Origin of the sequence: Streptococcus sp. cx1, assembly GCF_052384325.1 — a bacterium.
In the GTDB taxonomy this organism is placed as follows: Bacteria; Bacillota; Bacilli; order Lactobacillales; family Streptococcaceae; genus Streptococcus; species Streptococcus salivarius_G.
This window is the reverse complement of record NZ_JBQSUN010000001.1, coordinates 288,358-345,112: the sequence shown is the minus strand read 5'-3', so window position 1 is coordinate 345,112 and position 56,755 is coordinate 288,358. Positions and strand designations below refer to the sequence as shown.

Sequence of the window (56,755 nt, the reverse complement as noted above, 5' to 3'; positions counted from 1 at the left end):
CTCCTGCATCACCAACCGTGATATAATCTGCCTTGATTTCTTCAAGAAAATCAAGATAGTCTGGAAGAGCATCCATCATACCTTGGTGCATGAGGGCGTTAACGGCAACAGTCAATTCCTTGCCTGACTCATGTACCAGCTCTGCAATCTTTCGCATTTCTGCGAATGAAAAAGGCTTAGGCAAACGAAGGCCAAAGGCTTTTTCGCCGATATAAATACGATCTACGCCAAGTTCTAGGAGCTCACGTGCTTGCTCGTAGCTCTCAGCAGTCGCTGTAATTACAATTTTTTCCATAACTCACATTATAGCACAAATGATTTGATTTTTTTAGAATTTTTAGGTTCAAAATTATGTATCTCAATATTTTAAATTAGTTTTCAAATACTATATTTTTCACAAAAATCAAAAAAAACTTTGCAATATAAAATTTTTATGGTATTATTAATGAGATTCTAAATAGTGAAATACTGACTAAGTATTTTAACCTACACGAAAATGTGATTTAGATATTTTACATAGAAAGGAGGCAGACATGGCTGACAACTTACACCGTCAATTTGACCACATTGAAGATTTCGAGACTGAGCGTCCTCAAACGACGAATTATCAAGATTATCAAGCTTTAAATAATAATAGTATTAAGCTACAAGATATGATTTTCTTTGGACGTATCTCAAGCTTCTGTGTGTCAACAGTCCTAGTTGCCTTCCTTTTCTTGGTAGCACAGGTGGCTACCTTCTGGGCCTTCTTCTGGGCAATTACCATTAGCGTCATTGGTCAGATTGGCATTTATGTCCTAATCGAATATTATAAAGCACAAAAACGTTGACTGTTTGGTCAACGTTTTTGCGTACTAAAAAAAGCCTCATGGGCTTTCTTTTTTTATTTTGCTTCTGCTGCTTCTTCAGAGATATCTTTGATATCAATGACGATATCATCAACGATAGCTTTTGTTTCTGCTTCAACATCTGCTTGCTCAGGAGTTACTTGAGCAGTTTTCTCTTTGATAAGTTCAAAGCTCTCTTTTGCAAAATCAGCAACTTGAGCTGTTTTTTCTTGAACGGCTTTTGTCAAATCATCTGCAGTGATGTCGCCATTTTCAAATTTTGTTTTATAGTCTTGGAAAGTATCGACTGCCAAATCTTTGTAGTCGCTAGCTTTTTCCACCACTTGATTTTGATATGCTTTAGGATCTTCTTTGAATGAAGCGATTTCTTCATCAATACGTGTTTTAACAGCTTTACCTTTTTCAGTTGTAAAGAAGTAAGCTGCTGCAGCCCCAGAAGCTGCACCAATGATTAGGGTGTTTAAAAATTTACTCATGAAAAGACCTCCTTATTTTTTCTTGTCTTTTTTACCAAATAGTTTTGAAGCAACCTTACCGATAGCAAAGGCTGAACCTGCCTTACCGACACTTGCTCCTGCTGCACTTGCTTTCGCACCGAGGTAACGAGCTTCAGTATTCAAGTCAGAAACACTTTCTGAAAGCTCAGCTACTGCTACGAAGAGAGGATCGATTGTTTGAACTTTTTCATTAACATCTTCAACCAAGACATTTGCCTTAGCCAAGATTTCATTTGTTTGATGAAGGGTTACATTAATATCTGTACGAAGCACAGCAACTGTTTCTTCAACTTCTTTAACCACATGACGGGTACGAAGTAGGGTAGGGATTAATGCAATGAGGAACGCAGCAAGTGCGATTGCGATAATAAGAAATGCAATTTCTGCCATAGTTTAGGACTCCTTTGACCTTTTTAAAAGGTCGCTACAAGAAAACTGAAGTAGAACTTCCAGTTTCCAGTGACCTTTGTTATGATAATTTTCATTATATTATAACAAAGTCTGAGCTATATGACTAGTTTTTCATTTTATAATCTGCCTCTGGACGTTGCTTACGGAAATATAAGAGGCTAGTACCCAAGATAATGATGGCAATGCTGACCCATTGAGAGACACGCAAGCCAGCAAACATGAGGCTATCCGTACGCATGCCTTCAATGACGAAGCGTCCAAGACCATACCAGATAAGGTAAAATGAGGTCACATCTCCTTGACGCAGTTTCTTATTAAAGCGTCGTAGTCCTAGGATAATGATAAATCCGACCAAGTTCCAGAGACTTTCGTAAAGAAAGGTCGGTACACGATAACTACCATCAATGTACATCTGCTGGCGAATAAATTCTGGGACATAATTCAGATGACTAACTGCTTTTCCGTAGGCCTCCTGGTTAATAAAGTTTCCCCAGCGACCGATACTCTGAGCAATCATAACGCCAGGTGCCGCGATATCTAGAAAATCCAAGACAGCAATGGCATGACGTTTAGCAAACCAATAGAGGACAGCTGCTCCAGCAATCAAGCCACCATAGATGGCAATTCCACCATTCCAAATTGCAAAAATTTCAGAAGGATTTTGACTGTAGTAGGACCACTGGAAGATCACATAGTAGAGCCTAGCACCAACAATGGCTATAGGAAAGGCCAGAAGAATAAAATCTAAGATGTTTTCAGGGTCAATTCCCTTTTCAGGAGCCCAACGCTGAGCCAGATAAACGGCAAGTAAGAGACCAGATACGATACAGATGGCATACCAATGAATACTAATGGGGCCAAGCCTTAGAGCAATAGGATCAATAGTAGCAAACATTAGTCTTCACCATTCTTACTAATGAGGTTGGTCAAACGTTCTTCAAAGGTTTTGGTTGCATCAAATCCCATTTGCTTAGCACGGTAGTTCATGGCTGCAGCTTCGATAACGACTGATACGTTACGGCCTGTCTTAACAGGAATGCGGACACGTGGAATCTTAACGCCTTGCAATTCGATTTCTTCATTCCCATTTCCAAGACGATCAAAGACCTTACCGTCTTCAAAATTTTCAAGATAGATGGCCAACTGAACTTGAGAAGAATTACGGACAGCACTAGCTCCGTAGAGACTCATGACATCAATGATACCAACCCCACGAATCTCAAGAAGATGGCGGAGGATTTCCGCAGGCTCACCCCAGAGAGTTTCCTCATCCTTAGCATAGACATCCACACGGTCGTCAGCGACAAGGCGGTGACCACGTTTCACCAACTCAAGCCCTGTTTCACTCTTACCGATACCAGAATCGCCCTGAATGAGAACACCCATGCCGTAGATATCAACCAAAACACCATGAACACTGGTACGTTCTGCCAACTGTGCATTGAGGTACCAAGACATATCACCTGAAAGAGATGATGTGCCGTTACGGCCTTGAAGAACCACAACGCCATTTTCTTTAGCTGCTCGATACAGCTCCTCAGGGATATCAAGCCCACGCGCTACGATAACAGCTGGGGTTTCTTCTTTGAACATGTTTTTGAAAACAGAGTAACGGTTGTGATCAGTCAAGGTTTTAAGGTAAGACCACTCCTTCATCCCAACCAATTGAATACGCTCCGGTGAATAATAGTCAAAATAACCTGTCATTTCTAAACCAGGACGAGAGATATCAGCAGTTGTTATCGGTTTTGCCAAAAGCTCCTTATTCCCATAGACAACCTTGAGTTTAAGCCTGTCAACCAACATTTTAACGGTTACTGTCATGTTATTTCCTCCGATTATTTACTAGTTTCATTGTATCATAAAAAGGTTTTCAATGCGGTTCTCAAAGCAAAAAAGACCTGTGACTAGCACCAGGGCCAATCATAGGTCATATTAACAGTTACTTACCAGTTCCACTCGTCTTCTACAGGTTCAGCGTTTTTACGTTTGCGTCCATCCTTGAGTTTGATTTCGGGATAAATATCTTCTTTGTAAGGAAGGAGAAAGGCTAAAACCAAGTATAGAAAAATTCCAAACTGCGTTGAAACCATGAGAATGATAGCCAAGATACGAGCCAGAGCTAGGTCCCAGCCAAACTTATCTGCCAAACCTGCAACAACACCGGCGACGAGTCTATTTTTTCGTGTCTTATAAAAACGATTTGACATGGTCTTCTTCTCCCATCATTTCTTTGATTTAATTATATGATTTTTTTAGACTAAAAAAATCAGCCCTAGGACTGATTTAGAAAAATGAGCTTTCCTCGACACAAACCGCAGCCAAATTTCCGTGTATTGACACGGCGTCTGCGACGGTAGGTATGACCACAAGATTGACACTGATAGAGATAATCATTTTCTTCTTGGCCTTGCATCTTTGGAGCGTATCTAAGGCCGTCAACCTTGGCTAGTAAATCCTTAAAATCTCTATCCGCATGCTTATAGCCCTTCCCTTGAAAATAAAGGTGGTAATGACAGAGTTCATGGCGGACGATTTTTCGAAAGGTTTCAAGACCATGTTCCTCATAGAGTTTTGGGTTAAAATCTAAATGACCATCCTTGGGAAAGAACCGACCTCCAGTGGTTCGGAGACGCTTGTTCCACAAGGCTTGGTGCTTAAATTCCCAGCCAAAATCCTCTATAGAAACAGTCTTAACATAATCAGTTAGATTCACGTGGATTCACCAAAGAAAGATTGAGTTTTTCATGCTCTAAGTCAACTTTTGAGACCCATACGGTAACCAAATCCCCAACAGAAACGACCTGACTTGGATGGTTAACGAAGCTCTTACTCATCTCTGAGATGTGGATAAGTCCATCCTCGTGGACACCGATATCCACAAAGGCACCAAAGTCCACAACGTTACGGACCGTTCCTTCAAGTTTTTGTCCTACTGACAAGTCTTTGAGTTCAAGAACATCTTGACGAAGCACTGGTGCTTCAAAATCGTCACGGAGGTCACGGCCTGGTTTCAAAAGGTCAGCAATGATATCTTTGAGGGTTTCCTGTCCAAGTCCCAATCCTTCCGCTGTTTCTTTAAGATTAAGAGCCTGCAATTTTGCCTTGGCAGAATCGTCCAAGTCTGTGATAGCTAACTGCTTGAAGAGGGCTTTTACCGCTGGGTAAGACTCTGGGTGGACCCCTGTATTATCCAAGATATTCTTGGCATTTGGAATACGAAGGAAACCGGCAGCTTGTTCGAAGGCCTTAGCACCAAGACGTGGGACCTTTTTGATTTCAGCACGCGATGCAATCTCACCATTCTCCTCACGGTAGGCGACGATATTTTCAGAGATGGTCTTGTTGAGTCCTGACACGTGTGACAAGAGGGTACTACTTGCCGTATTGACATTAACACCAACCTGGTTAACCACGGTATCGACGACGAAATCAAGATTTTCAGAAAGTTTCTTCTGACTAACATCATGCTGGTATTGGCCTACTCCGATTGATTTAGGGTCAATCTTAACCAACTCAGCCAATGGGTCTTGAAGACGACGGGCAATGGAAATGGCAGAGCGTTTTTCGACCGTTAAGTCTGGGAACTCATGGCGGGCCAACTCTGATGCAGAGTAGACAGAGGCACCACTTTCATTGACAATAACATAAGAAGTCTCTGGAAAATCCTTGAGAACTTCTGCTACAAAAGCTTCACTCTCACGACTGGCTGTTCCATTACCGATAGCGATAATCTCAATGGCATGCTTCTTAATGAGGTCAGCCAAGTCTTTTTTAGCCTGTACGATTTTAGCCTGACTGGCTGGAGCCACTGGATAGATAACTTGCGTTGTAATGAGCTTACCAGTTTGGTCAACCACGGCCAACTTAGCCCCTGTACGAAAGGCAGGGTCAAAACCAAGTACCATCTTACCTTTAAGTGGTGATACTAAAAGAAGGCTTCGAAGATTTTGAGAGAAAAGTTGAATAGCACCATCTTCTGCTGCTTCAGTCAACTCGCTACGGATACGACGCTCCATGGCTGGGATGATTTTCTTCTTGAGAGATTGGTTGATAACTTCCTCGATATAGTCGTTTTTTTGTTTGAAACGGGCACTGTAAAAACGGTGCATTTTCTCAAGATTGTGCTTAAAGGCCACCTTAATAACGCCTAGTTTCTCCCCACGGTTAAGGGCTAAGGTACGGTAACCTTGAAGTTTAGACACCTTGTCTTCAAAATCATAGTAGATTTTGAAAGTTTCTTTTTCATCCAGCGATTGATCCTTGAGGGTTGAAGTGATATCACTGTTGTTCCAGATTTCGTTGTAGGTCCAAGAGCGTAAGCTATTGTCCTCAGAAAAGGCCTCAACCAAAATATCCACAGCACCAGCAAGAGCCTTATCAGCTGTTGGAAAGGCTTCAGATGTCAGCTTTTCAGCTTCAGACTTGAGGTTTGGACTATTTTGCAGGATAAGACGAGCCAAGGGGAAGAGACCTGCTTCACGGGCAACCGTCGCCTTGGTGCGGCGTTTTTCCTTATAGGGAAGGTAGAGTTCTTCCACATCTGCCAGTTTTTCAGCGGCTTCAATAGCTGCCTTGAGTTGATCGGTCAATTTGCCCTGAGCCTCAATCTTGGCAAGAACTGTTTCCTTACGGTCTTGAAGAGCAGTCAAGGACCTGTCCATATCAATGATGGCCTTGATTTGCGTTTCATCCAGATTGCCTGTTTTTTCCTTACGGTAACGGGCGATAAAGGGAATGGTATTGCCTTCTGCGGTCAATTCTAAAACAGTTTCAACTTGTTGTTTTTTTAGGCCCAATTCCTGAGCCAATGTCTCTAAATTACGATTTTCCATAAACTATATTATACCACGAGAGGAGATTTGCTTGGGCAGAAAACCTTGTAGCTGAAGCGAGAATTTTTAAGCAAGAGGTAGTATAATAGAAAAGTAAACCTATTGTTAGGGGCTATTTCTTTCGGAATGACGCCCTTAGTATCTTTTGTAACTGAACTCGGGCTATTTCTTTCGGAAAATAGATGCATCTTCCTAGAAGTAGAGCTTCTTCGTCTGATGCCCTAATTTTCTGTCAGAAATAACGCCCTTAGTATCTTAATTAACTCGGAGGCTTTTTATGGCAGTTATTCAGAAAAAAACAAATGAACTTGAAAGCATGATGGCATCTTTTGCGGCTATCCCTGATTTTGAAAAGGCGGGAACTGATCCTAAGAAGGACAAACGTCTTCAAGAAGATAAGAAGAAATAATTTTTATGGCTATTTTTCATCAACTACCAGATAGCGTTTTGCAGCTTCTGGCAGTTTTTCTATCGATTATTATCGAAGCCCTGCCCTTTGTTTTACTGGGAAGTATCCTATCTGGCTTTATCGAGGTCTTTGTGACTCCTGAAAAGGTCCAAAACTTCCTTCCTAAAAACAAGGTCCTGGCTATCCTCTTTGGAACCCTGATTGGTTTTATTTTCCCTTCTTGTGAGTGTGGGATTGTTCCTATTATCACGCGCTTTTTAGAGAAAAAAGTGCCTAGCTACACGGCTATTCCTTTCATGGCAACTGCCCCTATCATTAATCCAGTTGTTCTCTTTGCGACATACACGGCCTTTGGGAACTCTTGGTACTACGTGCTTTTACGTTTCGTCGGGGCTTTCTTGATTGCCATGATTTTGGGAATCTTGCTGGGCTTTGTGGTGGATGACCAGATTCTCAAGGACAATCGTAAGGCTAGTCATGTTCACGACTATAGTGGTTTGTCAGCTGGTAAGAAAGTCTTTCAAGCCCTGGTTCATGCGGTTGACGAGTTCTTTGACACTGGGCGTTACTTGATTTTCGGAAGCTTGGTGGCAGCAAGTATGCAGACCTACCTACCGACCCGTATCCTCACGACCATCGGTCATAATTCAGTGACAGCCATCCTGATCATGATGCTCCTGGCCTTCATCCTCTCCCTTTGTTCAGAGGCCGATGCCTTTATCGGGGCTTCGCTGCTCTCTAGTTTCGGAGTGGCACCAACGGTTGCCTTTCTCATCATTGGTCCTATGGTTGATATCAAGAACTTGATTATGATGAAACACCAATTTAAAACACGCTTTGTTGGTCTCTTCGTAGGAACCGCAAGTCTGGTGACAATCATTTACTGTCTGCTATTGGGGGTGATTTAATGTTACGTTTTCTCATCTTATCTGGGTATTTTGAGCTCGTCATGTACTTGCAAGTTTCTGGCAAGCTCAACCAGTACATTAACATCCACTACTCCTACTTGGCCTACATTTCCATGGTGCTGTCCGTTATCCTTGCTGTGGTTCAACTCATCGTTTGGATGAAGCAGATGAAGGTTCACTCGCATTTGTCAGGTCGAGTAGCCAAGGTAGCCAGCATCGTTCTCTTGGCCTTTCCAGTCCTCACGGGGCTCTTGGTGCCAACAGTAACCTTGGATGCCAATACCGTGTCAGCTAAGGGCTATCATTTTCCACTGGCGGCAGGGAGCGATCCTAATCAGGCCGACCAAGAGGGAACGACTATTCAGTACTTGAAGCCAGACACCAGCTCCTACTTCACCTCCTCAGCTTATGAGAAGGAAATGACCAGAGAGCTAGCCAAGTACAAGGGACGTGAGACCATACAGATTACCACAGAAAATTACATGGAAGTCATGGAGCTCATCTACCTCTATCCTAACGATTTTGTGGGCAAGAAGGTCACCTATACCGGCTTTGTCTACAATGACCCACAAACCAAGGGTTATCAGTTCATCTTCCGTTTCGGAATTATCCACTGTATCGCCGATTCAGGTGTTTACGGATTGGCGACGACAGGAAGTGACCAAACCTTTAAGGACAATACCTGGGTAAAAGTCACTGGTACCATCACTGTGGATTACTATCAAAATCTTAAACAGAGCCTGCCTGTCCTCAATTTAACTGAGGTCAAAGAGGTCGGTCAGCCTGACAACCCTTATGTATATCGCGTATTTTAAAAAGCCAAGTTCAGTTGAACTGGCTTTTTTAGTTGAATCAATCAACCTGGATAGTTACTTAAATCTTGGAGTACAAAAACGGTATAATAATATTAGCGTTTGGATAGACCGCTGTACAGTTACTTAAATCTTGAGAGTACAAAAACTGTGCCAACGTTTCCGAAAACGCACTTTAAGTTGTACAGTTACTTAAATCTTGAGAGTACAAAAACTAAGGGCAGTGAATCCTGAAGTGTTAGTCAGTTGTACAGTTACTTAAATCTTGAGAGTACAAAAACGCCTTGCGACTCAGACACATTCAGTCTAAAGTTGTACAGTTACTTAAATCTTGAGAGTACAAAAACTGATAAGCTGGTCATTCGGCATTGGTAATTGTTGTACAGTTACTTAAATCTTGAGAGTACAAAAACCATGTTCAATCCCAGAACCGTACGCATTCAGTTGTACAGTTACTTAAATCTTGAGAGTACAAAAACAATAACTTGGTCGTTTTCGTGCTTCTGGTAGTTGTACAGTTACTTAAATCTTGAGAGTACAAAAACTTTTAACGTAAGATGGTTTTGCAATTGTTTGTTGTACAGTTACTTAAATCTTGAGAGTACAAAAACTCAGTGCTGCATGCTCACTGACCAACCGTGTTGTACAGTTACTTAAATCTTGAGAGTACAAAAACGCTATGATTACATCAAAGAGACTGGCGCGCGTTGTACAGTTACTTAAATCTTGAGAGTACAAAAACTGACGACTGTATCAGCAGAGCAAGCTAAAAGTTGTACAGTTACTTAAATCTTGAGAGTACAAAAACCGTCTGCTGATTTAGGTGGCTTAAGCTGCAGTTGTACAGTTACTTAAATCTTGAGAGTACAAAAACGAGGCAAGTACGACGGCTATTCTTTGAAGAGTTGTACAGTTACTTAAATCTTGAGAGTACAAAAACAATAACATTCTTCTTCAGTCTTTTTACCTTGTTGTACAGTTACTTAAATCTTGAGAGTACAAAAACAACTTGGACAAACTGGTGTTATTCGTGTAGGTTGTACAGTTACTTAAATCTTGAGAGTACAAAAACCTCAAATGAAATTTTGACGTTTTTATACCCACATAGTGATTATAGAATCAATCACTGTACTTGTCAATTCTTACTTTCTAAATATCTATGCAATAGCTCCTCATCAGGAGTTTGTGAATATCTTATACGGTAATTAAATTGAAACAACTGATTTAGTATACTCAAAATTACAGAATCAACAAGTGAGAGACTAGGTTGTCTCACCATTTTTGTCAATAAATAAGGCGTCACATTCTCTAAGGATTTCCTAAAACCCTCTCTCGTTGGGAAATTATTACTTGGATAATGTTTCTTTACCCTTTCATACATAAACTCAATATCGTACAAATGCTCCACCTGGTCAGATAAAATATTGACGAACCTACTACTCTTTTCATCAATCTTTAAATAGCCTTGGTCACTTGGAAATAAAATAAAGGTTAGGTTTGGATACTTTTTGACTAGCCGACCAATCTCATTATAAAAACTATCATAGGACTCCTCTGAGACAAAGCTTTCAATATTTTTTAGAACAATGAGATATTTCTCTGTTGTTTGTGACAGAAGACGGTTTAACATTTCTAAAAAGAGGAATAGTTTATCAGTATTTGAAACCCATTCAAAAGATAAATTCTTGTTCTCAATGGCAAAAAATGGACTAAAGTTTTTTGAAAGTAGTTGATCTAGTGTCAGAGGTTGATTCTCTAAATGGTATTCCACCTGACCGCTGTTTAAGTTTATATGCTGATTTATCGCTCCTTCTATGAGCTCAACTTGTTCATTTATTTTCTCCAAATAGGCTACAACATCAACCTGATTGACAATTTTACTAAGGTAACCCTGAGCAAGTGTTCCTTTCTTATATTCCATCTGCTCAAGTAAATCCTTAAAACTTGAAATGTCGATATAGTGATAACTGCTTCGTTTCACTATTTCTCCAGTCTCATCAAGTATAGTAGGCTCCTCATAATCAAAAATACTTAAATCCTCACTTGAGTATTTTTTTCCACCAAAATACCAGCTCAAAATCTGCCAGATATAATATTTGAGTTCTTTATTCTGACCAACAATTTGTGTGATTGCACCAATATTCACTTCAATACGTTCCTTGTAAGGATGTTGTACAAAAAATTTCATATAACCACCAACTTATTATCACTGACGATTTCTTCTTGCTTAGTTTTGCCACCTATGATTAATGTCATCTCTGAAAATTGCTTTTCAGTAACCGCCAACAGTCTCACATTTCCAGCAGGTAGATTGCTCATCTTTAGCTTCTTATAAAATTTATTTGCAAAGCTTCTATTAGGACAAGTGCGATAGTAGACCGAAAATTGTAACATTTCAAATCCATTTGAAATTAATTCTTTACGAAAATTACGATATATTCTTTTTTCATCCTTGGATTCCATTGGCAAATCAAAAAAACATAATAATCTCAACGCTTCATACCTCATCTTATTTTCTCCACTCTAAACTTGATACCACTGGGCAGTGAAATTTACTACTATCTTTTTCCGAAATATATTTGATAAAACCTTTAACATATTTGTCCATAGCAACTGTCACTGAACATGTCTCTTTGCCATATTTGATTTTAGCATTGAGCAAATCTGTCAATTCCAACCTATATTCATACTTAAGGAATTCCTGATCTCTTAGATTATCGTAAACCCAAACATCTACAATTTGTCTAAATGGCTCCATCAAGTCATCAACCAAATTAAACTGATTATATTCATTTTTATGGAAGATTCCTAATAGACCATTTAAACCATAACCCGCCACTATTCTAGCCATCTGAGCCCTCATGATAGCATAACCATAGTTTAAGCCAGCATTGATAACATCTGCTTCTTGCTGGGTTACTCTGACAAATTGTTTACCAAAAAGTTCATTAAAGTAGACCTTGGCAGCATGTCCCTCTCTATTCGTTCTATCACCTGGTTCTATCTGCTCTTTATAGTCTGAAAGTAGTCTAATGTTATCCAGACTTTTTTCAAACATGGCTAGGACATCCTCTTGGTTATTGATTTTATAGTAAGTCACAATCTGCCATGCCTTGTCCTTTTGTTTCTGAGACCAGTCCATCTGCTCTTTCAAGCGCTTATAAGCTCTAAAATGCCCATTTTGCGAGTGATAAATCCCTGTTGGTAAATGTTCATTATCACAGACAACCAAGGCAATATTATATTTACTTAGGGCACTTAATAATCGAAGAGTAACAACTGTATCCCCACCTTCAGCAACTATTATCGAAATATCACTAAGTGGCACCGTAAACTCTTGTCCCATCTTTTTCACTAACAGGTTATCAAGCTTTAAGCGCATCTTCTCACTTTGACTGACATGTACAACTCTCCAAGTCATTTCTTCTCCTTTTAAATAACGAAAACACCCTGCCATAAAATGACAGGGTGTTGGTTTCGGCATGAAGCCTTATCTTTGTAGCTTCTGCAAGATTTAAGTAACTGTGTAAGGCGTCCCTTACACGATAATTATAGTATATGATAACTATAATTGCAACACTTTTTAACAATTAATATTAAAAATCTAGCTTAGGCTTATCACCCTCATTTTTGATGATATGCTGATTTCCTAGGACATCTGTTCTTACTTTATACATTGATAGATTTTCTATCTGCATATTCTTTTGCAATTGATTAGAAGAAGGTGGTACCTTTCCTAATACCTCAAGTTCTTCTCCCTTCTCGAATCTTGCTTTTTCATAAGGTTTTAATTCTATTTTATGCTTTTCAAAACTTTTTGGATTATCCTTCCCAGTACGAGACCAAAATCTAAAGATTTGTTGGCGATTTGTTTCAGTATCCTTAATTAAAATAAAATCATTCTTATACAGTGTAAACTTAAATTCTGAATTCTTACCAATTCCTTCTTTCTCTCTTATTTTATTATACTTAACTTTTGAAATACCGTAAGAACCTCCTTTTTCGAAACACAAATCTGCATACTTTAATCCTAAGAATTCATATTTTCTTGTTTCTGTATTGTAGTATACATCTGTTCTCCAAGGATTCAAAGATAGTAAAGCTACAGGATTTTTACTTTCTGAGGGAGTTATATCAACAAATCTTCCTAGGAGATTATCGTAGTATTTAAGACTCTTGATTTCAGGACCATTGCCTTTTCGACTATACTTGCGAATAGGTCCATTTTCAATTCTATATTTTTCAAAAGGATTAAAATCAACCTCTTTTCCATTTTTGTCCTTTTCTTTAAATGGTCGATATTGTTCCAATATCTTCTCTATTACTTCATCCCAAGTTTTTCTATCCTTCTGATACATTAAGAATTGGGATTTATCCTTTTTGTATAAATCTAAAAACTTATAAAATCCCGTTTTAGAAGGAGTTTTTGTCCCTAAAGCATAGATATCTTTTATTTTCCCCAAAGTATAAGTGTATTCTTTTTTCTCTTTATCTAATTTCGCTTTTCTTGTTGCGTAAATTGTTGCATCAGAAATCTTTCGATTAAACTTAGAATCCACTTGATATGAGAACAAGATACTGTCTTCAAAATCTTTACTCTTCAATGTATCAACAAAATGTTGATAAGGGGCTTTAAATACAGATTCCTTGTACTCATCGTCACTAATAAGTTCACCTGTTTCAATATCAAGTAGTTGGTCTTCTGAATAACTTACAAGAGTATTCTTTTGTTTTTTCCACAAATTCAACTGACTTGAAGCAGCAATAATCAATGCATCTACAGCATGGTGATGATAGGTATCACGAGTCTTATCGATTCCCCAATGGCGTCTCAATTGAGATGTGAATTGCCCGCGAACCACGGAAACTTTTGTATCAATCTTGCGAGTTCTAAAGTGTTCTTGAAGGGCATTGAGGACAACTCTTGAAGCGTATCTTGTATCTACAAGATTTCGTTCAATAAATTTCTTTCGAACATCAAATTTTGAAATATCCTCTTCCGTAAGAAGGTATTCTTTTTTCTTGTTTGAAAGTGTTTTCGACTCACGGACAAAGGCTTTTAGTTCACGGAAAGACCATGCATCATCCATACTATCTAATGCCTGGTAAGGTGTTCGTTGTCCTTTTTCTTGGTTAACAGTTGCATAAACCAAAACCTTATTGGCAAGGCTATCATCAAAGGTAATAGAGAGAGGTAAAATATGATCTATTTCAAATTGATTAGGATTATTTATCAAATCATGGATTGAAATTGTTTTACCAGTATAAAGGCAACGTTCTCCTTGCTGATGCCAGAGACGGATTTTAGTCGCTAATTGCTTATGACCATGGAAAACACTATGTGGTAATTCAGCCTTTCCATTATATTGGTTGGCAGCCTTAAACATGGCTGCATCCTTTTCATCTTTATTAGCTTTTTGAATCTTTTGAATAGCTTTCTTTTCATCATCTTCATTCGTTTCTCGAGCCATTTCGATGACAATATTGTCAAAATCACCATACTCTTTGATTGCCGCATTTACGATTTTTATAGCTTGGCGAACAGACTTAGCAACAACAGGATTGTAGATTTCTTCAGTTAGTTGTTTCTCATCAATATATTTGGTTTTATTTGAAGAAGAAGTTGTTTTTTGTTTTCCAAGTCGTGTCAAGATAGTCATTTGTTCTTCTGACGTCGCATATAATTCTGGGATTAATTCCATCATAAGTTTGACAGAAAAACTGTGCCAGCCTTTTCCAAAAATGGAACTATTTGCTTTGCGAAATTGAACCAATTCATCAATTTGCTCCTGACTGAAGGTACCATCAGCAAACTCATGCTCTATCGCTTCTTGGATACCTTCCCTCTCCGTATTTAATGTTAAGACATAGGCTAACTTATCAAGCTTTTCTCTCTCCATTTGCTCAACATCAATAGTTTCAAGCGTCTTCATTTTTCGGTAGGCTTCGAAAGTATGAATTTCTGGTTTGTCTGATTTGTTGATACGATATCCCTTGATATCCGCAACATCGCAAGCAAGTAGTTTAGCGATATATTTAAAGAGTTTCGCTGGACCCATCGCCTTTTCATTTTTGACATAGGTAATGATTTGATTCTTTTGTTCTTCGCTCAACTTCTTGCTTTCTGTTGGAACGGTTAGATTGTTCAAATCATTTAGCAAATTGAATTCTTGAGCCGTATAGGATGCTTTTGCTGCTCTATACTCTTCCGGATAAAATGTACATTTCCCAATTAGGATTCCAAAAATATTGTCTAAAGTTATGTACTCATCTTCAGAATCTTTCTTAGTAGTATACCTTCCATAATCAGTCCGTGACTTCTCATTTCCTGGTCCGTGATAATATTTACGTTTTCCAGTTAGAATTTGGAGATAACTATTAATAAATTCATCGGTAATCTGTGGATTAAATTCTTGTTGGGTTTGCAGTATTCTCAGTGCTTCTGCTCGATAAGCTGATGTTGGAAAGACATTAATTAAGCGATGTTTTTTTCCATCCTCCTCAATAGTAAAATCACCACGTAATTGACCATATTTTTGATAGCGTTCCAATTGAATCTGGCCTGGTGTTTTTGTTTCTAATTGTTTGCTGTTCTCTTTGACAATTTGTGCATAGTCACCTACTGATGAATTTCCGTCATCACTTGCATCATCAAGATAACTAATCCCACGGTGTTTCACCATATTTTTAAGAGCGATAAACAATTCTTCATTAGACAATTCATCGGTCAAACCCTTAACTCGCAATTGATATGGGTTTAGATTGATTGAAACCTTCGTAAAATCAGTGATTAATCCACTTTCTTCAAATATGTGATTTAAACGAACTCTACGATGTTTTTTACGTCGTGTCAATCGTCTTCCTTGACGATTTGTTCTACGTTCTACATTATTCTCCGCTTGAGCGGCTGGGAAGATGCGTGCGTTCTTATGGACAATTTCTCCCGTCACTTTATTAAGGATACCTACACCAACAGAACCTATACCAATATCAAGTCCTAAAACTAAGTCGCTCATTTAAGAATCTCCTTATTCTTTTTTCTAATATTTTACAATAATATCTGAAAATTCACAATAGTATTTGTAAGCGCTATCCTAGTTTTGTATTTTAAAAAGCCAAGTTCAGTTGAACTGGCTTTTTCTTCTTGTATTAAAAACTTTTGTCTAGGCTTCTTGTGCTAGGGCTGCTGCTTTTTCAAGGGCTTGGTCGGTCGACTCGCAGATATGGTCTGGTCCAATAGTTTGGATAAAGCCAGATTTTTCAAGAACTCTGTAGGGTTGAGCATTAACGTGAGAAAGAAGCAAGGTCATGCCACGTTTTTGGCAGATAGCCAGGGTTTCTTCAAGGGCATCTAGGCCTGAGATATCCATGGCTGGAACGTTTCGCATGCGTAGGATGAGAACATTCTTAGTTTCATCATTAATCACATTCAAGAAGTTATTGGCTGCACCAAAGAAGAGGGCACCAAAAACCTCATAGACGACAGCATTTTTAGGAACTTGCTTCAAGTCGCTATCCTCAGACAAAACTGGATCGTCCAGATTTTCCTTGTCCACCCACTGACGGATTTGAGCCACGTCGGACATGCGTTTGAGAAAGAGGAAGGCTGCTAGGACCATACCAAATTCGATGGCAACCACTAGGTCAAAGAAAACGGTTAAGATAAAGGTCACTAGCAGGACCGCCACATCACTCTTAGGGGCACGTTTGATCATACGACCAACTGTACGCCAACCACTCATGTTATAACCGACAATCATAAGGATTGAGGCCAGACAGGTCATAGGAATCAATGAGGCGTAAGGCATGAGGAAGAGTAAAATCAGAAGCAGGGTGAAGGCATGAACCATACCTGCTACTGGTGTTCGTCCGCCATTTTTGACGTTGGCTGCGGTACGGGCAATAGCACCCGTTGCCGGAATCCCGCCAAAGAGGGCTGACATGATATTCCCGACACCTTGGCCGACCAATTCTGCATTAGAACGGTGATTACCACCAATCATGCCATCTGAAACCACACAAGAAAGGAGCGATTCGATAGCTGCTAGTATGGCAATGGTGAAGGCTGGCGAAATCATTTGACGAATCAAAGAAAATGATAGGTCAGGAACCGTTAAACTTGGAAGTCCCGCCTTGATGGTGTAAAGGTCACCAATGGTTTTGACGGGGAGATGACCAAAAGCAACGATAGCTGTGGTCACAAAGATAGCAACCAGAGAACCCGGAATTTTCTGAGAAAGGCGTGGCCAAAAGATTTGAATGAGCAGGGCCAAAATACCGATAGCTAGGGTCGCCCAACTAATACTCGAAAGATGCTCTCCATAGGCAATCATCTTTTCCAGAAACTCAGCTGGCACGGACTTCATCTCAAGGCCTAGAAAATCCTTAATCTGTCCAGCCACAATCCCAATGGCAATCCCCAAGGTAAAGCCAAGTGTGATGGTTTTGGGAATGAATTTAATCAGGTCGCCAAAACGCAGGAGCCCCATGATAATAAGCATGAGTCCCGCCATGAGCGTGGCAACAGTCAGACCCGCCATGCCATACTGGGCGATGATGCCATAGATGATGACAACGAAGGCTGCGGTAGGTCCACCAATCTGAACCCGACTACCTCCTAAAAAGGAAATAAAAAAGCCTGCAACCACTGCTGTGTAAAGACCTTGTTCGGGATTAACACCAGAGGCAATCGCTAGGGCAATCGACAAGGGCAGGGCAATGATAGCCACGATAACTCCTGCAATCAGGTCCTTGATGAACTGTCCCTTGGAATAATCCTTGATGGTGGTGAAAAATTTGGGTGTGATATATTTTAAAGCGTCCATTTGTTCCTCCTAACTACTATCCTAAAACTCTTTGACTTAACTCTTTTTTCAATGAGTGTCAGACGCTTGTCATTTTTACAGTCTTATGATAGCACAGGAAACCCCCATTTTCTAGGGGATTGGGAGATGTAAACGTATTATTTCAAGAATTTTTTAACTTTCTTAGTTTAGAAGTGAAGGCATCAAAAAACAAGTCCAGACTATGGACTTGTTTTAACTTATCATGGATTGATAGATTTCTCTTACATTACCAACTGGTTGGCAAGGAAATCGGAATGTTAAGCTTGACCTTCATCTTGCTATTGGTCACAGTGGCTTGCTCAATTTCGTAGCCGATTTCAGGAAGCTTGAGCTGAATTTGGTTGTTAACCATGCGAACACCACTGCTTGACTGGGCAATACTCTTCTTGAGATAAGGCAGAACCAGTGATTTAGGTACAGGGAGGCGACCCAGGTGGGCACCTGCCAAGTCTAATAGGATGACTTCCTTGTTTGTGCTGACCGTGAAATCAAGGCTGAATGTTGATTCGATAGGTCCAAGAGACACTGGTAGCTTAGCTGTGAGATAAGAATCATTCAACTCTACAGTACTGTTTAGCAAGGTCTCGTCATTAGAATCAGCCATGCTTGCTTTTAGGATTTGACGAAACTGGTTGCTATCAAGATTAATCTCGGTTGAAACTCCACCTGATGAAAGGGACGCCCCACCAATACCAGCCTGGGCTAAATCGGCAAGAGATGTTTGTGTTGATACATTTTTTAATTGGTCCTGACTGTCGATCTTGTCCGGAATGAGTAGAGCCGCCACTGCAAAAAAGACCACAATGACGAGGACAATGAGCCGTTTAAACCATTTCCACATAGGGATACCTCATTTCAATTTTTCACTTTTGACGTCTATTGTACTGTAATCAAAGGAAAAAAGCGAGTAAGAACTGGAAATTCTCTCATATTTTCTTAATTCAAGAGGTAGGGTTCGAGAGCTTCAAAGACTTTTAAGTAAGCATTGGCATAAAGGTGGACACCGTCATAGGTGTGCTCAGCCTTCTGCTCTTTCCTATCATTGACCAGCCCAGCATTACAATTAATAAAGTGGCAGCCATAGGCTTGGGCGATTTCCTCGAGTGCCTGATTGCAAAGGTCAAGATTTTCAGGTGTCCGCAGTTTCATCCACTGGATTGAAGCCTTGGTCTGCCAAGGCAGATGAAGATTGGCTGGGTAGAAAGCCATGAGGTAAATCTTTGTATGAGGCAAGACAGCTTGTGTTTGCTCCAAAATCTGTCTGATATTTGCTGTCAGATGTTGGAACCATTGGTCTCCATAAGGCTCCTCGGTCATGTCATTGGTACCGATATTGATAAACACCTTGCTCGGTTGCAGATCCAGAAGTAGGGGATGGATATGCTGAAGAAACTCATCCGTATTCAGGCCGCTGATGCCTCGATTGTAGATGATGTCGTCGACACCTCTACTCCTAGCGATTTCACAAATGGGAAAAAGCTCCATGAGAGATGATCCCGTGAAGAGCGTCTCCCCCTTGATGGCAACCTCATTTAAATACTGATAATTTTTAAGTTTGATTTCTTTTAATTCATCCATGATAACTTTCTTCTATATAATTTTATCTAAATGAAGGAGAAGGCAAAGAGAAGCCCTACAACCGTATTGGCCAAGGCATGGATAAAGACACTTGGAAGGATAGAGCCACTTGCTTTTTTCTCATTGATAGCACCAAAAACGTAAGCGATGAGACTGATAAAGACCATGATAGCCATAGCTTTTAGGTAACCAGTTAATTGGATAAATATAAGTGCATGGATGAGGCCAAATAAGAGAGACTGAACCAGATTGGCCCCTAGGAATCCTAGTTTTCCTTGCATCCTTTTCAAAAGAAAACCTCTAAAGAAGATTTCTTCTGGCAAGGCAGTCCCTAAGATAGCATAGGCCATGATAGCAGGAAGGGCTCCCATTCCCTTTCCAGAAAAAGCTGCTGTGGCCGTTTGGCTAGAGTCGAACCAACTGAGGACGACAATTGAAAAAAGAAGAAAAAGTAGACTAATACCTAAAATGGTCAGTAGTAATCGCCTCTTCTGCTGACTTTCAACTTTCTTCAACCCAATCCAGTCAAAGAAACCGACCTTTTTCCTGCTCCAAATTAACCAAGTGATAAAAGGAATGATAGAGACTATGAGCAGTTCCATAATACCGTTCATCAGTTTAGATATAAATAGGGTCATGAGTTTATCCTCCTCTTCTAGTCAAAAGACAGTTTTTACCTTTTGAAAGCGTATACCTCTATATTTTCATTATACTACTTTTAGGGGAAGAGAAAGCTCATTCTCACCAATCTTGCCAGGTTTCTTTGGCACGAATCACACGGTCCTGATTATAGTCAATATGGTAAACTCGCCAGCCACCAATCCAATCGTCCTTCAGCTTGTACTCAACACTTCCTTTAAGGTCGTCACCCTTGCCCAAGAGCTTCTCCACTTCTTCTCTCGTCATGCCCTCAAGCTGATACTGACGGTGAAAACTCCACATGAGTTTGTGTCGCATGGGAGCTGGTGTTTGGGCCCATTTTTCAGGCGTAAAGAATCGGTCACGAGGGACAATGATAGCGAAATGAGCCAGACAAATGATTTCGATAATTAAGCACAAAGCTTTTCGCCATTTTCGTCTGGTTTCTGGGGTAAGGTGTGCCATAGGACTACCTGACTTTCTCTTGTTTCCAATGGTCGTCCAAAATCACTGTGTGCTCTTTTGAAAAGCGAATAAGGATATCTCTGGCAACTTGTTGGGATACACGCGCGACATTGGTCAATTCTAACCCTAGCTCAGGTGTGTCGTGTTCCAAACGATACTGGTCATCCTCGTACTCAACGAAGATAAAGCTCGTTGACTTTTTATCGCCATAGGTAAGATAGAGACTATCGTAGGATGCTGGGAGTTGCACCAAGGCATCCCAGATATCACTGTCACTTGGGGCTGTAATCGTCGCATAGTCCACCTGATCCGCTGTCGATATACGCATGACAAGGCCTTCTTCTACTTTCTTTTTAGGTGCTAGCCACTTAAATAAATGCATCGTTTTCCTCCTTTAGATGATGATTCCTTTTTGCTTGAGATTGTCCAGACATTCCTGTAAATAGGCGGTATCATGCTCAGGATAAATGATGGCTGGTAATGTCTCCGCTTCAAGCTTGTCGTAGGCTGGCATCTGCTTACCTCGATACTCCTTGTCTAACCACTCAGGGCTGACACGATAGCCACGTTTCGTCATTTCTTGCATAATAAGTTCATGGTATTTAAACAGGCGATATGGAGAATAGTCAAAAACATAGTTAACCGTAGCGTGTTTGCGTTGCCATCCCTTGCCACGAAGGGCACAACATTCTCGGTGTTGTCCTAATAATTGCTGACGGGGTAGTTTTGCAATCAAGTCTTGATGCCACAGTCTCATTTTGAACCCCCATTAATTAAGGTTGACTCCTCCAGATAGCGATTAGGATACTTGCTGAGGAGCTCTTTGACGGATTCCACCAAACCATGCTGAGGAATTTGGCCTGCCGCATAGCTATCCAGTTGGGACATAAACATTTCCTTTTCGCTGGCAGTCGCCTTTTTCTTAAAATACCCCCAGATATGTTGGAAGGCATTGACGACTTGACCAGGATTTTCAGGAAGGTCAAGTGCTTGATCAATGTAGGCTTGAACCTGATCCAAACTAACCTCTTCATTCTTGAGATAGTTACGGATTTCCAAGTAAATCTTGTTCGAATGGCTGAGCACCAGATACTTATTGGCTGCCCAAAGTCGCTCGCACTGGCGACGTGGATTGGTAATTGTCATTAGGAACCTTCCTTGATTGCTTTTTTATCAGTATAGCATAGTTTAAATAGGGATAATATATTATGCTTTTAAGAATCCGAAAGAGTAATTTTCAAGTATTTTCAGAAAAGGTTTTTTGCTTGGTTTGTTTGTAAGCGTTTGCTATACTTAAGGTATCAAAGAAAGGAGACAAGCCTATGACATTGTCCAAAAAACTCACACTTTCTCTTGCCTCTATGGCAGTTCTTGGTCTTTTAGCAGCCTGCTCAAACCAGAAAGCTCAAACACCTGAAAGCTCTGCTAGCACCCAACAAAGTTCAAGTAAGGTTTCATCTTCACAAAGCTCTGAAGCCTCTAAACAAACTGAAGGGCTAGATGGCACCTATAAAGGGACTGACGAAAATGATCGCATTACTCTTACCATCTCTGGAAATACTGGAACTTGGGAAGAGGACGAGGCAGATGGCGAGAAGGAAAGCAAGCCTGTGACAGTTAACTCTGACAATCAAAGTCTAACAATCGGTGACGACACCAAACACTATAAACTCGATGGTAATCAACTGACTATTGAAGATGATGACCACGATCCAAATGATACGGTTATCTTGACGAAATAAAATGAAAAACCTTAGCCGAACCGCTCTATGGAATTTAGCTAAGGTTTTTTATGTTATACTATAGGCAGAAAGAAAACGGATACAAAGAGGAGGTTGACGATGACTCAAAGAAGATTATGGGTGACGCTATTTGTTGTGTCGATTATTGTAACTCTTATTGGACTGGGATTTGCTGTCTATAACTATTATGTCTTTGATAAACCTTTCATGACGACTACTACAAAAGGGTTACTAGCTGCATTTTTCCTGTGTGCGACAATGGTTGCCATCAGCCTATCCAAATCAAATAAGAAGTAAAGATAAGAAAGAGGTGTAAGTTTGCGGACTTATACCTCTTTTCATACAACATTACTTAATCTTGTGTTTGTTCATTTTTTCTTCAAAGATGGCTGTCATGATTTCACGCAACTCTTGGCCTTCTTTTTTAGTCTTTAGATGATGAAGCCAAACGAGTCACCTCCTAAAAATGACACTATATCATTATGTCAACAGATAGGAAAGAAAAGCTCTCACCTAAATCAGGTGAGAGCTTGAAGTCTATTTCTATGATTTTCTCATGGCCACCAGCCAAAAGGCTACTAGAATTTCGAAAATAACAAGAAGGACAATCTGAGTGAGTGAACTCTGAACCAGCATAAGGACAGCCAGACTATCGATCAGCATATGAGCGAGGATACAAGGAACAGCTCCTCTCGAGTACTCTTTAAGAGCTCCCAAAAGAAAGGTATTCCCTAAAATCATCAGGTAAAAGATGAGATAGTTGGACGAGCCTGCTGTAATCCAAGGTAGTTGATAGATAGGGATATGCCAGAGGAACCAGATAATGGAAAGAACCATCATTTTAGTTATAAAGTGCTTACTAAAGTAAAGATGTTCTTGTAAAAACCAACGCCAACCGACTTCTTCCAGACCGCCATATAAAAAGGTCCAGGGGAGATATAGGAAGAAGGCTAAGAGGGAGTTCCCAGTAAAGCGAACATTCATGAGCAGGATTGAAATCCCATAATAGATGACGGGGATGATGAAAGCTAGGATCCAGGATAGGTGACTTTCTTTTTGAAGAAAGACCTTTTTGAAAAAATCGCCCAAAGATTTGACTTCACTCAACACAAGAGAAAAGATAGCCGCCATAATCAGGGGAATACAGTTCATTAGGATAAACAGTAGAGAGTCACCTGTGCTCTTTCCATCTGGGAAACACCAAAGGATAACTTGCCCTACTATAAATGTAGCAAGGAGGGCAGTCAGTGCATACCAGATAGCGACTGATTTTTTTGAAATAAATTTGCTCATTTTTCCTCCGTTACGGGATAATAAATCAGATAGATCTCACCTTAATCCGCATCGACTCAAAGATGGTATTGTTCACAATCTTTATAAATCTTACTTAATCTTGTGTTTGTTCATTTTTTCTTCAGAGATAGCTGTCATGATTTTACGTAGCTCTTGGCCTTCTTTTTCAGGAAGGTCCCCTTGGCGTTTAGCTACTGCGTAGAGTTCAGGGTATTGCTTGGCTACACGCTCCACCGTCTTGGTCGTCGCATGCCCTCTGACAAAGAAAGGAATACGTTTAATCCATTCTTGCGGTACGAGAGCGAGCAACTTCTTAGCCGCTTCCTTGTCAGAAATCTCAGCTGTACTCAAACCTTTTTCGATTTGCTTTTGTTCTTGTTCTGTAAAATCTTTTAATTCCATTACTACTTCCTCTTTATCTTTATATAGTAGATTTTACACCCATGCATGAGAATATACAACTGATTGGGATTGATGGACAAGACATGAAAGCTAGACTCATTTTTTTCCAAAAATACCATACAAAAAAATCTGATGAATTTGCTCAACCTCTGTCTCTAAATTGTCACTGTGGTCTAACTGATTTCCCATACCATTAAGAGCATCCATGACATTTAGGACAAGCTCTGTCGATAGGTCTTTAGCAATAAGGCCCTCTTCTTTTCCTAGCTCAATATAAGCACAATAGATATCACGTTTTTTTGCAGTGATCGCTTTCGCTAAGAGAGTTGAAAAAGTAGGTTCTTTCACCATTTTATCTTGAAAATAGTCCGAGATTTGCTGACTCATTTTCTCCTGACATAGGGCAAAAGCATGGTCTAATTTTGTTTTAAAATCTAGATTGCTGTTTAAAATATCCTCAGCTTGTTGGGCTATTTCTTCAAACAAGTCATTAACACAGAGAGCTACCAAATTATCTTTGCCCCCGAAATAATTGTAGATAGAAACTGGTGATACTTCTGCTACCTCTGCAATAGATTTTATACTCGTTTCCTTAAAACCTTTTTCTTTAAATAATTGTAAGGCTGCTTGAATAATCGCTTGCTTCTTTTTCTCAGTCGTCTTTTGATATTGATTCATGCGAACACCTCTGTTACTACCAATTGTAGCATAAGTTTGAAATAAATGAGCATATATTTCATTTTTTCTTGCTATTCTTACTAGCTTTCTCTATAATAAAGTCTGAATTTTAATCATCTATATTTCAAATTTTATTTTCAAAAATGGGAGAGAACATGCTCATTCAATATCTTATAAAGCAATCTAGAAAACCGAGTGGCCTTGTCGGTCGATTGATTACCAACATCTGGTCGTCCTATTTCAAGGAACTCAGCCTTTGGGCAATCAAACAAACCACTATCCCCAACAATAGTCGGATTTTAGAAATCGGCTATGGCGGTGGCAGCACTATTAAGAATCTTCTTGCTTTAGGTAAAAATCTTGACATTCATGGTATTGATATCTCTAAGGAGTCTTATCAAACTGCTAGACGAATTCATTCAGATGCTATAGAAAACGGAAGTGTTAAGCTGAGGATTGGCAATGTAGCAAACCTTCCCTACCAAAATAATGATTTTGATTTGGTATTTGCCATCCAGACACATATTTTCTGGGAGGATTTAAAACAGAGTTTTCAGGAAATCTATAGAGTCATGTCCAATCCTTCCACTTTGATTATTGCTTCCGAAAAAGAAAAAATAAAATATCATATGACAGATTATGGGACAAGCCATGAATTGATGCAGTTGTTAACAAGCATTGGCTTTTCAAAGATTGAAGAAAAGCAAAATTACAAATGGGTTGTGTATGTTGTCACTAAGAGTGATTAGGAAATTTAATAAAAAACTCCTTAATCAAATCTAATGTCTCAACCCTAGCAAAACACAAAGAGAAGACTAATTTAGTCTTCTCTTCATACTAGGTTGCGGAACATCAACAATTACTTTACTTTTATACCTCTAGTAAGTCCTATTCGTCCACAATTGCATCTTACAAATGGATACTTCTGTTAGAAGATAAGGAGATAAGGATCTTCAAGATAAGAAACAACTCTTGCTAAAAATTCAGCAGCTGGAAGGCCATCGATGACTTGATGGTCGAAGCTCAGACTCAATGGAAGATAGTCTTTTTGAACAACCTCTCCCTCCTCATTAAATGCTAAAGCTTGTTGAGTTGCTCCTACACCAAGGATTGCCACCTCTGGGGAATTAAGGATTGGTGTGAAGTATTCTACACCTGGTCCCCCTAGGTTCGTAATTGAGAAAGTAGAACCACTATATAGGTCAGATGGAAGTGTACCTTTTCGAGCTTGATTAGCCAGAGTCTTAATGCTTTGACCAAGATCTGCTAAAGTCATACGGTCTGCGTCTCGAATCACAGGGACAACCAAACCATCATCCAAAGCTGTTGCCATACCAATATGAATGCGTTCTTGAATCTGATGAATTCCGCCACCATACCAAGCATTCAAAGCTGGAAAATCTCTCAAAGCTTTGGTTACTGCTTTAGTTAATAGAGTTGTGATACCTAGTTCACCATTTTCAAGTGGAGTATGTACCTTGGCCTTAAGTTCTTTACGGAATTTCAAAAGCTCAGTCAAATCAGCCTTACGATGGAGTGTCACTTGAGCAGAAGAATGAAGACTATTCATCATACGTTCGGCAATAATCTTACGCATGCCTTGGAGTCCCTCACCGTATTGGCCTGAGGTCATAGCTTGTGGTAGAGGTTCAACGACCTTATCAACAACAAGACTTGGTTGGTAAGCTTCTACATCACGTCTTGTAATACGACCATTCCCACCTGTCCCTTTAATAAGGGAGATATCATAGCCTTTCTCAGCAGCCATCTTACGAGCCACCGGTGTAATGAAAATTCGTTCCCCACCAGTACGAGCTATAGGTTCTGTAGTAGATTTAGGACTAGACGGTGTTGAATCTTTAGCGACTTCAGTTGGAGCTTCCTCTTGTGCAGGAGCTTCTTGGGTTCCTACATTTTCTCCTTCCTGACCAACCCATCCAACGACTTCCTTACATTTAACTGTAGCACCTTCATCATGCACAATGTCTAGAACAACCCCAGAAGCAGGGGATTCGACTTCACTAGTTAATTTTTCAGAACTAATTTCCAATAAAGGCTGACCACTTGTTACTGTATCACCAACTTGGACCAACCACTTTTGAATGAGTCCTTCAGTCATGGTTAGGCCGAGCTTGGGCATTAAAATTTCTGTTGCCATAAGCGCCCTCCTATCCTTTCAAGTCCTGAATCAATTCATCAGCTACTTTCAAAACCTTATCCGCATCAGGGATATAGGCTTGTTCTAAGTTTGTCGCAAATGGAACAGGAGTATTTGGAGCACAAACACATTTCACTGGTCCATCAAGATAATCAAAAGCTTTATCTGAAACTACAGATGCAATATCAGTTGCAGTATTGTTATGTGGATTGGCCTCATCCACAATAATTAAACGACCAGTTTTCTTCACGGAATTTAACACTGTTTCTTCATCCCATGGAGCAACTGTACGAAGATCAATCACTTCTACAGAAATGTTGTCTTTTGCCAAGCGGTCGGCGACCTCATAGGCTACATACAACATTTTACCAATTGTCACAATTGTTAAATCCTTACCTTCTCTACGAACGGCAGCCTTACCAATTGGTACAGTATAGTATTCTTCTGGCACTTCCCCTTTTAAGCCATAGAGGGTTTTGTCCTCAGAAAAAATAACAACATTATCATCCTCAATTGACGCCAGTAGTAAACCTTTAGCATCATAAGGGGTAGCAGGAACGACCACCTTAATACCAGGAATCGATCCAAATAAACCGTAATAGGATCCAGAGTGTTGCGCAGCAGCTGAAGCTCCTGCCCCGTGCATAGTACGAACAACCATCGGAACTTTAGCTTTACCGCCAAACATGTAACGCATCTTAGAAGCCTGTCCTAATAGGGCATCAAAACAGAATCCAATAAAATCATTAAACATCAACTCTGGTACAGGTCTTAGTCCCGTAAGCGCCATCCCCACCGAAGCTGATAAATAGCCGTGCTCAGAAATCGGAGTATCAATAACACGTTCCCTGCCATATTTCGGCATCAATCCTCGTGTGATACCCATGACACCGCCCCAGGCATCCTCGTTATTATTTTCTAAGTGTTCAACATTAACACCACCTGAGATATCCTCTCCTAGGAGAACAACTCGCTCGTCTCTTTCCATGGCTTGATCGAGCCCTTCATTGATGGCTTTCATAAATAATGTTTCTCTAGTCATTATGAATCCTCCTCAATCAGTCTGCAAATACGTCTTCGTAGAGAGCTTCTTCTTTTGGAATTGGGCTCTCTTGAGCAAAGTGGATTGCATCTTCAACATCTCTTTGTGATTGGGCAACAATCTCATCCAATTCATCTTGGCTAAGGATACCCTTTTCAGTTACCAGGTCACGAAATACTTCCAAGGCATCCACATCTGCCCATTCTTTTTCGATTCCATCTGGTGCTTTGTATTTTTGCTCATCTCCTTCGAAATGGCCATGGTTACGATAAGTAATAGCTTCAATTAACGTTGAACCATCTCCACGACGCGCACGTTCAACGGCCTCTTTAGCCACTTGATAAACAGCAAATAAATCCTTACCATTTACGCGAACTCCAGGCATATTGTAAGCTTGTGCACGTTCAGCAATTGTTGGTGAACCTGATGAATACCATTGTGGTGTTGATTCTGCAAAAAGGTTGTTTTCATTTACAAATACCACAGGTAGATTCCAAATAGAGGCCATGTTTAAGCACTCATGAAAATTACCTTCATTGGCAGCACCATCACCAAAGAAACATACAGCAACATCATCAGTCTTTAGATATTTGTTGCGCATAGCAGCCCCAGTCGCAAGACCAAAGCCTCCGCCTACCATACCATTAGCACCAAGGATTCCTTTATCCAAATCAGCGATATGCATAGAGCCACCCTTACCTTTACCAAGCCCAGTAGACTTACCAAAGATTTCAGCCATCATTTTTTTAAGGTCTCCACCTTTAGCCACACAGTGTCCATGTCCTCGATGTGTGCTAGTAATGTAGTCTTTATCAGTCAAGTTAGCACATACCCCAGTCGCAATAGCTTCCTCACCTGAGTAAAGGTGAACAAATCCTGGAATTTGACCGAGTGAAAAGAAATGTCGTGCATTTTCTTCAAAATTTCGAATATCCCACATAGTCTTATACATGGATTTAGCCTCTTCTTTTGAAACATTTTCCACACCAAGATCATGGGCAGTTTGAACCTTAACTTCTTCCTTGGTTAAGGTTTGTCCCTGATGTTTTTCTTTCATTAGGGCTTGTGGCAATTCTTGATAATGTGTCATATTGTTTCCTCCTTCTATAGAGAGCTTTATAAAAAACAAATATTATTGACATATATATAGATTTGAAAAAATGAGAATGGCTGTGCTAAACCTATCCATCGACCTTAGGACCTTAAAATCAGTCTTGCAACTTCCTGAACCAACTCAGAAATTGTTGGATGTGCAAAAATTGTCTTATCAAGCTGATCAAGTGTTCCTTCAGCATCTTTCAAGACAATCAAGGATTGTAAAATATCAGTTGCATGTGGGCCAACGATAACGGCACCTAATAGTAGGTGATAGCGTTTTTCAGAGACAATTTTAACAAAACCCTTTGCTGAATTAGACGCAATGGCTCGACCATTATAAACATAAGGAAGTTGACCAACTGATAAATCATATCCTTGTTGTACCGCCTCCTCTTCTGACAAGCCAAAAGAAGCAATCTCCGGCGTTGTAAAGAGCGACCGTGGAACACTTGAATTATCAACCGGTTCCTCAGCCTGACGACAAATGGCTCGAACAGCTTTGATTCCCTCGCTACTAGCAACATGAGCTAACATATATCCAGGAATCAAATCCCCAATCGCATAAACACCTGATTGAGATGACTCGTAATAACTATCTACCTTAATAAAGCCTTTTTCGGTCAACTCCAAACCCATCATTTGGGCTAACTCAATATTTGGCTTACGCCCAGTTGCTACAAGCAAGTTATCATAAGAGTAGGACTTCCCATCTGCTAAAATTACAGCATTTTCTTTAACCCTATCTATGCTAACTCCCTCCAGAATGGTAATTCCAAGTTGTTCCATCTTTTCTCTAATAATGGAACGTGCTTCGTCATCTTCAGTTGCTAAAATTGTTGGTGCAACCTCTATCACTGTCACATCCACACCAAGTGGAGCCATGGCAAAAGCTAACTCAACGGAAATAATACCTCCACCAATGATAACCAAACGTTGAGGAAGTTCCTTTAAGTTGAAAAAGCTATCTGTTGTCAAATAGTTAACATCGTTAATACCAGGAATAGGAGGAATAAATGGATGACTCCCCGTCGCCAAAATAACAGACTTACCTGAGACTCTTTCACCATTAACTTGGAAGGTTTTATCAGAAATATAAGCTGCCTCACCTTCAATATAGGTGATACCTAATTGTTTAAAACTTGATTGAATACCAGACTGTAGTGTTGCTACGACTTGATCTTTGCGAGCAACAAGTTTTTGAAAATCAAGATTATCTTTTAAAACTGTCACTCCATACTGAGAGGCTTCTTTAGCAGCTAATAGCCAATGGGCATGTTCAAGATAGGCTTTGGATGGGATACATCCAACGTTCAAACAGGTGCCACCTATGGAGTTTTTCTCAATGACAGTTACCTTTTTACCTAAACGGGCAGCTTCTTCAGCAGCAACATAACCACCAGGACCTGCCCCTATAATGAGAATATCACATTGACTCAAAACAATACTCCTTTCTAGAATGGAAGTCGGCTGTTAGCCGAACCACTTCAAGTAGGACAAAAACTCGGAGATGTTTTTGAAAGCGTTTTCTATACTTTGATTATAAAACTAATACTTATGAAAATCAAGTAATTCACTGAAAATGTGATGTTTTGGTAGTGAAAACATTCACAAGTAATGCAAGCGTTTGCCATTCTCTAATCGGGATGATGTTAGCACTTATATTTTGCTGATTTGTATAAAAACTAGAAAAATACAAATCTCCCCCAATCATTAAATAATTCTTCAAAATGTTATAAAAAACACTCTAGCGTCTATAGCTTGGATAAAACTATAGAAATTAGAGTGCTTTTACTATTAGAAAGAATATGTATATGGAGTTAAAAAGGAATTTGAATTAATCTAAAGAAAGTTGATTTTTCAACTGAATAATATTATAAGAATATCGATTTGTAGTTATTTTGAAAGTAATCTTATAAGTGAGTAATTAGGAGTAGAATATGACAACTCTATTTTTTTGTAGAGTAGCTTTTGTAGCTTTTATGTGAAAAATCAATTGGCTATTTAATTATTTATCGTCCTTTTTAATCATATTTTTCACACCTTCGATAGCGCCTTCAACAGCATCTTTGGCATCTTCGGCAACTTCTTTCACTTTTGAGACTGCTTTTTCAGCAGCACCCTCTTTTTCTGTTTTTTTATCACCAGTTAATTTTCCGACACCTTCTTTAAATGCGCCTTTAGCTTGGTTGAGTTTTTCTTCTACTGACATAATTTTATCCTCCTTTGGACATAAAGATTGTTAAATATGAACGCTCTTCAATAATACATTCAAATTTTTAAGTATAACAAGATAAGTTAAATTATAGCTTTTGTGTTGAAGTCGAGTCATAAACAGCTTGAACACCCTCACTAACGTTATCTTTATTTGCTGATAAACCATTAGCTAGTCCATGTTTACCACTTTTTAAATTTATCAGCACTAAGTTTGCTAGTTGATTGGAGTCTTCCTATCGAAATATTGAAAATTATTCTTTTTTTCCTAAGAAAAATGATACTACTGCAACAACAATAACTGCCCCTAAAATTGATGGAATTAAGGCCATTCCAGCTAGTCTAGGTCCCCAAGAACCGAAGAGTGACTGTCCAACAGATGAACCAATTAAACCTGCAAAGATATTGGCAATTATTCCCATGGAACCTCCCTTTTTAGTGATTCCACCAGCAATAAAACCTATAAAGCCTCCGACAATAATAGCCCAAAGCATAATGTCTCCCCCTTTCTAAATAGAGGAAAGTTAGATTGTTTGGAAAATCAAACCATCTAAAGAGTTACATTTTAGCTAAAACATTTTTTATATTAATCTTAACAATCATAAGATTAATGTTAGTATATACCTGTTAATAACAGTATATGTTAATCAAATTGATAAGTCAATGAAAATGTTTGCGCTTACACAAAAATAGACATGAAAACCATCCTGGGATTTTGCAATCGCTTGTATGGTTTTACAATTTCTCTTATCTCATTTTTTTGTTAAAAGTCTACACATACTTCTACTATTATTAGGACTTCCTCTAAATGGATTGATTTATGAATTAAAAGTTTGATTAAACTGCTACATTCATATGATTGATTAGCATTTTAGCCACAAAAGAAAATAGCCCTAAGACGTTCGAGTGACGAAAGTAAAAATAAAATGTATAATTGAGACATGTAAACCCTTACACGGTTTTCTTTAAATCGTAAGTATCTAACAAAATAGTATAAATAATACACCAAACACTGCATCACTTTCAGTAGGAGTTTAAAATTAATATGGAGTAGTGAATTGATTACAAATTGAATGTAGAATATAAAACACGCCCACGTAAAGAAGTTACAATAATAATGACCAATGATTTAGATACGTCGTCAAAGAGTGAGCTTAAAAAGTTGACTATACTAACAAAGAGGGAGTACTGTTATGGAAAAAGTTTTGAAGGATGGTAAACTTTATTCTCTCATAGAATTTAGGGACAAAATCTATGAGGATTTAGATTTATCAAAAAGTGACTTAACCACTTTATTGTGTGCGATATTGATTGCATCTATTGGTTTGAATATGAATTCTATTCCAACAATTATAGGGGCAATGTTGATTTCTCCATTGATGACACCTATCCTTGGAGTAGGTTTTGCGTTAGCAATATTAGATACAAAACTTCTCAAAAAATCGTTTAAAGTTCTTTTTATTCAAGTTGCAGTAAGCCTCTTAGCCTCTACACTTTATTTTTTAATTTCGCCCATTTCTTATGCAAGTACGGAAATTATTGCTAGAACTTCGCCCACAATTTGGGACGTTGTAATAGCATTCGTCGGTGGATTAGCCGGCATTATTGGAGCACGAAAGAAAGAAGCTAATAACATTGTTCCTGGTGTCGCCATTGCAACTGCTCTTATGCCACCTGTTTGTACCGTGGGGTATTCTATTGCCACAGGAAATCTTGAGTATATGATAGGGGCGTCATATTTGTTCTCCATTAACTGCAGTTTTATTATGATTGCTACATATATTGGCACTAATGTGATGATGGTTAATAATCCTTATGTTAAACATAATCGTGAAGCCTCTAAAATGCGAAAAATATTAATTCTAGTCTCGCTTGTTCTTATTATTCCAAGTTTAGCTTCTGCAACTACCTTAGTTAGAGATACGCTAATCAATGAGTCTATCAATAATTATCTATCTGATCAATTTGAAAACCATACTATTTTGAAAAAGAAATATAGTAAAGAAAATAATACACTAAAGCTAACCATTTCAGGTAAATATCTTTCAGAAGCTGAGTTACAAGGTATCATTAACAAACAAAATGAATATGGTTTGAAAAATATCTCGATTCAGGTTTCACAATTAACAAATGATAGATTAACTGAAAAAGAATTAGTCGACTACATCATTCAATATAAAAACGATGATGATCTTCAACAAATAGAAAAGGATAAGTAAAAAGAATCCCCAAATAACAACAAGTAATGTGAGATATTAATTTGATAAGCATAAGAAACCGTTGAAAAGTATTGTCACTAGTAGTCCATAGGAGAAAATAGCAATGAAAAAAGTAATGATAATTATTAATCCAACTTCTGGAGGAGAAACAGCATTAGATTATAAAGAGATCTTGGAGAATAAGGCTAAAGAGTATTTTGATTATGTTGAAACTAAGATTACGCAAAAAGCCAAAGATGCAACTCAATTTGCTGAAAAAGCCTCTAAAGAAAAATATGATGCAGTAATTGTTTTTGGTGGAGACGGTACTGTAAATGAGGTTATTTCAGGGATTGCTGAAAAAAATCACATTCCAAAACTTGGGATTATTCCTGGTGGAACTGGTAATTTAATCACTAAGCTATTAGAAATCAAACAAAATATTGATCAAGCGATTGAAGAACTTGATTTCAATTTTACTAAAACCATTGATGTTGGAAAAGCTAATCAAAATTATTTTGGCTATATTTTTAGTGTTGGATCTTTACCAGAAGCTATTCATAACGTTGATATTGAAGATAAAACAAAGTACGGTATCTTTGCATATGCAATCAATACGATGAAGTCCGTTGTGGAAGACGATGTATTTAATATTCGTATTGAAAGCGAAAATGGCAATTATGAAGGTGAAGCTAGTCAGGTCTTAGTTCTTCTATCTAATTACTATGCAGACAAAAAACTATTTGATGAAAATACAGATGGATATGGAAATATCTTGATTTTAAAAGATGCATCCATCATTTCTAAATTATCGACTATCCCAGATTTGTTAAAAGGGGATCTAGTAGGTAACGATAATATCGAATATATCAAAGCGCGTAATATTAGGATTTCTTCAGAGGTTGAGTTAGAGTCAGATGTTGATGGAGACAAATCGGATAATCTTCCAGTAGATATAAAAATACTAGGGAACCATATCGAAGTATTCTCAGGCACCAAAGTATAGTTTTTCCCCTTCTACTTCTCCAACAAAAAAGTTTTAAATGATATAAGTTACTGCATCAACAACAATAATAGTCTTGTCCTTTTTGAAGTTAGGATATAAGTCAAAGGTAAGTAAATTACTTTTAATATACGGAGTTAAGGCGTTTTTTGATTCATGTCTAAAAACTTTTCGGAAGCATCAACTGTGATGGTAGTTTTCGAGCATAACAAAAAGTAGTGAAGAGATTCCATCGTCGGAATCTTCTTCACTACTTTTCTTCTCTCTTTCCTACTCAATCACCAATAGCAGCATTTCAGAGTTTCCACTCTTCAATCAACCAATCCGAAAAAGCATCATATCTTTCTTGGAGATTATCATGATGACCGTAGGGGTCAAATGCTGAATAAGTGGACAAGCACTGTTTTTTGATGCGTTCATGTACTTCTTTGGCAAAGCTAGGAGCCTTGGCCAGTCTATTCTTATGATTAGCCCCTTCAGTCAAACCGTTACGTAAATAGACCGAGCAAGACTTATTAAGAAGTTGATGGGATTGGCAGTAATCTACAAAATCTGGATACCAAAAGGATCCACAAATAGAAAAGATAAAAGGCATCTTATCACTGCTATAAAGACTGTGGATAGCAGCCAAACCACCCAGCGAGTAGCCTCCGTAAGCCATGCGACTGTCATCCAATCGAAACTCCTCTTGGATGCTATTTAAAATATGGCCAAATAGTTGGTCATGATAGCTGGCTAGCTTGCCACCAAAATCAGGACTTCCAGGTCTCAAAGCCTGAGCATACCAAGGTGTAAAATCATCCAAGCGATTCTTGGGCTCAAGGCCTATCAGGATAACAGAATCCGCTAGTTTTCCCAGATAATCCAGTTGTCCATCGTTCAGAAAAACAGCTGGATAAGTCTTAGTAGCATCATAAGACTCAGGAAGGGCAATCGTCACTCGAATGCCATGGCAGACAAAGTCTTTATTTATTAACAAAGTCATTAACCTTCTCAAGAGAATCAATCACAGATGGACCGTAATCCATAAGCTCATCATAAGAAATAGTCATGATTTTCTTGTTTTTAACGGCTGGTACATTTTCAAGAACAGCGTTCTTTTCCATCTTGTCTGTAGCATCCTTGTCCATGGCTTTATTACGGTCACTAGTTACATAGATAATCAATTCTGGTTCCATAGACACGAGATTTTCCAGAGTCAAATCTGATGTTCCTGTCGCAACATTGGTATAGCCAAGCTGATTAAGCATACTTTCTTGAAGGGCAGATTTGTAAGTTCCAAAGGTCTCATCGTTGTAGGCACACATGATCAGAGCCTTCTTCAAGTCTTTATCAGAAGACTTGTTTTTCTTTTTAACGGCGTCGATACGCTTTTGGAGTTGTCCTGCATACTTGTCTGCCTTGTCTTGAACGTTGAAAATGTCACCAATATTTTTAACATCTTCGATGATATTATTCAAATCTTGTTTCGTTGTTGAAACAGAGGCTTTTTGCGTATAAACAGGAATATCATTGCTGTTCCACGTGCTGATGGTTCCCATGGACTTGTCTGAGAACATCATGTTACGACCAATAAGGGCATCAGGTCCGTAAGCCAAGATGGCTTCTTGAGAGATGGTCTTCTTATCACCGATATGTTGGATTGAGGCAATGTCTTCCTTATATTTATCGGTTACTTCATTGTCAGGATTAAGCATACCGACAATTTTGTCTTTCAAACCAAGCTCAATCAAGATTTCCGTTGATGAAAGGTTGTTTGTGATAACCTTTTCTGGTGCCTTTTTGAAGACTTGATCTAACTCTGTTCCTTTGTCGTCATAAGTTTTGACGGTCAAAGGATACTGGGTTTCTGAATTGGTCTTTTTCACCGTTTCTTTTGCTGCTGATGACGATGATGTGCTGTTTTTATATGTAGAACTGCATGCTGTCAATGTGAGGACTGCTGCAGCGATTAATGCGATACCAAAAGTTTTCTTGTTCATAAGGCCTTCCTTTCCTAGGCTTATAAATACTGAATCATTGCCTGCTGGTCATCCGTCCAGGCAATACGACTCTGAACATCATAAACCGCCTGCAAGGATTGTGGGGTTACGGCATCCCTTGGGACACCTTGGGCAACAATCTCACCCCCTTTCATTAAGTAAATATAATCTGAAAAACGACAGGCCAATTGAATATCGTGGAGAACTGCGAGAACATTAATGCCGAGTTCCTTGACCAAGGCCAACATCTCCAACTGATACTTAATATCCAAATGGTTGGTAGGCTCATCCAATAAAAGAAGTTTGGGTTCCTGAGCCAAAGCACGCGCTAGGATAACTCTTTGTTTTTCGCCACCTGATAAGGACGAATAATAGCGTGTCTTCTTTTCAGACATGCCAACCTTGTCTAGGGCATCCTGGACGAGCAAGTGGTCCCGCTCCGATTCTTTTTGTAGAAAGGAAAGATGGGGCGTTCGGCCAAGCATGACAATTTCTTCCACCGTGCAATCAAATTGAAGGGTGTTAAACTGTGTCACAACGGCCATTTCTTTTGCAGTTTCCTTTAGGCTTACCTGATCTAGGCTTTTTCCATCAAGTAAAATCTGACCGCTATCTGGTTTCAACTGGCGATAAATGGTTTTTAGCAAGGTTGATTTCCCACTCCCATTTGGTCCTAGTATGGTCTGGAATTGTCCGCCTTCGACCTTTAGGGAGACTCCATTTAGGATTTTTTTCTCTCCAATCGAATAATGAATATCCTTACACTTTACATCCATAAGTCTAAACCACCTTCCTGCGATTTTTAGTCACAATATAAATAAAGAAAGGTGCGCCAACCAAGGCTGTAAAGATACCGATAGGTAACTCCGCATTTTTGACGAGGATTCTAGCCAAAACATCTGCCCAAACCACAAATAAGGAACCTAAGAGAGTTGCCACTGGAAAAAGCTTACGATAATTAGTCCCGACTAAACTTCTGGCAATATGAGGGGTAATCAAGCCCACAAAGCCAATAATACCACAACTAGCAACCAAGACTGCCGTTATGATCGCAACGATGGCGATATAAAGATACCAATAGAGTTTAAGTGGGATTCCTAAAGTCAAAGCTGCTTCATCTCCCATCATCATGGCATTGAAGACACGATACTGAGTTGAGAAAAAGAGAAAGGCCAAACCAACCACTACTGCTGGAAGCATCAAATCTGACCAAGATGTTCCTGTCAATGAACCCATGGTCCAAAACTTAATGGTCATAACACTGTCCGCTGTCGCTCCAATAGAGATTATAAAATTGGCAAAGGCAATAAAGAGGGCATTAACAACTGTTCCAGATAAAATCAAGCCAGATGTGGTTACTCTCCCCTGCATAGAGGCAATAATTAGGACAAGAACCGTCGCTAGGATAGCCCCCACAAAGGCACCCAAGCCTACCACAGCTTTAAGGCCTAAAATGATGGCCAAGGTTGCTCCAAACGTTGCTCCTGCCGAGATTCCCAAAATATAGGGCTCAGCAATCGGATTATTAACGGTTGACTGCATGACACTCCCAGACATGGAAAGGCCTGCACCAACTATTAACCCCAGGAGAACCCTAGGAACTCGCATATTCCAGATAATAGCTTCAAGTGGCTTGGCAATGCTATGACTGGCAATCGGAAGCCCCAATTTACTGAAGATGACACCATAGGTATCACCTATATCTATAGTGACCGCCCCTAAAGACACTGCTACAAAAACTGACGCTACTAGTAAAAGTAGAAGCAAACAGAGCAGGCTTAGGTAGCGGGAAAAAACAAGGTGTTTTGTTTTTTTAAAAGGCATTAGCACCTCCTTTCCACCTGTAATGTCAGAAAATTTTGACAATACTCTTCTAGTATAACATGCCTCAAAAAGATGGGCAAGGTCATTTGAGTGGAAAAAAAGAGCAGTCATTGAACTACTCTTGGGAATTATAACTAACTGAAGCAATGAAAATCAAGCCAGCTTAGGTTTTCACTTTCTCCATACTGCTACTTGCAATTTTCATGGCAAGAAGAATTATCAACACCTTAATCACAAGGGACAACCAAAGGCTCTCCGCTGATGACAGTTGCGATAAAGCATTGATTAATGCATGGGTCATCACACAAAGCCAAAGACTTCTGGTGTTTGTATAAATGGCGGATAAGATGAAACAATTGCTTAATAAGCCTAGCAAGAAAGGCAATAAATGAATCGTGGCCAGAGACCCATCAATGTAAAAATAAAGGATATGCCATAGTGACCAAGCCAAAAATGTAAAGAGCGTGGACACTAGATAGGTCAACTTTTCTTGCAAAGCAGGCTGGAAAAAATAGCGCCAACCGATTTCTTCGATACCACCAAAGACAAGGGCTTTGCAAAATAAGATAATGGGGAGATACCAAGCCTGAATAATCATCCCTCCACTCAAGACTAGTGGTAAAAAATCCAAACCTAGAAAAATGAGGACTAAGAAATAGTTACTAAGAGGCTGTTTGACTTGGAAAAAATCTCTGACAAGTTGTTTAAAACTAGAGTGATGATAGCGGATGCTAACATAGCCTCCCCAAATGGCTGATGACAAGCCACCTAAGATAAGGGTAAAGAGACCAATTGGAGTTCCATAATCAACCCTAACTCCTCCTACTCTTAGCAACCAAACAAGGAGACTGACCAGTAAAATCTGTCCAAAGGTCCCCGCCAGATAAAACGACAAGGCTTCTTTTCTTTTCATATCTTGCTTCCTTTTCTTGCCTATAAAAAACCTTCTTCTCACGCTGAGCTAGTCCATATCCACCCATTTGTCATTGTCCATGATAAAGGGTTTGGCTAGACCTGGTCCGGTATAGTCCTTGTACTTGGTTGTGAGATACTTGTAACAGTCTTTCTTGCTGGCAAATTTTATGGCTTGGTAAGGCTCTTCAAAGGTCAATTTTTCAACAAATAAGTAGCCATCCGTCGTAGGTACCAAGACACCGACGTGACCGACAAAAAGGGAATCGCCATCCAAATTATCGTGGACAACAACCGACAGCATGCGTGCCTTGTCATCAAAGGTGAACTGCTTATAGTAATCCTCCATATGCTTGGCGTGAACCTTGACATCTTGGGTAGCTTCAGTCTTGACCCTTGAAAAAAGGATGTCAAAGTTTGCCTGGTCCTTGGCATTAAAGAGCTTGCCCTTGTCAATGGCGTCCTTGTCTTGGAAAAGGAGCTCAGTATCACTTTTGACTTGAGGAATCTTGATTTTGCCTTTCAGTAGCGTGTAGGTGTTGATACGGCAGTTGGTACCGATAAAGTCACCATGCTTGGCTGTCCACAGGCTACTGATTTTTTCCACATCATAGTCTGTTTTGGTAAATGGCGCAAAACTCCCAGAAAGACCTACAGAACCCACGGTGTCATTATAATCAGTGACGAGATTGATAAAGTTATCCACACTCTCCTCGTTCAAATGTTTCGAGAGTATGGCTCGCACCTCACTAATACTAGCATTACTATTAAGATTGGAGTAATTTGCTTGCTCCTCTTTTTTGTGGAGATGTGCAAAAACTGCTAAACCGACAAGTAGCAAGCTAGAGATAGATAAAAGAATTAGCGTCTGTTTTTTTAGATGTTTCATAGGCGCCTCCTTGGCTTCATTATACCAGATTTTGACAGCTACTTATTCTCAGGATACTTATCCACAAGAAATAGCCTTGTTGCTAAGGCTTTAGATTGAGGACAAAAGCTTTTACTATTCTCCAAAACCTTTACTTGTCATTCACAATATTGGCAAAGGCTTCTTGGATGTCCTTATTATTGGTAGGGTACATGTAATACATGTTTTCAGGATTCCCCTGATTTTGCATGGAAACTAGGACCACTGGTTGACCTTTATGGATGGTGAAATGGTAGAGAATCATGGCGGAACCTGAATACCCGTAGCTGTCTAAAATGATATAGTCGGCTGTCCCTGTACCATCGTCAGAAAAGGCAACGTCTACCTTTTGTTGGTTGGTCATTGGGGCATTTTGTTCTGTCTTTTCACCTACAATAATGCGGTTATTTTTAGCAAAAGACATGGCACCAAAGAAATCATCACTTCCGTTAGGTGTTAGCCTTCTATAACTTTCTTGATTCATCTTGTGCCCAAACTCCACCATGTAACTTGCGAGCTTGGCAGCCTTGTCACTATTCCAAAGGGCTGTCGTATTGGTTGGGCTAGTCTGGCTGGACTGGCTCTTGCTTTTCACTCTGTAATAAGACGTGTAAACCACCCCCGGCCCAGAAGACTCTGGAATTTGAACCAAACGATCTGTGTCTTTGACAGAATTGTCCGGAGACGGTGCTGCTTGATTGGCTGGCACAGGCACAAAAGGATTGACCCCATGCCCTGGACCATTGTCCGCAAAATAAAACATAGGCTGACCGTTGAAATCTTTAACGACAGTCTTGCCATCAGAACTACCTGTCTCTTCAGACTTTGTGAGCCCTGACTTGGTAATGGTCACAACATGACCACCGTCAGAAACCCAGTCACCTTCGATGCTTGAAAAATCACCATTTCGAATAGCATCCACATTCATGGCAGGCGTTTTGGCTTCTGATGAGGCATTCTGACTTTGAGAACTAGAGTTTGAAGACGACTCAGAAGCTCTGGAACTCGATTGTTTAGACTTGTCTGAGGAAGACGTTTGACCAGTCTGACTGCTTGACGAAGAGACCGCAAGGGATGACGTTTGTTGAGCTTGTGAATGAAGGGAATGCCAAGCAAAAATGGCACCACCACCAAGAAGCGTCATACAAGAAACTGCAAGAACTGACGCTGCGACCTTATGAGTCACAACATACTGACTTAAGGTTTGCCAAAAGCTCTTCTTAGATGCTAACAATAAGCTCTCTACCTCTGCTCGATTGGCTAAGAGACTACCATTTTGTATCGCCTCGTCGACCTCTGTCATCTTTGGGCGACGTCCATAAATCTTTATAAAATAGGTTAACCATTCTTCTGCTTTCATCTCATCTCCTTTTTGAAGCGTAATAATTTCATTTTAGCATAAATTAGGGATTCTGGTTGACCGGTTAGAAAAGAAAAAAACTGCAAACAAGCAGCTGCAGTCGTAGTATAATCATGGTCCTTATTTCTGACTATTGCCAAGTTTTTTAAAGTAAGTATAGCCCAGATAGAAAAAGAAAAGCGCTAAAAGAATAAAGAAGCCCATGACAAGTTTGATTCCACCTAATTGATAGGCAATGTAAACAAAAGTATTAACCTTAAGCTGACCACCCGTTTTTTCCAATAGTGAAAGGCTCTGTGAGTAATAGTGACCAAGCCAAATAGCTCCTAGCCCTAATAACGGATAAATAATGACACCCAAGATAGGGTTCTTTTTTAACAAATTATCTAACATACATCCCCCAATTTTTTAATGCTATAGTAATAGCTTACCAAAGAATGACTAGAAAAGCAAAGTGACTTTTTCAGTCCACAAGAAAGCTAAAAGGGACCGACCCGATAAGCTAATCCCTTTAAAAACTAAAAGACGATACGTGTTCCATGAACTTGTTCGAGACCAGGAATGGCAAGAAACTGGTCACGATTAGCCACTGAGATACCACCACCGGCTAAAATCTCCAACTGACCTTCTGCTAGCCCAACCAATTCTGCATAAGATTTCAAGCGGGATTCTAAATCAGTCTCGGGAGTCCCAGCACGGGTGAGCAGACGCGTCACACCGTGGTCCTTAAGCCACTGGATTGCACTAGGTTGATCTGCTTTAGGAATCTGATCAAAGGCCATATGCATGGTAACCTCTAAGCCTCGACTGGCATCCAGCAAGGTCTTTAGAGCTTCTGTATCGAGTTGGTTTTCTGAGGTTAAAGCGCCTAACACAACACCATCAACACCCAATTCACGCGCACACTTGATATCTTCTAGCATGATAGCTAATTCCTGCTGGCTATAGACAAAGTCGCCCCCTCGTGGACGAATCATCACTATCACCTTAGCCTTATAATCCTTGGCCAACTCAACAGCCGCCTTTATAACACCATAAGAAGGTGTCGTGCCTCCAACAGCCAGATTATCACACAACTCCACGCGTTGAGCACCGGCTTGAAAAGCTTTTTCTAAATAAGTCACATTCTCTGCACAAAATTCATACATTGGCATACTGAACCTCCAATTAGTTGTAGTAGCAAGGGGATTACTACTTCTTCTTTTGTGGAAAAAGCGGGAGACCAAGTTTGGCAATCTTTTCCGCTGGGGTCTTCATGCCATCCTTGACCCATTTGGAAATCACTGAAACAATAGCCGAGCTCCAGAAGGAATTGAGGTAGCTACCGGCACCATTTGATGAGCTACCATTTCGTTTTTCCAAAAAATCATAAACTGCCTTGGTCAATACCTGCTCAAAATTATAATCAATGGCAAGACTGATGATTTTGGCTTCTTTTTTGACTTCCTTAAGGAGATAAACCCAGACCTGATAGAGATCAGTCTTGAGATTATAGCCGTCCAAGGACTTAGTAATCTTTGCAATGCTAGACTCAAAAATAGATTTCAAAATCTCTTCCTTAGAACCATAATTGCGATAAAAGGCAGCACGAGATACACCCGCACGCTCAACCAGTTCCGATATGGTAATCTTTTTAAAGTCTTTTTTCTCCAACAATTGCAGGAGAGAAATTTCAATGGATTCTCGTGTAATTGCTTTGTTTTCTTGGTTAAATCGTTTGAGATTTTCCAAGGATTTCTCTGAGATTTTTCTTTCTGCCATAACATTCACTTTCTATCTGTCACACCTGATGAGATCTGCTTTGATAGCAATGCACTTCATGATAAAATTGTAAAAGAAGACTAATAACTTGTCAATGTACATTATGCAGATATGAGGTGTAACCTATGAAATGGAAAATTATTGCGGATTCAGGCTGTGACTACCGTTCTTTGGACAATCTGGCACCAGATACGGAGTTTGTCAGTGTTCCTTTGACTATCCAAGTGGGCGAGACCATTTACAGGGATGATGCCCAACTCAATATTGATCAAATGATGGAGGAAATGTATGCGACTACGACTGCTTCTAAGTCTGCCTGTCCGAGTCCTGATGATTATATGAAATCCTTTGAAGGAGCGGACAATATCGTCGTCGTGACGATCACTGGAACCCTTTCTGGTAGCTACAATAGTGCTGAAATCGCTAAGAAAATTTATCTGGAAGAGCATCCTGATACTAAGATTCACGTGATTGATAGCCTGTCAGCTGGTGGCGAGGTCGACCTTATCGTTCGTAAACTCAATCACTTAGTCGCTGAAGGCCTTGATTTTGACCAAGTCGTTGATGGCATCACAGCTTATCAAGCCAAGACTAAGTTGCTCTTTGTCTTGGCAAAGGTCGATAATTTGGTGAAGAATGGTCGTCTAAGTAAACTAGTTGGCACCGTTGTTGGACTCCTCAATATCCGTATGGTTGGAGAAGCTAGCAAAACAGGAACGCTTGAGCTACTACAAAAGGCGCGTGGTCAAAAGAAAGCTATCAAAGCTGCTTTTGATGAACTCCTCAAGGCTGGTTATGCTGGAGGCCACATTACCATTGCCCACCGCAACAATGAAAAATTTATCGAGCAATTCTCTGAATTGGTTCGTGAAAAATTTGCCCATGCAAGCATCGAAGTCCTTCCTACTTCTGGACTCTGTAGCTTTTATGCTGAAGAAGGCGGACTCCTTATGGGGTATGAAATTTAAGAAAACATTGAAAAGAGACTGGACTACATGTTCGGTCTTTTAAAAATCAGATTATGCTATTTGATAATCAGCAGAATAGGATTTTAAAACTAAAAATTCTTTCCTGACAATCCAACGTAACCGCTTTCATTATCCCCATCATTTATGGTAAGATGGAAGTGATGCATTAGTGTCATATACCTATAAATTTAAATACCCTTATTAAACATGGAGATAGTTTATGAAACAGAAACATTCACATTTTCTAATCCCTGGAATCCTTCTTCTAGGGATCGTTTTGCGGGCCCCGTTCACAACCTTGTCTACGGTCTTATCAGACATTGCTTCTGGTCTAGGTGTTGAGGTCAGTTCTCTCGGTCTCTTGACAAGTCTCCCTCTCTTGACCTTTGCGATATTCTCACCTTTTGCGGCTAGCTGGGCCAAACGCTTTGGTATTGAAAGACTCTTCCTCGGTGTTTTAATTGTGATGACACTTGGTTCTGCTTTACGTACTGTCAATCTCCCTCTTCTTTATGTGGGAACGCTTTTAGTCGGAGCTGGAATTGCCTTTATCAACGTCCTTCTCCCAAGCCTAATTCAGGCTAATGAGCCAAATCAGTTAGGATTCTTAACCACACTCTATATTACAGCCATGGGCTTGTCCACAGCTGTGGCTTCATCGGTAGCCGTTCCAATCACTAAGGCAACCTCATGGCAAGGCTTAGTCTGGGTATTGACAACAGTCTGTGCCCTGGCTCTTGTAGTTTGGCTTCCTAATGTCCATCACAATCATTACTTAGAACAAGAAACTTCTACCAGCGAAAATTCAGGCAGTTGGTATAAGAGTGGCAAGGTCTGGGCTATCATGATTTTCGGTGGATTACAATCACTCTTCTTCTATACCACTATCACTTGGCTTCCAACCATGGCCACTCAAGCCGGTGTCGGCGAGGCTAATGCCGGAATTCTAGCTTCCGTTTTCACACTGACGAGTATTCCATTCTCTATGATTGTTCCTAGCCTAATCACTAAACTTTCTGATCGTAACCGCCATTTGATGCTAGTGGCTACCGTCCTAGTAGGACTCATCGGAGTTGCCATGCTTCTAGTCAATACAGACAGCTTTGTGTATTGGTTAGTCCTTAACCTCTTAACCGGAAGTTCTGCTAGTGTCCTATTCCCTTACATGATGGTTTCCTTTTCAATGAAGGCTAGCACGCCTGAAAAAACAGCCCAACTATCAGGTTTAGCCCAAACCGGAGGCTATATCTTTGCAGCCCTTGGTCCAGTCTTGTTCGGTTCAAGCCAACAACTCTTTAACTCTTGGACCCCTGCTGTTTTAATTCTTCTTGTCTTGACCATAATCATGGGAATAGCCCTTTACAAAGTTGAAAAAACAGACGTAATTTTGTAAGAGAAAAACTAATAAAAGAAAATGCCCCACAAGTTGTAACTTGTGGGGTGTTATTTTGCGTGCGGCGAATGAATGAAACTTTTAAATACAGAGGTCGAAGTATTCGTATTTGTCTTTCGACAAGTTCCCTTAACCACATAACCCTATTTTTCTAGCCAGAAGAACGCTTGCTTTAACATCTCTTTTGCTTGACCAATAATACACGGTCCATGAGAAATAATAATATTCTTAGGTTCCCATTTCTTTATTTTGTGATAGCTCTTCAGAGCTTGTTTTTTACCAAATAAGAAAGTCATTCTTAAATCTCTTGGTGTTTTACCATTTGGATGGTGATTATCACCTATTTTAAAAAGTAGCTTTTCAAAAAGCGATAATTTCTCAGTTTCTATGTTTTCAATAAGATCCGTTAAAACCAGAGTTGAACTTTCATTATGGAAAAAAACAACCTCTTTTACATAAAAACTTCCCTCAAATGTTGTAAAAAGAATTTCTTCGTTCCAATTGGCCTTGCTTAATTCCTGACCATAATCCAAACTCATTCCCGATTTTCTGGCACGCTTTTGAACACCACTAGCTAGCCAAACTTTTGCTTCAGGAAATAGTTGATGCCATTCATCTATATAACTATAATGTAAGACATTGGGTGCAATAAGGTGTTTTACCTCACCCAATTTCTTGATTTCAAAAAGTAAATTGTCATTAGGCTTAGTCGGTGAATGCACCCAAAGACCACCATTCTGCAGACGGATAACTGTCATTCTAGTTGAAAAAGGCACTTTGAAGAATTTGAAATCCATCAGTACTTCTTCCCCATCCACAATCCATAGGTTTTCAGCTATCTTTTTTAAGGAATTGAGGGGACTATATTTTTTGACTTCCATGAAACTCTGCTTTCTAAATTAATAAAGTATAATCAATCGTTATTCTCCAAAAATGGAACAACCAACTTAATCCACTCTTGAGGTAGGTAGGCTGATAAATAGCCGTGGTTATAGCCCTTTGCTTCATAAAAGATAGTGTCGGGGTGCATCTGCTGAAATAATCTAGCTGATTCTTTAACACCGTTCAATTCTTTTTCCCCATAAATATAGAGAACCTGTGCTTTACTTTTTGAAATCCTACTCTTCAACTTATAATGCCCCATATAAGTTTTATAGATGGTCACTAATGTTTTGATAGGTGTCCTTGGCATATCCTCCATATAATAATTTTTTATCTCGTCTGGGTAAGCTAATTGGGGATAGAATTTATTCATGAAGCTTAACTGAAGTTTACAAGAGGATTTACTAAACATCAGTTTACCAAATAGTGATACTAGAAAGATGCTGATTTTAGCTAACCTTGGTTGAGGAATACAGAGACTTCCATCTATGATGGCCTTCTCAGCTATATCGCTGTCTAAGGACAAAAGTTCCATAGCAATTTGACCACCAAGTGAAACACCACCCACAGCAAATAATTTCCCACCGCAGTTCTGTCGGACATAGTTCAGAATTTCCTGTGCCGAATTTTCCGTTGATATATAATCCTTTTGATACTCCTCTCCGTGACCATTGAGTGTTGGTAAAATGACATAATATTTATGAGACAAGATACGAGCTTGCCTAAGATAATTCCACCAGGAACTACCCCCACCGTGTATCAATAATATATGTGGAGATTTTTTATCACCAAATTCATGAAATTTCATATCTCAGAACCTCCGAAATGTCTCATTTAGACAGTACTATGATTTTCTTGAAAGCTATGTTTACCTTTATTATTCTACTATTAATTCCGCTTAGCTCTATTTACAGGTGATAGTGATAATATCGAAACCAAGTCAAGACCAAATTCCTTTCTCACATCAACTAGAGACGAGACTTTACCTTGAGAAATTTCTTGATGCCCGACTAAAATTTCTTTTTTCAAATTCTCAAAAGCCACTTGATACGTTGCCTCTGGAAAATCACTAGACACATATTTGCTTTGGTTAACCATTATATTTTCCATTTTTCTAAGCGTTCTATTTTGTATATATTTATTGTAACATGAAGAAGAAATATGATTCAGATAAAAATATCAAATGACTTACCATAAAAAGTCCTGTCACCAAGGCTTTTCCTTCTACACATTTTCTAGGCCTCACAAGCAGTGATACCGCTTCAACATGTCGTGCTAGTATACTCCTATATTATAGAACGAAAGAGAATTACACACTCAACTCAAACAACTTATAAAACTCACCTCTCCTATCCATCAAGTCACCAAAAGAACCATCTTCAACAATGACGCCACCTTTCATAAAGAGAATTCTATCGTATTTTTTCAAAATGGTCTCATTCAACTTGTGGGTTACTACAAGTGCCGTCAAATCTTGAATATCCAAGATTGAATTTTCAATTTCAGTAGTTACTTGATTATCCAAAGATGAGGTAGCCTCATCCAATAATAAGATTGGTGTTTTTCGAATTAAGGCACGCGCAATACTAAGTCTTTGTTTTTGTCCGCCAGATAGATTTGAACCATTCTCTCCACATAAAGTTTGTAGACCAGATTCATTTTCTAAAACATAACTTTCTAAACCTGACTGCTGTACAGCTTGCTTTATTTCCTCATCAGTGAAGGATTGATTAAGAGTAATATTTGCTCTTAAAGTATCATCAAAGATATAAACGTCTTGTTGAACAATTGTCATTAAGTTATAAAGGCTCTCTGCTGAAATAGCTTGCAAATCTTTATTGTCAATGGAGATGTGCCCACTTGTTACATCGTAAAAACGCAGTAATAGATTGAGCAAAGTTGATTTCCCACTCCCTGACATTCCTACAATTGCAATTTTTTCCCCTTTTTGAATCTTCAAAGATAAATGATTAAAAATTTTTTCTTCAGTATTAGGGTAAGAAAAGTCTATATTTGAAAAAGAAATAACATCATCGAAATATTCTTTCGTTTCACCAGTCTGAAGTTCGGTTACATCTTTTACCTCAAATGCATCTAGTGTTGCCTGACCTTCACGGAATTTACTCATTCCCATACCAATTTCATTTAGTGGCATTACTACAAAATTGACTAGTTGAACAATAGCTGTCACACTTCCAATTGTGGTATAGCCATTAAATACGAGATACATCCCTCCACCAAAGGCTACCAAAAAAACAATCATCCCTGAAAGCTGTGAAATAACATTAGCTAAAACATCAAATTTCCTTTTTATAAAATTTATTTCATCAAATTTTTCACTTTCATGACTATAATCCTCACAGATAGCATCTTTCACATTAAAACTTTTAATAACCAGAAATCCTGATAAAATATCTTTAACCTTAGCTAAATACTTCTGATCTGCAATCATAGCACTATTTTGTAGAGAGGCTGATTTTTGTCCAATAAATCCTGATATCATCATTGGAATAATACTAGCAATGATTACTAATAAGGTCAAAAACCAATTACCTATAAACATAGCTAGGAGTGAAAAAATCATTAAGGAAAGGTTTTTTGAAATATTAAAATACTGATGCAGATAATCTTGCTCAATTTTCTTCATATTTTCGGTTAATACAGAAATAAATTTCCCTGATTTTTCTTTAGAAAAGTCTCTATAATCCCTATCTAAAATAGATTGGAACACCTTGTTTTTGTATCTTGACATGATTTGTCTAACAAGTTTATTTTTCAATCGAAGAGATATAAAGTTGAGTCCTGCATAGATGAAAATAACAGTAGCCCCTATTAGTACCGCTTGAGTTAAGGCTTCTTCATTTTGGGACATACCACTATCAATAATACCTTTAATAGAATAAGCAAAAGCAATATTAGTTAAAGGGACCAGTATATTAAATATCATGAAAGCATAAAAAGCCTTCTGATGGTTCTTTATCAATTGTTTCATCCTTAATCTACCTCATAATTCTTGACTTTTATTTAGAAAATGTGACATAAAATATTCTTCTAGATCAATATTCTCTCTCATAAGTTCCTTCATAGAGACCTGCTCAATCATTTCTCCATTTTTGATAACACCAATCTTGTCAGCTATCTGTGAAATTTCCGACAAAATATGGCTTGAGATTAATATTGTAATTCCATATTCCTTAGAAAGTGACAACAAAAGATTTCGAACTTCTTGAATTCCTACAGGATCTAAACCATTGATTGGCTCATCTAAAATCAACAATCTAGGTTTCGTTAAGAAAGCTCGAGCTAAACCAAGCCTTTGTCTCATTCCTAACGAAAACTCTTTTACTTTTTTAGTCGTATTTTTTAATCCGACCATTCTTAAGACTCTTATTACATCTGATTCAGTAATATTTTTCCCCATATACTGAGCGTGAATTACCAAAATTTCTTTTGCAGTGCAATTATCATAAAAAATTGGTGTTTCAATAATACTACCAATCTGGCTTAGAATTTCCTCTCTATGTTCTTGTAAATCTTTTCCAAAAATTTCAACACTACCTGATGAAATAGTTGATAAGGATAACATGCATTTCATTAACGTTGTTTTCCCAGCACCATTTGGTCCTAAAAAACCATAAATTTCTCCTTCAGCAATTTGAAGGTTGATACCACTCAAAATTTCTTCCTTATTAATTGTTTTAAAAAGATCTTTTATTTCAACAATATTTCCCATTTCTATTTCTCTCTTTCAATATCAGCTTTCAATGTGAGAGCTTTTTCTTCAGAAGCATAAATTCCAACTTGTACAGTCTCTTCTTTTATAGAAATTATCAAGGAATTATCACATTCCTTCAATTAAATTCAGCTATGCTACTTGATACTAATATCTTGTCTTGAAATATTATAAATTGAAAATGAAGTAATCATTAAACTTATGAAACTTGCAAATATCAAAAAGAATAAGTTATCAGCAATATTATTAGATAAACTTCCTGGACTTACATTTGAAAGTAATGCTGCTAAACCAAGTCCTGTAAGCATTGTTATAGCTGTTGAATGCTTAATCATACCTAAAACAAATGGTAGTAACCCTATTAGTACTGTTGCAAACGTTATTCCAGCTAAGTTAATTAATTGACTAGCTAGAGGGATATAACTAGATTCAGTTACAACAGCCATGAATCTAATGAATAATTGAATCACTAAATGTGCAGAAAAATGGGCAATAAATGCTATTAGAATGACTGAAATAATTTTTCCCCATAGTAACTTTATTTTAGAAATAGGGTAAGAAAACAACTGAAAAATTGTTCTTCGTTTGAATTCATCAATAATAATCGCAGATAATAAATAAGATTCGAAAATCAAAAATGCTGCTTTTGTAAATAAAGATGAAAACAATGAAGCTACAGTTGCCCAACCATCCCATTTACCAGTAATTCTAATAACATTAGAATCCTGTCCAGTGAATTCTCCTAGTTTATTGTCAGTACCTAATCCCATAATAATGATTGCTGTTATACCTAGCACTATAAATATAGTGCACAACCAGGCTAAAAATAATTTAGATTTAGAAACTTTATTTAATTCAATTTTAATAAGCGACAACATAGATTCTTTCCTCCAAAGCGTAAATAAAGAATAAACTATTCAGACTAATCTCGACAAATATTTAAAAATAAGCTTATTCTTCAGACAATGTCACTATACATACCATCGGTATGTATATACCAAAAAAACAAACATACCGTAGGTATGTATAATAGATTTTTAATAACACACTTAAAGTATGTTATTTTTTAATTATAAATTATGTAAGATAATTCATTCAATTGATAATACATAAATAGAAATGAGTATTAACAAGAATGTCGTGCGACGACTTATTTACTATTTTTTTAAGTGATCGAATAAGTTGAAAATCACCTCCATCATTTCATCAGAAATTAACTGTACCCCTAGACCTTCAAAAGTAAGTTTAATGAAATTCATTTTGCGCTTTAATTCTACTAATGAAAAAACGGAAATTTGAAAACCGATCCAAATATTTAGAGTTAAAACAATTAAATCTGCTAGCTCTTCTGGATATTCTGTTTTAATAGACCCATCTTCAACTCCTTCGTAAACTTTTTCTCTAATTTCGGGTAAAAAATCAGAAAATAGACCTAGATACTGCTCCCCTAACAAACGTGGACTTCTTAGCATGATTGAGGCAGAGTAAACGAGCCTTTGGTGTTCAAAATTAGAGAAAGAGTCCATCAAAGAATTTTGTATCTTTTCTAATCCAGTATTTCCTCTCCAATTATAATTTAAAATTTCTTGATTATTTTCGCTAATGATTGTTTGAAGTATATCATATTTAGACTCAAAATGATGATAGATAACACCTTTTGTTAATCCACCTAAGCCATCTATGATATCTTGTATTGACGTATTATCAAATCCTTTTTCTAAAAATAAATTTTTAGAAACTTCTAGTATTTTTTTTCTAGTTTCATGTGAGTTTCTATTCCTTGCCATTATAGTCCCTTTCTATCATACCGGCGGTATGTAACTTCTATTGTAGTGCACGAAACTAATAATGTCAAATATCTTATCGGAAGCTGTTTTATTAATCATTTCATTTTCAAATGCAAATATTATTTAAATTCTCCAAATCTTAATTTAAAGATTTTAAAATGATTAAAGAAGTAATGAAATAATCCACATAACTATTTCAATAAGTTCTATTTTACCTAAACTGAAAATTCAGCTACTAAAGACTAGTTCACACTATGATACTTCCCCACTATATGACAAAAAGCCCTGTCACCAAGGGGCACTGCACCCCAATAATGGGACAAGAGAAAAACCTCTTATGCGACTAGTTTTCTGTACTCTACAGGAGACTGGTCATTTAATTTCTGTTGAATTCTAGTTTCATTATAAAATATGATGTAATTTTTAACAATATCTGTTATACTATCTTTAGTTAGGTTTCTCCACTTATGGAGATAGAAGGGTTTCAGACTTGAGAACAGAATGGAACCATTCGATACAGGCATTATCTGCTGGTGTTCCTTTTCGGGACATGGAGCGGGTGATGCCTTTTTCTGTACAAGCCTGATAGTAGGCTTTTGAGGTGTAGACAGAGCCCTGGTCGCTGTGTAAAAGTGCTCCTTGAGGTAGCTCAAGTTGATTAAGTGTGTCGAGCACGAAGTCCGTATCTTGGCACTCGGAGATGGTATAAGCTACAATTTCACGATTATAGAGATCCATGATCGAAGATAGATAAAGTCTACAGTTTTCAAAATAGAGGTAGGTGATGTCTGTGACAAGTTTCTCCATAGGCTTGTCTGCCTGGAAATCACGATCCAGCTTATTGTCTGTTACATGGTAAGGCTTCCCTAATTTAGGTCCCTTCTTGGGACGAACACGGCAAAGGCAGCCCTTTTCCTTCATGATGCGATAGACTTTCTTGCGATTAACGACGAGCTTATACACTTTTTTGAGCAAGCGAGTAATAGTTCGATAGCCGTAAATAAAGTGATTTTTCATACAGAGTTGTTCGATTTTATCTGCTATTTCATCTCTTTTCTGAGAATTCTTACACTCCTGTTTCCAGCGGTAAAAGGTTGAGCGTTTGACGCCGAAACATTCTAAAATAATCGATACAGGGAACGTTTTCTTATACTCTTCCACTAGCTTGATAAGACTTACTTTGTCGATTCTCTTACCAAGCTCTGATACTTTTTTAGTAATTCTACCTGCAAACGTAACTGTTCTACTTTGGATAACTGTTTCATCCCTTTACCATAAGTATATTGTTTCCCCACAGGTTGGTGGAAACGGTACAATTCATCATTCTGATACCATTGCCACCAAGTCTTGACCTGACTAACATTTTTGATGCCGAGGGTGTCCATGATAACTTTATTTGATTTACCTGCCTTCTTCATTTCGATACAGGCTAGCTTAGTTTCTACTGAATATGCTTTTTTGACCATAACAAAACACTCCTGTTTCTAGTTTACCAGATTTCAACAGGAGTGTTTTCTTTTGTCTCATTTTATGGGTGCAGTGCCCAATTTTCTTCAGTCTTTTTCTTTTACTAGAAAAAGAGAAAAACTCTTAAGAATAGCGCTAAAACAGCATTCCTAAGAGTTTTCGCTAAGTGGTACCCAACCGACAAAATGACAATTTTTCTATTCCTAGTAGGGTTTGTCTACGTTCTGAGACGATAGTTTTTCTATCGCCTTTGGTTACCATTTTGATGAAATTTTTTAAATCATAAGAATAGAATCTGTTAAGCCACTTTTTGAGCAATCATCACACCAATCGGTGCAAGACCTCCATGTGCCAATTTCATTTCAACTACTGAAAATCCATATTCTTTAATAAAATCTTCAAATTCCTTTTTATCCCATTCTTGATACATCTTAAATCCTAAAATAGACATCAAACTTTTTATCATTTTTCTTTGTTTTCCCTCTTTCCATAGAAAAGTGGGGGCGAACAAAGTCCCATTAGGTTTTAACACCCTATATATTTCTTTCATCGCCTCATCCGGTTTAGGCATAATATGAAGTGCATTAGCAATTAACACACAATCAAATTTTTCATGCGAATAGGATAATGCTACTGCATCGGCTGTTTCAAATGTAAGATTTTCGTATTCCCCACGCTTTTTAGCTTCCTTAATCATTTGTTCGGAAAAATCTGTGCCAATCCAACTTTTCGTATGCTTTGAAAGATTAAACGATAATTGTCCTAAGCCACAAGCAAGTTCAAGCACCTCCATGTCTTTATTCAAATGAGGACGAATGTATTCGCAAACTTTATCATATACTCCTTTGTCTTTTTTCATGAAAGGAGCATATAGCTTAGCAAATTTATCCCAAAATTTTTTATTGCTTTTATCAATCATTTCAACGCTCCTTTAAATATAAAAATGATCCTATCAATCTTTATATTGAGCCTATTTTCTCATTGATACCTTGCAAGAAAGGAATAATAGCTGTTCCTATACCAAGTAGGAATGTCATAAATGCAGAAAGTCATATGCTGTCATTCTTTTCTATTCAATCATTTTGAAGTGTCTCAAGGCATCCATGATAGCTTCTTCTTTTTCAGGTGTACACTGTGGAATAATTTGTTTCTCCTTTTTAGACTTGTTGTAATGTTCTCGTAATTCTATTCCACATTTCCTTTTTATCTGTGCAATATATAATGTCGGAACTTATAATTCAAATTTATTCCAAACATATTCTTTGATTTGAGCATATGTTGCCTTACTTTCAGCACTGGTCAAATCAAGCTCATCCAGCTCAATTTCAACGTCTATATGCTTATCGACATCGAGTTTGGACAAAAGTGATACTGCCTCAACATGATGCGTCTGTGGGAGTTCAAAGCTCCAGTGGAGCTTTGAAGCATCTCGCCTTGAAATGTAAAAGCGAGATGTTTAACTGCGTTTTACCAATAAACTCACACACTCTACATGATGCGTTTGCGGAAAAAGATCCACCGGCTGTACTTTTTTCAATTCATAGCCCAATTCTTGATAGCGTTTGATATCACGCGCCATGGTTGCTGGGTTACATGAGACGTAGGTAATCTTCTCAGGTTGCATGGCGACGCTGGCTTTGATGAAGCTTTCAGTCAAGCCCTTACGTGGTGGGTCCACAATGATAACATCTGGTTTGATGCCATCCTTGCTCCACTTGGCCATGGCATTTTCAGCTGAGTCAGCCACATAGTGGGCATTTGTAATGCCGTTGCGTTCTGCATTTTTCTTGGCATCTTCGACGGCTGTTTCGATGACTTCAACGCCGTAGACTTCCTTGACCTGTTTTGCAAATGACAAACCGATTGTCCCGATTCCTGAATAGGCATCAATAACAATGCTGTTGCTGTTTAAATCTGAGAAGTCAATAGCTGTTTGATAGAGTTTTTCAGCCATCTCGGTGTTAACCTGATAGAAAGATTGGGCAGAGATCTCATAGTCATTGCCCAACATACTGTCTGTGATGGTGTCTTGGCCATAAAGGGTGCGGAACTCCTTACCAAAGATGGCGTTAGTGTTCTTATCGTTGATGTTTTGAATGATTGAAACGACACTTGGGAAGGCTTCCGTAATCTTAGCAATGATTTGGTCAATACGGAAAACTTTTGGTCTGGTCGTTACAAAAACCAACATCATCTGACCTGAATAATGACCACGACGAACTACCAAATGACGAATCAAACCTGTCTGCTCCTTCTCATCATAAGGTTTGAGGTCATAGCGACGGAGAAGGTCACGGACAAAGACAATGAGTTTATCAATTTCCTTGTCTTGGATGAGGAAATCTTCAATTGGAATCAAGTCGTGCGAATTCTTGCGGTAGAAACCTGTTTCAAGCTGACCTTTTACACGACGAACGGGCACCTGCGCCTTATTACGGTAGGCATAAGGTGTTTCCATACCTAGTGTTTCAGCGACTTCTACGTCCGAGATGCCGGCTGTTTTATAGAGGTTATCGACGACTTGTTTACGCTTGAACTTAAGTTGCTCCTCGTAAGTCATGTGCCCAAAATCAGCAATTCCTGAACGGAGATAGGTTGCATCAATGTCCTGATTACGGTTTGGTGAAAGGGTCACATACTCCTCAACCTTACCAAAGCCGATATTTTTCTTGAGCTTAAGCACTCGCATCTTGATGACTTCGCCTGGGAGGGCATTATCCACGAAAAAGACAAAACCGTCCACCTTGGCAACGCCTGCTCCTTCATGTGTCAAATCGACAATTTCAACTTCTACAATAGCGTTTTTATTTAACATAATTCAACTTTCTTTACTCTTATAGGGCTTAAGCATATCTTCCAAAGCCGTTTACTACCCTCCATTATAGCACATATAAATCAAATTTATGGCTGGCCATAAATAATATAGATTTTTCAGAAAAGTCATACAGTGCTATCATAGGTCCATGACAAAAAATTAAACGACTCAGCCGCTTGGCTAGATGTCGTTTCTATCTAAAGGAGAATAATCATGCCAGATATTACCATTCATACAATCGAAACTGCACCAGAAGAAGTCAAAGACGTCCTTCAAACAGTCAAAGATGCCAATGGAGGATACATTCCAAACTTGATTGGTCTCCTTGCTAATGCGCCAACTGCGCTTGAAACTTACCGTACTGTCGGTGAAATCAACCGTCGCAATTCATTGACACCAACTGAACGTGAGGTTGTTCAAATTACAGCTGCTGTTACTAATGGTTGTGCCTTCTGTGTGGCAGGTCATACAGCCTTTTCAATCAAGCAAATCCAAATGACACCTCAACTTTTGGAAGCCCTTCGTAACCGTACACCAATCGAAGATGATCCAAAACTTGATACCCTTGCTAAATTCACTATTGCCGTGATTAATACCAAAGGTGCTGTTGGTGACGAAGCCTACAACGACTTCTTGGAAGCTGGCTACACTGCACAAAATGCCCTTGACGTTATCTTGGGTGTCAGCCTTGCAAGCTTGTGTAACTACGCTAACAATCTCGCACAAACACCAATTAACCCTGAACTTCAAGAATTCGCTTAATGCAAAGATAAACTGATAAAGATAAACTAGAGGAGGACCTAAGCCTATGTCACATTTTTCAAAAGAATTCCTTACTTGGTTGGACACCAACGCTGACCATATTGACCAAGAGTCTGGACCAATTGCGGA

60 protein-coding genes, 3 pseudogenes and 1 CRISPR repeat array (2 of these 64 running past the window's edge) are annotated in these 56,755 nt (G+C 38.8%); of the genes and pseudogenes, 13 read left to right on the top strand and 50 right to left on the bottom strand.

From position 1 onward, the window contains the following. Positions 1 to 295: the beginning of a peptidase U32 family protein gene (locus tag ACT170_RS01690; RefSeq protein ID WP_037603903.1), read on the bottom strand. 635 nt of this gene lie to the left of the window's left edge; only the first 295 of its 930 coding nucleotides appear in the window; its start codon is at positions 293 to 295; its stop codon lies off the left edge, out of view. 238 nt (positions 296 to 533) lie between these two features. On the opposite strand from ACT170_RS01690, the gene ACT170_RS01685 reads away from it, so the two are divergent. After that, positions 534 to 830: a DUF3270 domain-containing protein gene (locus tag ACT170_RS01685; protein WP_073687619.1), complete on the top strand. Its 297-nt coding sequence runs from the start codon at positions 534 to 536 to the stop codon at positions 828 to 830. A 53-nt stretch (positions 831 to 883) separates the two neighbouring features. Here ACT170_RS01685 and ACT170_RS01680 read toward each other — a convergent pair whose 3' ends face one another. From ACT170_RS01680 to ACT170_RS01650, 7 genes are all read right to left on the bottom strand, one after another. Continuing rightward, the gene (locus ACT170_RS01680; RefSeq protein WP_073689484.1) at positions 884 to 1,324 is read right to left on the bottom strand and encodes a YtxH domain-containing protein; all 441 of its coding nucleotides are present in this window, start codon (positions 1,322 to 1,324) and stop codon (positions 884 to 886) included. A 12-nt stretch (positions 1,325 to 1,336) separates the two neighbouring features. Beyond that, on the bottom strand, positions 1,337 to 1,735 hold the full coding sequence (locus tag ACT170_RS01675; protein ID WP_002885965.1) for a DUF948 domain-containing protein: 399 nt from the start codon (positions 1,733 to 1,735) through the stop codon (positions 1,337 to 1,339). A gap of 124 nt (positions 1,736 to 1,859) precedes the next feature. After that, positions 1,860 to 2,651 carry a prolipoprotein diacylglyceryl transferase gene (gene lgt / locus ACT170_RS01670; protein ID WP_444817955.1) on the bottom strand — a complete coding sequence of 264 codons (792 nt, stop codon included), beginning with the start codon at positions 2,649 to 2,651 and terminating at the stop codon, positions 1,860 to 1,862. Further along, the gene (hprK, locus tag ACT170_RS01665) at positions 2,651 to 3,580 is read right to left on the bottom strand and encodes an HPr(Ser) kinase/phosphatase (protein ID WP_037611483.1); all 930 of its coding nucleotides are present in this window, start codon (positions 3,578 to 3,580) and stop codon (positions 2,651 to 2,653) included. Before hprK ends, lgt begins: the two co-directional genes overlap by 1 nt. Positions 3,581 to 3,702: 122 nt before the next feature. Then, on the bottom strand, positions 3,703 to 3,966 hold the full coding sequence (locus ACT170_RS01660) for a PspC domain-containing protein (protein WP_002885986.1): 264 nt from the start codon (positions 3,964 to 3,966) through the stop codon (positions 3,703 to 3,705). 65 nt (positions 3,967 to 4,031) lie between these two features. Next, positions 4,032 to 4,472, bottom strand: a complete 441-nt coding sequence (locus tag ACT170_RS01655) for a SprT family protein (protein WP_247915877.1) — start codon at positions 4,470 to 4,472, stop codon at positions 4,032 to 4,034. Beyond that, positions 4,459 to 6,591: a Tex family protein gene (locus tag ACT170_RS01650; RefSeq protein ID WP_070839856.1), complete on the bottom strand. Its 2,133-nt coding sequence runs from the start codon at positions 6,589 to 6,591 to the stop codon at positions 4,459 to 4,461. Before ACT170_RS01650 ends, ACT170_RS01655 begins: the two co-directional genes overlap by 14 nt. A 277-nt stretch (positions 6,592 to 6,868) precedes the next feature. Here ACT170_RS01650 and ACT170_RS01645 point away from each other — a divergent pair, with 277 nt between their 5' ends. From ACT170_RS01645 to ACT170_RS01635, 3 genes are read left to right on the top strand one after another with little or no spacing between them, the layout of a single operon-like run. After that, on the top strand, positions 6,869 to 7,000 hold the full coding sequence (locus ACT170_RS01645; RefSeq protein WP_002885949.1) for an SPJ_0845 family protein: 132 nt from the start codon (positions 6,869 to 6,871) through the stop codon (positions 6,998 to 7,000). Between the two features lie 5 nt (positions 7,001 to 7,005). Further along, on the top strand, positions 7,006 to 7,908 hold the full coding sequence (locus tag ACT170_RS01640; protein WP_013990843.1) for a permease: 903 nt from the start codon (positions 7,006 to 7,008) through the stop codon (positions 7,906 to 7,908). After that, entirely contained in the window at positions 7,908 to 8,723 is an 816-nt protein-coding gene (locus tag ACT170_RS01635; RefSeq protein ID WP_444817954.1) for a TIGR03943 family putative permease subunit, read from the top strand. Before ACT170_RS01640 ends, ACT170_RS01635 begins: the two co-directional genes overlap by 1 nt. 110 nt (positions 8,724 to 8,833) lie before the next feature. Then, positions 8,834 to 9,792: direct repeats of the CRISPR family, unit length 36 nt; unit sequence GTTGTACAGTTACTTAAATCTTGAGAGTACAAAAAC. A gap of 63 nt (positions 9,793 to 9,855) precedes the next feature. Here the strand turns inward: ACT170_RS01635 and csn2-St are convergent. From csn2-St to ACT170_RS01575, 12 genes are all read right to left on the bottom strand, one after another. Beyond that, the gene (gene csn2-St, locus ACT170_RS01630) at positions 9,856 to 10,908 is read right to left on the bottom strand and encodes a CRISPR-associated protein Csn2-St (RefSeq protein WP_343092542.1); all 1,053 of its coding nucleotides are present in this window, start codon (positions 10,906 to 10,908) and stop codon (positions 9,856 to 9,858) included. Continuing rightward, positions 10,905 to 11,228: a CRISPR-associated endonuclease Cas2 gene (gene cas2 / locus ACT170_RS01625; RefSeq protein WP_002946754.1), complete on the bottom strand. Its 324-nt coding sequence runs from the start codon at positions 11,226 to 11,228 to the stop codon at positions 10,905 to 10,907. Before cas2 ends, csn2-St begins: the two co-directional genes overlap by 4 nt. A 1-nt stretch (position 11,229) precedes the next feature. After that, positions 11,230 to 12,141: a type II CRISPR-associated endonuclease Cas1 gene (cas1, locus tag ACT170_RS01620; RefSeq protein ID WP_343092543.1), complete on the bottom strand. Its 912-nt coding sequence runs from the start codon at positions 12,139 to 12,141 to the stop codon at positions 11,230 to 11,232. A gap of 175 nt (positions 12,142 to 12,316) precedes the next feature. Beyond that, positions 12,317 to 15,736, bottom strand: coding sequence for a type II CRISPR RNA-guided endonuclease Cas9 (gene cas9 / locus ACT170_RS01615; protein WP_444817953.1), 3,420 nt, complete (start codon positions 15,734 to 15,736; stop codon positions 12,317 to 12,319). A gap of 147 nt (positions 15,737 to 15,883) precedes the next feature. After that, positions 15,884 to 17,545 carry a SulP family inorganic anion transporter gene (locus tag ACT170_RS01610; protein ID WP_037611470.1) on the bottom strand — a complete coding sequence of 554 codons (1,662 nt, stop codon included), beginning with the start codon at positions 17,543 to 17,545 and terminating at the stop codon, positions 15,884 to 15,886. A gap of 247 nt (positions 17,546 to 17,792) precedes the next feature. Beyond that, positions 17,793 to 18,407 (bottom strand): hypothetical protein, encoded by a 615-nt coding sequence (locus ACT170_RS01605; RefSeq protein WP_014633340.1) that lies wholly within the window; start codon positions 18,405 to 18,407, stop codon positions 17,793 to 17,795. Between the two features lie 95 nt (positions 18,408 to 18,502). After that, positions 18,503 to 19,144, bottom strand: a complete 642-nt coding sequence (locus tag ACT170_RS01600) for a GDSL-type esterase/lipase family protein (RefSeq protein WP_444817952.1) — start codon at positions 19,142 to 19,144, stop codon at positions 18,503 to 18,505. A 26-nt stretch (positions 19,145 to 19,170) separates the two neighbouring features. Beyond that, a complete protein-coding gene (locus ACT170_RS01595; RefSeq protein ID WP_037603924.1) occupies positions 19,171 to 19,782 on the bottom strand; it encodes a CPBP family intramembrane glutamic endopeptidase in 612 nt (203 codons plus the stop codon). A 103-nt stretch (positions 19,783 to 19,885) separates the two neighbouring features. Next, positions 19,886 to 20,248 (bottom strand): hypothetical protein, encoded by a 363-nt coding sequence (locus ACT170_RS01590; RefSeq protein ID WP_037603925.1) that lies wholly within the window; start codon positions 20,246 to 20,248, stop codon positions 19,886 to 19,888. Between the two features lie 4 nt (positions 20,249 to 20,252). Continuing rightward, the gene (locus ACT170_RS01585) at positions 20,253 to 20,630 is read right to left on the bottom strand and encodes a hypothetical protein (protein WP_002885898.1); all 378 of its coding nucleotides are present in this window, start codon (positions 20,628 to 20,630) and stop codon (positions 20,253 to 20,255) included. A 12-nt stretch (positions 20,631 to 20,642) separates the two neighbouring features. Continuing rightward, positions 20,643 to 21,005, bottom strand: coding sequence for a TIGR02328 family protein (locus ACT170_RS01580; protein ID WP_037603926.1), 363 nt, complete (start codon positions 21,003 to 21,005; stop codon positions 20,643 to 20,645). Continuing rightward, on the bottom strand, positions 21,002 to 21,394 hold the full coding sequence (locus ACT170_RS01575) for a YbgA family protein (protein WP_084914757.1): 393 nt from the start codon (positions 21,392 to 21,394) through the stop codon (positions 21,002 to 21,004). Before ACT170_RS01575 ends, ACT170_RS01580 begins: the two co-directional genes overlap by 4 nt. A gap of 176 nt (positions 21,395 to 21,570) precedes the next feature. Between ACT170_RS01575 and ACT170_RS01570 the strand changes: the two genes are divergently transcribed. Together ACT170_RS01570 and ACT170_RS01565 are read left to right on the top strand one after the other, a co-directional pair. Further along, positions 21,571 to 21,990, top strand: a complete 420-nt coding sequence (locus ACT170_RS01570) for an SP_0198 family lipoprotein (RefSeq protein WP_002885897.1) — start codon at positions 21,571 to 21,573, stop codon at positions 21,988 to 21,990. Positions 21,991 to 22,089: 99 nt separating this feature from the next. Then, positions 22,090 to 22,287, top strand: a complete 198-nt coding sequence (locus tag ACT170_RS01565) for a hypothetical protein (protein WP_002886034.1) — start codon at positions 22,090 to 22,092, stop codon at positions 22,285 to 22,287. Between the two features lie 246 nt (positions 22,288 to 22,533). On the opposite strand, the gene ACT170_RS01560 is transcribed toward ACT170_RS01565, so the two are convergent. From ACT170_RS01560 to ACT170_RS01550, 3 genes are all read right to left on the bottom strand, one after another. Further along, a complete protein-coding gene (locus ACT170_RS01560; RefSeq protein ID WP_048674351.1) occupies positions 22,534 to 23,283 on the bottom strand; it encodes a CPBP family intramembrane glutamic endopeptidase in 750 nt (249 codons plus the stop codon). Positions 23,284 to 23,373: 90 nt separating this feature from the next. Then, positions 23,374 to 23,685 (bottom strand): hypothetical protein, encoded by a 312-nt coding sequence (locus tag ACT170_RS01555; protein ID WP_272126232.1) that lies wholly within the window; start codon positions 23,683 to 23,685, stop codon positions 23,374 to 23,376. 96 nt (positions 23,686 to 23,781) lie between these two features. Next, positions 23,782 to 24,363 carry a TetR/AcrR family transcriptional regulator gene (locus ACT170_RS01550; RefSeq protein ID WP_272126230.1) on the bottom strand — a complete coding sequence of 194 codons (582 nt, stop codon included), beginning with the start codon at positions 24,361 to 24,363 and terminating at the stop codon, positions 23,782 to 23,784. 155 nt (positions 24,364 to 24,518) lie between these two features. Between ACT170_RS01550 and ACT170_RS01545 the strand changes: the two genes are divergently transcribed. Beyond that, positions 24,519 to 25,112, top strand: a complete 594-nt coding sequence (locus ACT170_RS01545; protein ID WP_444817951.1) for a class I SAM-dependent methyltransferase — start codon at positions 24,519 to 24,521, stop codon at positions 25,110 to 25,112. A 179-nt stretch (positions 25,113 to 25,291) separates the two neighbouring features. Here ACT170_RS01545 and ACT170_RS01540 read toward each other — a convergent pair whose 3' ends face one another. The 6 genes from ACT170_RS01540 to ACT170_RS01515 form a co-directional block, all read right to left on the bottom strand. Beyond that, positions 25,292 to 26,521: a dihydrolipoamide acetyltransferase family protein gene (locus ACT170_RS01540; RefSeq protein ID WP_444817950.1), complete on the bottom strand. Its 1,230-nt coding sequence runs from the start codon at positions 26,519 to 26,521 to the stop codon at positions 25,292 to 25,294. Positions 26,522 to 26,531: 10 nt separating this feature from the next. Next, positions 26,532 to 27,563: an alpha-ketoacid dehydrogenase subunit beta gene (locus ACT170_RS01535; RefSeq protein ID WP_002890539.1), complete on the bottom strand. Its 1,032-nt coding sequence runs from the start codon at positions 27,561 to 27,563 to the stop codon at positions 26,532 to 26,534. A 16-nt stretch (positions 27,564 to 27,579) separates the two neighbouring features. Further along, on the bottom strand, positions 27,580 to 28,653 hold the full coding sequence (locus ACT170_RS01530; protein WP_444817949.1) for a thiamine pyrophosphate-dependent dehydrogenase E1 component subunit alpha: 1,074 nt from the start codon (positions 28,651 to 28,653) through the stop codon (positions 27,580 to 27,582). A gap of 104 nt (positions 28,654 to 28,757) precedes the next feature. Next, positions 28,758 to 30,098 carry a dihydrolipoyl dehydrogenase gene (lpdA, locus tag ACT170_RS01525; RefSeq protein WP_118189063.1) on the bottom strand — a complete coding sequence of 447 codons (1,341 nt, stop codon included), beginning with the start codon at positions 30,096 to 30,098 and terminating at the stop codon, positions 28,758 to 28,760. Between the two features lie 568 nt (positions 30,099 to 30,666). Further along, the gene (locus ACT170_RS01520; RefSeq protein WP_002886207.1) at positions 30,667 to 30,870 is read right to left on the bottom strand and encodes a CsbD family protein; all 204 of its coding nucleotides are present in this window, start codon (positions 30,868 to 30,870) and stop codon (positions 30,667 to 30,669) included. A 256-nt stretch (positions 30,871 to 31,126) separates the two neighbouring features. After that, positions 31,127 to 31,366, bottom strand: coding sequence for a GlsB/YeaQ/YmgE family stress response membrane protein (locus tag ACT170_RS01515; RefSeq protein ID WP_014634177.1), 240 nt, complete (start codon positions 31,364 to 31,366; stop codon positions 31,127 to 31,129). Positions 31,367 to 32,065: 699 nt separating this feature from the next. Here ACT170_RS01515 and ACT170_RS01510 point away from each other — a divergent pair. Together ACT170_RS01510 and ACT170_RS01505 are read left to right on the top strand one after the other, a co-directional pair. Beyond that, positions 32,066 to 33,091, top strand: coding sequence for a DUF389 domain-containing protein (locus ACT170_RS01510; RefSeq protein WP_002886227.1), 1,026 nt, complete (start codon positions 32,066 to 32,068; stop codon positions 33,089 to 33,091). 103 nt (positions 33,092 to 33,194) lie between these two features. Then, positions 33,195 to 34,076 carry a diacylglycerol/lipid kinase family protein gene (locus ACT170_RS01505; protein WP_444817948.1) on the top strand — a complete coding sequence of 294 codons (882 nt, stop codon included), beginning with the start codon at positions 33,195 to 33,197 and terminating at the stop codon, positions 34,074 to 34,076. A 292-nt stretch (positions 34,077 to 34,368) separates the two neighbouring features. Here ACT170_RS01505 and ACT170_RS01500 read toward each other — a convergent pair whose 3' ends face one another. The 10 genes from ACT170_RS01500 to ACT170_RS01455 all read right to left on the bottom strand — a co-directional run bounded on the left by ACT170_RS01500 (position 34,369) and on the right by ACT170_RS01455 (position 42,819). Continuing rightward, a complete protein-coding gene (locus ACT170_RS01500; protein WP_181971234.1) occupies positions 34,369 to 35,058 on the bottom strand; it encodes an alpha/beta hydrolase-fold protein in 690 nt (229 codons plus the stop codon). Then, positions 35,039 to 36,055, bottom strand: a complete 1,017-nt coding sequence (locus ACT170_RS01495) for an ABC transporter substrate-binding protein (protein WP_444817947.1) — start codon at positions 36,053 to 36,055, stop codon at positions 35,039 to 35,041. Before ACT170_RS01495 ends, ACT170_RS01500 begins: the two co-directional genes overlap by 20 nt. 20 nt (positions 36,056 to 36,075) lie before the next feature. Further along, positions 36,076 to 36,831, bottom strand: coding sequence for an ABC transporter ATP-binding protein (locus ACT170_RS01490; protein WP_444817946.1), 756 nt, complete (start codon positions 36,829 to 36,831; stop codon positions 36,076 to 36,078). Positions 36,832 to 36,835: 4 nt separating this feature from the next. After that, entirely contained in the window at positions 36,836 to 37,879 is a 1,044-nt protein-coding gene (locus tag ACT170_RS01485; RefSeq protein ID WP_444817945.1) for a FecCD family ABC transporter permease, read from the bottom strand. 163 nt (positions 37,880 to 38,042) lie between these two features. Next, on the bottom strand, positions 38,043 to 38,792 hold the full coding sequence (locus ACT170_RS01480; protein ID WP_414327608.1) for a CPBP family intramembrane glutamic endopeptidase: 750 nt from the start codon (positions 38,790 to 38,792) through the stop codon (positions 38,043 to 38,045). 48 nt (positions 38,793 to 38,840) lie between these two features. Further along, positions 38,841 to 39,680 (bottom strand): DUF4300 family protein, encoded by an 840-nt coding sequence (locus tag ACT170_RS01475; RefSeq protein WP_414327607.1) that lies wholly within the window; start codon positions 39,678 to 39,680, stop codon positions 38,841 to 38,843. Between the two features lie 130 nt (positions 39,681 to 39,810). Further along, positions 39,811 to 41,058, bottom strand: coding sequence for a DUF4767 domain-containing protein (locus tag ACT170_RS01470; protein ID WP_444817944.1), 1,248 nt, complete (start codon positions 41,056 to 41,058; stop codon positions 39,811 to 39,813). A 120-nt stretch (positions 41,059 to 41,178) separates the two neighbouring features. Further along, the gene (locus ACT170_RS01465; RefSeq protein WP_205025321.1) at positions 41,179 to 41,451 is read right to left on the bottom strand and encodes a hypothetical protein; all 273 of its coding nucleotides are present in this window, start codon (positions 41,449 to 41,451) and stop codon (positions 41,179 to 41,181) included. Positions 41,452 to 41,576: 125 nt separating this feature from the next. Then, positions 41,577 to 42,212 carry a copper homeostasis protein CutC gene (locus ACT170_RS01460; RefSeq protein ID WP_444817943.1) on the bottom strand — a complete coding sequence of 212 codons (636 nt, stop codon included), beginning with the start codon at positions 42,210 to 42,212 and terminating at the stop codon, positions 41,577 to 41,579. Positions 42,213 to 42,249: 37 nt separating this feature from the next. Further along, positions 42,250 to 42,819 (bottom strand): TetR/AcrR family transcriptional regulator, encoded by a 570-nt coding sequence (locus ACT170_RS01455; protein WP_021144459.1) that lies wholly within the window; start codon positions 42,817 to 42,819, stop codon positions 42,250 to 42,252. 125 nt (positions 42,820 to 42,944) lie between these two features. On the opposite strand from ACT170_RS01455, the gene ACT170_RS01450 reads away from it, so the two are divergent. Together ACT170_RS01450 and ACT170_RS01445 are read left to right on the top strand one after the other, a co-directional pair. Then, positions 42,945 to 43,787, top strand: a complete 843-nt coding sequence (locus ACT170_RS01450; RefSeq protein ID WP_155123865.1) for a DegV family protein — start codon at positions 42,945 to 42,947, stop codon at positions 43,785 to 43,787. A 220-nt stretch (positions 43,788 to 44,007) separates the two neighbouring features. Next, positions 44,008 to 45,180, top strand: coding sequence for a CynX/NimT family MFS transporter (locus ACT170_RS01445; protein WP_155123864.1), 1,173 nt, complete (start codon positions 44,008 to 44,010; stop codon positions 45,178 to 45,180). Positions 45,181 to 45,323: 143 nt separating this feature from the next. On the opposite strand, the gene ACT170_RS01440 is transcribed toward ACT170_RS01445, so the two are convergent. The 11 genes and pseudogenes from ACT170_RS01440 to rlmD form a co-directional block, all read right to left on the bottom strand. Next, the gene (locus tag ACT170_RS01440; protein WP_061652240.1) at positions 45,324 to 46,061 is read right to left on the bottom strand and encodes a DUF4336 domain-containing protein; all 738 of its coding nucleotides are present in this window, start codon (positions 46,059 to 46,061) and stop codon (positions 45,324 to 45,326) included. Between the two features lie 32 nt (positions 46,062 to 46,093). Then, positions 46,094 to 46,870 carry an alpha/beta hydrolase gene (locus ACT170_RS01435; RefSeq protein WP_444817942.1) on the bottom strand — a complete coding sequence of 259 codons (777 nt, stop codon included), beginning with the start codon at positions 46,868 to 46,870 and terminating at the stop codon, positions 46,094 to 46,096. An 80-nt stretch (positions 46,871 to 46,950) separates the two neighbouring features. Then, positions 46,951 to 47,196 (bottom strand): annotated as a pseudogene (locus tag ACT170_RS01430) (hypothetical protein); the annotation flags it as partial. 175 nt (positions 47,197 to 47,371) lie between these two features. Further along, positions 47,372 to 49,054, bottom strand: a complete 1,683-nt coding sequence (locus tag ACT170_RS01425) for an ABC transporter ATP-binding protein (protein ID WP_300847847.1) — start codon at positions 49,052 to 49,054, stop codon at positions 47,372 to 47,374. Positions 49,055 to 49,066: 12 nt separating this feature from the next. Next, the gene (locus ACT170_RS01420) at positions 49,067 to 49,795 is read right to left on the bottom strand and encodes an ABC transporter ATP-binding protein (RefSeq protein WP_024783517.1); all 729 of its coding nucleotides are present in this window, start codon (positions 49,793 to 49,795) and stop codon (positions 49,067 to 49,069) included. Positions 49,796 to 49,932: 137 nt separating this feature from the next. Next, positions 49,933 to 50,673, bottom strand: coding sequence for an ABC transporter permease (locus ACT170_RS01415; RefSeq protein WP_444817941.1), 741 nt, complete (start codon positions 50,671 to 50,673; stop codon positions 49,933 to 49,935). A gap of 279 nt (positions 50,674 to 50,952) precedes the next feature. Further along, on the bottom strand, positions 50,953 to 51,582 hold the full coding sequence (locus tag ACT170_RS01410; protein ID WP_002890498.1) for a TetR/AcrR family transcriptional regulator: 630 nt from the start codon (positions 51,580 to 51,582) through the stop codon (positions 50,953 to 50,955). 335 nt (positions 51,583 to 51,917) lie between these two features. Further along, positions 51,918 to 53,048 (bottom strand): annotated as a pseudogene (locus tag ACT170_RS01405) (IS3 family transposase). A 299-nt stretch (positions 53,049 to 53,347) separates the two neighbouring features. After that, the gene (locus ACT170_RS01400; protein ID WP_444817940.1) at positions 53,348 to 53,968 is read right to left on the bottom strand and encodes a class I SAM-dependent methyltransferase; all 621 of its coding nucleotides are present in this window, start codon (positions 53,966 to 53,968) and stop codon (positions 53,348 to 53,350) included. A 150-nt stretch (positions 53,969 to 54,118) separates the two neighbouring features. Further along, a pseudogene (locus ACT170_RS01395) lies at positions 54,119 to 54,439 on the bottom strand (23S rRNA (uracil(1939)-C(5))-methyltransferase RlmD); the annotation flags it as partial. A gap of 66 nt (positions 54,440 to 54,505) precedes the next feature. After that, the gene (rlmD, locus tag ACT170_RS01390) at positions 54,506 to 55,864 is read right to left on the bottom strand and encodes a 23S rRNA (uracil(1939)-C(5))-methyltransferase RlmD (protein WP_444817939.1); all 1,359 of its coding nucleotides are present in this window, start codon (positions 55,862 to 55,864) and stop codon (positions 54,506 to 54,508) included. Positions 55,865 to 56,077: 213 nt separating this feature from the next. Between rlmD and ACT170_RS01385 the strand changes: the two genes are divergently transcribed. After that, on the top strand, positions 56,078 to 56,626 hold the full coding sequence (locus tag ACT170_RS01385) for a carboxymuconolactone decarboxylase family protein (RefSeq protein WP_002885920.1): 549 nt from the start codon (positions 56,078 to 56,080) through the stop codon (positions 56,624 to 56,626). Positions 56,627 to 56,672: 46 nt separating this feature from the next. Next, a protein-coding gene (locus tag ACT170_RS01380) for an acyl-CoA dehydrogenase family protein (protein ID WP_444817938.1) crosses the window boundary here: on the top strand, positions 56,673 to 56,755 show its start. 982 nt of this gene lie beyond the right edge of the window; the window shows 83 of its 1,065 coding nt (coding positions 1–83); its start codon is at positions 56,673 to 56,675; its stop codon lies beyond the right edge, outside the window.

Coding starts and splice junctions, on each gene's coding strand:
- ACT170_RS01685 (WP_073687619.1), top strand. CDS start 534: ATGGCTGACAACTTACACCGTCAATTTGACCACATTGAAGATTTCGAG.
- ACT170_RS01680 (WP_073689484.1), bottom strand. CDS start 1,324: ATGAGTAAATTTTTAAACACCCTAATCATTGGTGCAGCTTCTGGGGCT.
- ACT170_RS01675 (WP_002885965.1), bottom strand. CDS start 1,735: ATGGCAGAAATTGCATTTCTTATTATCGCAATCGCACTTGCTGCGTTC.
- lgt (WP_444817955.1), bottom strand. CDS start 2,651: ATGTTTGCTACTATTGATCCTATTGCTCTAAGGCTTGGCCCCATTAGT.
- hprK (WP_037611483.1), bottom strand. CDS start 3,580: ATGACAGTAACCGTTAAAATGTTGGTTGACAGGCTTAAACTCAAGGTT.
- ACT170_RS01660 (WP_002885986.1), bottom strand. CDS start 3,966: ATGTCAAATCGTTTTTATAAGACACGAAAAAATAGACTCGTCGCCGGT.
- ACT170_RS01650 (WP_070839856.1), bottom strand. CDS start 6,591: ATGGAAAATCGTAATTTAGAGACATTGGCTCAGGAATTGGGCCTAAAA.
- ACT170_RS01645 (WP_002885949.1), top strand. CDS start 6,869: ATGGCAGTTATTCAGAAAAAAACAAATGAACTTGAAAGCATGATGGCA.
- ACT170_RS01640 (WP_013990843.1), top strand. CDS start 7,006: ATGGCTATTTTTCATCAACTACCAGATAGCGTTTTGCAGCTTCTGGCA.
- ACT170_RS01635 (WP_444817954.1), top strand. CDS start 7,908: ATGTTACGTTTTCTCATCTTATCTGGGTATTTTGAGCTCGTCATGTAC.
- csn2-St (WP_343092542.1), bottom strand. CDS start 10,908: ATGAAATTTTTTGTACAACATCCTTACAAGGAACGTATTGAAGTGAAT.
- cas2 (WP_002946754.1), bottom strand. CDS start 11,228: ATGAGGTATGAAGCGTTGAGATTATTATGTTTTTTTGATTTGCCAATG.
- cas1 (WP_343092543.1), bottom strand. CDS start 12,141: ATGACTTGGAGAGTTGTACATGTCAGTCAAAGTGAGAAGATGCGCTTA.
- cas9 (WP_444817953.1), bottom strand. CDS start 15,736: ATGAGCGACTTAGTTTTAGGACTTGATATTGGTATAGGTTCTGTTGGT.
- ACT170_RS01610 (WP_037611470.1), bottom strand. CDS start 17,545: ATGGACGCTTTAAAATATATCACACCCAAATTTTTCACCACCATCAAG.
- ACT170_RS01605 (WP_014633340.1), bottom strand. CDS start 18,407: ATGTGGAAATGGTTTAAACGGCTCATTGTCCTCGTCATTGTGGTCTTT.
- ACT170_RS01600 (WP_444817952.1), bottom strand. CDS start 19,144: ATGGATGAATTAAAAGAAATCAAACTTAAAAATTATCAGTATTTAAAT.
- ACT170_RS01595 (WP_037603924.1), bottom strand. CDS start 19,782: ATGACCCTATTTATATCTAAACTGATGAACGGTATTATGGAACTGCTC.
- ACT170_RS01590 (WP_037603925.1), bottom strand. CDS start 20,248: ATGGCACACCTTACCCCAGAAACCAGACGAAAATGGCGAAAAGCTTTG.
- ACT170_RS01585 (WP_002885898.1), bottom strand. CDS start 20,630: ATGCATTTATTTAAGTGGCTAGCACCTAAAAAGAAAGTAGAAGAAGGC.
- ACT170_RS01580 (WP_037603926.1), bottom strand. CDS start 21,005: ATGAGACTGTGGCATCAAGACTTGATTGCAAAACTACCCCGTCAGCAA.
- ACT170_RS01575 (WP_084914757.1), bottom strand. CDS start 21,394: ATGACAATTACCAATCCACGTCGCCAGTGCGAGCGACTTTGGGCAGCC.
- ACT170_RS01570 (WP_002885897.1), top strand. CDS start 21,571: ATGACATTGTCCAAAAAACTCACACTTTCTCTTGCCTCTATGGCAGTT.
- ACT170_RS01565 (WP_002886034.1), top strand. CDS start 22,090: ATGACTCAAAGAAGATTATGGGTGACGCTATTTGTTGTGTCGATTATT.
- ACT170_RS01560 (WP_048674351.1), bottom strand. CDS start 23,283: ATGAGCAAATTTATTTCAAAAAAATCAGTCGCTATCTGGTATGCACTG.
- ACT170_RS01555 (WP_272126232.1), bottom strand. CDS start 23,685: ATGGAATTAAAAGATTTTACAGAACAAGAACAAAAGCAAATCGAAAAA.
- ACT170_RS01550 (WP_272126230.1), bottom strand. CDS start 24,363: ATGAATCAATATCAAAAGACGACTGAGAAAAAGAAGCAAGCGATTATT.
- ACT170_RS01545 (WP_444817951.1), top strand. CDS start 24,519: ATGCTCATTCAATATCTTATAAAGCAATCTAGAAAACCGAGTGGCCTT.
- ACT170_RS01540 (WP_444817950.1), bottom strand. CDS start 26,521: ATGGCAACAGAAATTTTAATGCCCAAGCTCGGCCTAACCATGACTGAA.
- ACT170_RS01535 (WP_002890539.1), bottom strand. CDS start 27,563: ATGACTAGAGAAACATTATTTATGAAAGCCATCAATGAAGGGCTCGAT.
- ACT170_RS01530 (WP_444817949.1), bottom strand. CDS start 28,653: ATGACACATTATCAAGAATTGCCACAAGCCCTAATGAAAGAAAAACAT.
- ACT170_RS01520 (WP_002886207.1), bottom strand. CDS start 30,870: ATGTCAGTAGAAGAAAAACTCAACCAAGCTAAAGGCGCATTTAAAGAA.
- ACT170_RS01515 (WP_014634177.1), bottom strand. CDS start 31,366: ATGCTTTGGGCTATTATTGTCGGAGGCTTTATAGGTTTTATTGCTGGT.
- ACT170_RS01510 (WP_002886227.1), top strand. CDS start 32,066: ATGGAAAAAGTTTTGAAGGATGGTAAACTTTATTCTCTCATAGAATTT.
- ACT170_RS01505 (WP_444817948.1), top strand. CDS start 33,195: ATGAAAAAAGTAATGATAATTATTAATCCAACTTCTGGAGGAGAAACA.
- ACT170_RS01500 (WP_181971234.1), bottom strand. CDS start 35,058: ATGACTTTGTTAATAAATAAAGACTTTGTCTGCCATGGCATTCGAGTG.
- ACT170_RS01495 (WP_444817947.1), bottom strand. CDS start 36,055: ATGAACAAGAAAACTTTTGGTATCGCATTAATCGCTGCAGCAGTCCTC.
- ACT170_RS01490 (WP_444817946.1), bottom strand. CDS start 36,831: ATGGATGTAAAGTGTAAGGATATTCATTATTCGATTGGAGAGAAAAAA.
- ACT170_RS01485 (WP_444817945.1), bottom strand. CDS start 37,879: ATGCCTTTTAAAAAAACAAAACACCTTGTTTTTTCCCGCTACCTAAGC.
- ACT170_RS01480 (WP_414327608.1), bottom strand. CDS start 38,792: ATGAAAAGAAAAGAAGCCTTGTCGTTTTATCTGGCGGGGACCTTTGGA.
- ACT170_RS01475 (WP_414327607.1), bottom strand. CDS start 39,680: ATGAAACATCTAAAAAAACAGACGCTAATTCTTTTATCTATCTCTAGC.
- ACT170_RS01470 (WP_444817944.1), bottom strand. CDS start 41,058: ATGAAAGCAGAAGAATGGTTAACCTATTTTATAAAGATTTATGGACGT.
- ACT170_RS01465 (WP_205025321.1), bottom strand. CDS start 41,451: ATGTTAGATAATTTGTTAAAAAAGAACCCTATCTTGGGTGTCATTATT.
- ACT170_RS01460 (WP_444817943.1), bottom strand. CDS start 42,212: ATGCCAATGTATGAATTTTGTGCAGAGAATGTGACTTATTTAGAAAAA.
- ACT170_RS01455 (WP_021144459.1), bottom strand. CDS start 42,819: ATGGCAGAAAGAAAAATCTCAGAGAAATCCTTGGAAAATCTCAAACGA.
- ACT170_RS01450 (WP_155123865.1), top strand. CDS start 42,945: ATGAAATGGAAAATTATTGCGGATTCAGGCTGTGACTACCGTTCTTTG.
- ACT170_RS01445 (WP_155123864.1), top strand. CDS start 44,008: ATGAAACAGAAACATTCACATTTTCTAATCCCTGGAATCCTTCTTCTA.
- ACT170_RS01440 (WP_061652240.1), bottom strand. CDS start 46,061: ATGGAAGTCAAAAAATATAGTCCCCTCAATTCCTTAAAAAAGATAGCT.
- ACT170_RS01435 (WP_444817942.1), bottom strand. CDS start 46,870: ATGAAATTTCATGAATTTGGTGATAAAAAATCTCCACATATATTATTG.
- ACT170_RS01425 (WP_300847847.1), bottom strand. CDS start 49,054: ATGAAACAATTGATAAAGAACCATCAGAAGGCTTTTTATGCTTTCATG.
- ACT170_RS01420 (WP_024783517.1), bottom strand. CDS start 49,795: ATGGGAAATATTGTTGAAATAAAAGATCTTTTTAAAACAATTAATAAG.
- ACT170_RS01415 (WP_444817941.1), bottom strand. CDS start 50,673: ATGTTGTCGCTTATTAAAATTGAATTAAATAAAGTTTCTAAATCTAAA.
- ACT170_RS01410 (WP_002890498.1), bottom strand. CDS start 51,582: ATGGCAAGGAATAGAAACTCACATGAAACTAGAAAAAAAATACTAGAA.
- ACT170_RS01400 (WP_444817940.1), bottom strand. CDS start 53,968: ATGATTGATAAAAGCAATAAAAAATTTTGGGATAAATTTGCTAAGCTA.
- rlmD (WP_444817939.1), bottom strand. CDS start 55,864: ATGTTAAATAAAAACGCTATTGTAGAAGTTGAAATTGTCGATTTGACA.
- ACT170_RS01385 (WP_002885920.1), top strand. CDS start 56,078: ATGCCAGATATTACCATTCATACAATCGAAACTGCACCAGAAGAAGTC.